This window comes from Citrobacter sp. Colony219 (assembly GCF_019382635.1).
Taxonomy (GTDB): domain Bacteria; phylum Pseudomonadota; class Gammaproteobacteria; order Enterobacterales; family Enterobacteriaceae; genus Citrobacter; species Citrobacter youngae.
This window is the reverse complement of the sequence record NZ_CP080033.1, coordinates 2,457,297-2,514,031: the sequence shown is the minus strand read 5'-3', so window position 1 is coordinate 2,514,031 and position 56,735 is coordinate 2,457,297. Positions and strand designations below refer to the sequence as shown.

Sequence of the window (56,735 nt, the reverse complement as noted above, 5' to 3'; positions counted from 1 at the left end):
GCAATGAAATTAATCATTGCGCAACATAGATTTTTATCCCGATTTATTCTTATAATACTGCGCACTTTACCTAAAAACATGAGTGCGACCATGATTGATACTTCCCTTCCTTTAACCGACGTCCATCGCCACCTTGATGGGAACATCCGTGCCCAAACGATCCTGGATCTTGGTCGTCAGTTTAATTTAACGCTTCCTGCTCAAACACTTGAAATGCTGATCCCTCACGTGCAGGTAACGTCAACTGAGCCTGATTTGGTCAGTTTTTTGTCAAAGCTTGACTGGGGTGTCAAAGTGCTGGCCTCGCTGGATGCCTGTCGCCGCGTCGCATTTGAGAATATTGAGGATGCCGCACGTAATGGTCTGCATTACGTTGAACTACGTTTTTCCCCAGGCTATATGGCGATGGCCCATCAACTCCCCGTTGCAGGTGTGGTTGAAGCTGTTATTGCAGGCGTACGCGAAGGCTGTAAAACGTTCGGCGTTGAAGCTCGCTTAATTGGAATTATGAGCCGTACTTTCGGCGAAGCTGCCTGTTTGCAGGAACTGGATGCACTGTTAGCGCATCGTGATCACATCACCGCACTGGATTTGGCCGGCGATGAACTCGGTTTCCCGGGCAGTTTGTTCCTGTCCCATTTCAACCGTGCACGCGACGCTGGCTGGCATATCACGGTTCATGCAGGTGAAGCGGCAGGCCCGGAAAGCATCTGGCAAGCTATCAGAGAACTGGGAGCAGAACGTATTGGCCACGGCGTAAAAGCCGTCGAAGATCGCGCCCTGATGGATTTTCTCGCCGAGCAGCGCATCGGCATTGAATCCTGCCTGACATCGAATATTCAAACCAGTACCGTCGCCTCACTGACGACGCATCCGCTGAAAACATTCCTTGAACACGGTGTACTGGCCAGTCTGAATACGGACGACCCGGCGGTTCAGGGTGTGGATATTATTCACGAATACACCGTAGCCGCTCCGGCTGCAGGATTGACGCGTGAACAGATTCGCCAGGCGCAAATCAATGGCCTGGAAATGGCGTTCCTGAGCAATGAAGAGAAACAAGCACTGCGTGAGAAAGTCGCTGCAGCGTAATGGCTTTATTGCCGGATGGCGCTAACGCTTATCTGGCCTACATTGCATTGTAGGCCAGATAAGATGCCTCGACATCCGACATTGGCATTATCAGGCAAGGCACAGCGTCGATCGGTGTTTCGCCGATTCAATGCCCAACTCAATCAGTTCCATGATTTGAATGGCTTGTCTGGCTGGAACCGGGTTCTCGCCGTTACCATTCAGCGCATCACGGATTCCCGCATAGTAAGCCGGATAATTACCTGGCACGGTTAACCAGGTTTCTTCCACCTGCTCATCACCTTCCATGCGTGTCAGTACACCATCACGCATGTCATAACCCCAGTCTTCCTGTGGCAGCCGCTCACCATTTTTAAGACGTTCCTCTTGTGGGTCCAGACCATACTTCACATAACTGCCACGCGATCCGTGAACGATATAACGAGCAGACTCAGCCGCTGCCAGCATCGTTCCGTGCAGAATCACCCGACGCTGCGGATACGTCAGGATGGCATGGAAGTAATCTGTCGACTGCGCCCCTGGACGGAGCTGTGCCAGATCGACCGTCAGACTCACCGGCAAGCCAAACAGGTTAATTGCCTGATCTAAAAGATGCGGCGCTAAGTCATACCAGATACCACTCCCCGGGCCACCCTGTTCACGCCAGCGGTCACGGACCTGCGGGCGGAAGCGATCGAAATGAGATTCAAAATAAGCCACCTCACCCAACGCGCCATCAGCCAGCAAGGCTTTCAGCGTCAGAAAATCGCTGTCCCAGCGACGGTTATGGAAGACAGAAAGCAGGCGCCCTACGCTTCTGGCCAGAGCATCCAGCTCGCGTGCTTGTGACAGTGTCACAGTGAAAGGCTTATCAACAACCACATGCTTACCTGCTTCCAGCGCCGCTTTCGCCAGCGGGAAGTGTGTATCATTGGGTGTAGGGATCACAATCAGGTCGATACTCGGATCGTTAAACAGGTGTTTAGGCTCAGTAACAACCGCCACCGAAGGCCAGTCCGCCTTCACTTTTGTTTCATCACTACTGGACACCGCAACCAGTTCCAGACCCGGAGTGCCCACAATCAGGGGGGCATGGAAAGTTTTACTGGCATAACCGTAACCGATTAGCCCAACGCGGATGTTGTCACTCATGTTTTTGCCTCTCAATTCAGATCTGGCCTATTTCACACCATAGATAGTAGCGCCACAATAGTTTAATAACCTTTGCGCTACAAAGGTTGTTGCTTAACTTAAGTCAAACATATGCCACTTAGAGTTAACTTGCCGCGAAAAAGTCATCGAAATCGTTCCCAATGCTCTTGCTGTATCATTTATTGATAAGTAACATTTGCTACCTGTGTTTATGGATAAATCAAAGCAAATGTCGTCAGTAATGAATCGTCTTATTGAGTTAACAGGTTGGATTGTTCTTGTGGTCTCCGTGATCCTGTTGGGTGTTGCCAATCATATTGACAACTACCAACCACCGGAACCCGTCGCTGCAGTACAGAAAAAATAAATATACGCAGCCCGTTATAGCCTGGCAGTTAACTCCGCGATGGTTGCTGGGTAGGGCTGTAAAAGATCATTTTTTGTCAAAAAAAAAGCGAATTATGCCGCATCCCGCTCCAGCGCGTATTGCCTGCGATCGTGAAGCGCGTTACCCTTTCCGCAGGCGTAAATAGCGCCTGGATTCCCACAGGGTTGAAAACTCTTCTTACATTTGCGCGCAAATTCGCGTTTACCTGTACAACGTTGGTTGTTTTTTAATATTTACTACTCCGTTAGTATTATTTTATTAATATGGATTGCCTTTTATGACTGTTCAGGATTACTTATTAAAATTCCGCAAAATCAGTTCGCTAGAAAGTCTGGAAAAATTGTTCGATCATCTTAACTACACACTTACTGACGATAGCGACATTATCAATATGTATCGCGCTGCAGACCACCGCCGTGCCGAGCTCATTTCGGGAGGCCGCCTGTTCGATGTTGGCCAGGTACCCAAATCCGTCTGGCATTACGTGCAATAAACAAGACAGTAGCGCCTGGCGTTAAAAGCTTTATAATAATTGCCCCAAAATGAACGGCATGTCTGTTCGCGCGCGTAAACCTGGAGATGAAATGACTACAACACCGGCACAACGTATCGGAGGCTGGCTACTTGGGCCATTGGCCTGGCTGTTAGTCGCGTTGTTAAGTGCTTCGCTGGCGTTACTGCTGTATGTCACTGCGTTGTCCACACCGCAGACATTCCACACGCTGAGCGAGCAAAGTACGACGAATTTGCTGCTATGGGGCGTCTCCTTTATTACCGCTATCGCCATGTGGTACTACACGCTGTGGCTGACCATCGCGTTTTTCAAACGCAGAGTCTGTGTGCCAAAACACTATATTATATGGCTGCTGATCTCGGTGTTACTGGCAATTAAAGCGTTTGCATTCTCACCTGTTCCGGATGCGTTTGCCGTGCGTCAACTGCTGTTCCCTTTGTTAGCGGCTGCGCTGCTGGTACCCTATTTCAAACGCTCGCAACGCGTTAAGACGACGTTTGTGAACCCGTAATAACCCTACAGTTAACCTGTTGTCGCCTGTTGTAGATTGTCAGATAATAGGCGGCTTTTTTATTTCAGGCCGAAAAATGACTGATTACCTGCTGCTGTTTGTCGGAACTGTACTGGTCAATAACTTTGTACTGGTCAAGTTTCTGGGCTTATGCCCCTTTATGGGCGTTTCCAAAAAACTGGAAACCGCAATGGGTATGGGCCTCGCCACGACCTTTGTAATGACGCTGGCATCCATATGCGCATGGCTGATTGACACCTGGATCCTCATCCCGCTCGATCTCATCTACCTGCGCACGCTGGCCTTCATTCTGGTCATCGCCGTGGTGGTACAATTTACCGAGATGGTTGTACGCAAAACCAGCCCTGCGCTGTATCGCCTGCTGGGGATCTTCTTACCGCTGATCACCACTAACTGCGCGGTATTAGGTGTAGCGTTGCTGAACATCAACCTCGGGCATAATTTTTTACAGTCGGCGCTGTACGGTTTTTCCGCCGCCGTCGGCTTCTCACTGGTGATGGTTCTGTTTGCCGCAATTCGCGAACGCCTCGCCGTGGCAGACGTTCCTGCCCCCTTCCGCGGTAATGCGATTGCGCTGATTACCGCTGGTTTAATGTCTTTGGCCTTTATGGGCTTTAGTGGTTTGGTGAAGTTGTAATGAATGCTATCTGGATTGCCGTTGCCGCAGTGAGTCTGCTGGGTCTGGCGTTCGGCGCTATTTTGGGTTATGCCTCTCGTCGATTTGCCGTCGAGGATGATCCAGTCGTGGAGAAAATTGATGAAATTCTCCCGCAAAGCCAGTGTGGGCAGTGCGGTTATCCGGGCTGCCGTCCTTATGCTGAAGCTATTGGCTGTCAGGGCGAAAAAATCAACCGATGCGCCCCTGGTGGCGAAGCGGTGATGCTAAAAATTGCGACCCTGTTGAACGTCGATCCGCAACCTATTGATGGTGATGAGCAGGATGCTACCCCCGTTCGTATGCTGGCGGTGATTGATGAAAATAACTGTATCGGCTGCACAAAATGCATTCAGGCCTGCCCGGTCGATGCCATCGTGGGCGCTACGCGTGCCATGCACACGGTGATGAGCGATCTGTGCACCGGATGCAATTTGTGCGTTGATCCGTGCCCGACCCAATGTATCGAATTACGCCCGGTCGCCGAGACGCCTGACAGCTGGAAGTGGGATTTAAACACTATTCCTGTGCGCATCATTCCTGTGGAACAACATGCTTAAGTTATTCTCCGCATTCAGAAAAAATAAAATCTGGGACTTTGATGGCGGCATTCACCCACCTGAAATGAAAACCCAGTCTAACGGGACACCGCTGCGGCAGGTTCCGCTGGCTCCGCGCTTTATTATTCCGTTGAAGCAGCATATTGGCGCTGAAGGTGAACTGTGTGTCAATGTGGGCGACACCGTGCTGCGTGGTCAGGCGCTAACCCGTGGGCGCGGCAGAATGTTGCCCGTACACGCCCCGACCTCCGGCACCGTTGTTGCCATTGCCCCGCACTCTACCGCGCATCCTTCGGCTTTAGCTGAACTTAGCGTCATCATTGATGCGGACGGCGAAGATCGCTGGATTGAGCGTGACGGCTGGGCAAATTATCGTGCCCGCAGCCGCGAGGAGCTCATAGCCCGTATTCACCAATTCGGTGTTGCCGGACTCGGCGGCGCAGGTTTTCCAACCGGCGTCAAATTGCAGGGTGGCGGTGATAAAATTGAAACACTGATCATCAACGCCGCTGAATGTGAACCCTACATCACCGCCGATGACCGCTTAATGCAAGATTGCGCGGCCCAGGTGGTCGAAGGTATCCGCATACTTGCTCATATTCTTCAACCGCGCGAAGTCCTGCTGGGTATTGAAGATAACAAACCGCAGGCTATCTCCATGCTGCGCGCAGTGTTGGCTGATTCTCACGATATCAGTTTACGAGTCATTCCCACTAAATACCCGTCAGGCGGTGCCAAACAACTGACGCAAATCCTGACCGGGAAACAGGTTCCTCACGGTGGACGTTCCTCCGATATCGGGGTGCTGATGCAAAACGTGGGGACTGCCTATGCTGTCAAGCGGGCCGTTATTGACGGCGAGCCAATCACCGAGCGTGTGGTCACGCTAACGGGCGAAGCAGTCAGCCGCCCGGGCAACGTTTGGGCGCGATTGGGCACGCCTGTTCGTCACCTGCTCAATGATGCAGGTTTCTGTCCTTCTGCTGACCAGATGGTGATCATGGGCGGTCCGCTGATGGGCTTTACCCTGCCCTGGCTGGATGTTCCCATCGTGAAGATCAGCAACTGCCTGCTTGCGCCTTCTGCCAGTGAAATGGGTGAACCGCAGGAAGAAAAAGGCTGTATTCGCTGTAGCGCCTGTGCCGATGCCTGCCCTGCCGATCTTCTGCCGCAGCAACTTTACTGGTTCAGTAAAGGCCAGCAGCATGATAAAGCGACAACCCACAACATTGCTGACTGCATTGAATGCGGTGCCTGCGCCTGGGTATGTCCAAGCAATATTCCACTGGTGCAGTATTTCCGTCAGGAAAAAGCCGAGATTTACGCCATTAGTCAGGAAGAAAAACGAGCGGCTGAAGCAAAAGCGCGATTTGAAGCCCGACAGGCGCGCCTTGAACGTGAAAAAGCAGCGCGTCTTGAGCGGCATAAAAACGCAGCTGTACAACCTGCAGCGAAAGATCATGATGCCATCGCTGCTGCACTGGCTCGCGTGAAAGAGAAACAGGCCCAGGCTATGCAGCCGGTTGTCATTCAGGCGGGTGAAAAACCTGATAACAGCGCAGTGATTGCCGCACGTGAAGCGCGAAAAGCGCAGGCTCGCGCCGCACGCACTGATAATCCATCAAAAGATGAGGACAGCAGAGCGGGTGCGGATCCACGCAAAGCTGCCGTCGAAGCCGCAATTGCCCGAGCCAAAGCCCGCAAGCTTGAGCAGCAGGCAGCTACGGAAACAACCGAACCGGTTGATCCGCGCAAAGCCGCCGTCGAAGCCGCAATTGCCCGTGCCAAAGCCCGCAAGCTTGAGCAGCAGGCAGCCACGGAAACAACCGAACCGGTTGACCCGCGCAAAGCTGCCGTCGAAGCCGCAATTGCCCGTGCCAAAGCCCGCAAGCTTGAGCAGCAGGCAGTAACGGAAACAGCCGAGCCGATTGATCCACGTAAAGCCGCCGTTGCGGCCGCTATTGCTCGCGCTCAGGCAAAGAAAGCCGCACAGCAGCAGGTTGTAAACGAGGAATAAATGGTATTCAGAATAGCTAGCTCCCCTTATACCCATAACCAGCGTCAGACATCGCGTATCATGATGCTGGTTCTGATTGCTGCATTACCAGGAATTGCCGCTCAATGGTGGTTCTTCGGCTGGGGTACATTGTTCCAGATAGTGCTGGCATCGGTCAGTGCCATCGCCGCCGAAGCGGGCGTGCTTAAACTACGTAAACAGCCCGTTGCCGCGATCCTGAAAGACAACTCCGCCCTGCTTACAGGGTTGCTGCTTGCCGTCAGTATTCCTCCCCTGGCTCCGTGGTGGATGGTGATCCTGGGTACCGTCTTCGCCGTTATCATTGCCAAGCAACTGTATGGCGGTCTTGGGCAGAATCCATTTAATCCGGCAATGATTGGTTATGTTGTTCTTTTGATCTCATTCCCGGTGCAGATGACAAGCTGGCTGCCACCGCATGAAATTGCCGCTACGGTGCCCGGATTTTTTGATGCTTTAAACGTTATCTTTACCGGACATACGGCTGGCGGCAGCGATATGAACACGCTCCGTATAGGGATCGACGGCATCAGTCAGGCAACGCCTCTCGATACCTTTAAGACGTCACTACATGCAGGGCGTACCGTTGAACAGGTGATGAAGTATCCGATTTACAGCGGCATGCTCGCGGGCGCGGGTTGGCAGTGGGTTAACCTTGCCTGGCTCGCGGGCGGCATCGTGTTGTTATGGCAGAAAGCGATTCGTTGGCACATCCCGGTGAGCTTCCTGATATCGCTCGCTGTTTGCGCCACGTTAGGCTGGATTTTCTCGCCAGACTCTCTGGCATCACCGCAGTTGCACCTGCTTTCCGGCGCCACCATGCTGGGTGCATTCTTTATTCTTACCGATCCCGTTACGGCATCAACTACCAACCGTGGTCGCCTGATTTTTGGCGCGCTTGCGGGTCTGTTGGTCTGGCTGATTCGTAGTTTTGGCGGTTATCCTGATGGTGTGGCTTTTGCCGTATTGCTGGCAAATATCACGGTTCCGCTGATTGATTATTACACTCGCCCTCACGTGTACGGACATCGCTAAGGACTCCCTATGCTGAAAACGATTCGTAAACACGGTATTACACTGGCGCTGTTTGCTGCGGGCTCGACGGGGTTAACCGCGGCAATCAATCAATTAACCAAGTCCACTATTGATGAACAGGCCGCGCTGCAGCAAAAAGCACTGTTCGATCAGGTTCTGCCTGGCGAACGCTACAATAATAACTTGCCTGAGAGTTGTTATCTGGTCGATGCGCCAGCGTTAGGCAAAGGCAGCCACCGAGTGTATATTGCCCGCCAGGACGATCGTCCGGTTGCGGCAATTCTGGAGGCTACGGCCCCCGATGGTTATTCCGGCGCAATTCAACTTCTGGTTGGTGTAGATTTCAACGGTACTGTGCTGGGTACGCGGGTAACAGAACATCATGAAACACCAGGCCTCGGTGATAAAATCGAGTTACGTCTGTCAGACTGGATAACCCATTTTAGCGGCAAAACGATTAGTGCAGAGAACGACCCTCACTGGGCGGTGAAAAAAGACGGCGGCGACTTTGACCAGTTTACGGGCGCAACCATCACGCCGCGTGCGGTAGTGAATGCAGTAAAACGCGCCGGTTTATATGCGCAGACTCTGCCTGCGCAACTTCCTCAACTTAGCGCCTGTGGAGAATAACCATGAGCGAAATTAAAGACGTCATTGTTCAGGGGCTTTGGAAAAATAACTCCGCCCTTGTACAGTTACTCGGGATGTGCCCGTTGCTGGCCGTTACCTCTACTGCAACCAATGCGTTAGGTCTGGGGCTTGCGACTACGCTGGTGTTGACCCTGACAAACCTGACAATTTCAGCGCTACGCCGCTGGACACCGCCCGAAATCCGTATTCCCATTTATGTCATGATCATCGCCTCCGTAGTGAGTGCGGTACAAATGCTTATCAATGCCTACGCCTTTGGCCTGTATCAGTCTTTGGGTATCTTTATCCCCTTGATTGTGACCAACTGTATTGTTGTTGGCCGCGCAGAAGCCTTTGCCGCTAAAAAGGGCCCTGCTTTATCCGCGCTCGATGGTTTTTCTATTGGCATGGGGGCGACCGGCGCCATGTTTGTTCTCGGATCGCTGCGTGAAATCATAGGTAACGGTACATTGTTCGACGGCGCAGACGGACTGCTGGGCAATTGGGCCAAAGTCCTGCGTGTGGAGATCTTCCATACTGACACACCATTTCTGCTGGCCATGCTACCGCCGGGTGCATTCATTGGCCTGGGGCTGATGCTGGCTGTTAAGTATCTGATTGATGAAAAGATGAAGAAGCGTCGTGCCGAGGCCGCTATGGCAGCAGACCCGGCGGGTGAAACAGGGAATGTGTAATGAACAAAGCAAAACGGCTGGAAATACTGACGCGCCTGCGTGATAACAATCCACATCCGACAACCGAGCTTAATTTTACATCACCGTTTGAACTGCTGATTTCGGTCTTGCTCTCCGCGCAGGCCACCGATGTCAGCGTCAATAAAGCAACGGCTAAGCTTTACCCCGTCGCTAATACGCCTGCCGCGATGCTGGAACTCGGCGTTGAAGGTGTTAAGTCCTACATCAAGACAATCGGTTTGTTTAACAGCAAAGCGGAGAACGTGATTAAAACCTGCCGCATTTTACTGGAAAAGCACAATGGCGAGGTTCCGGAAGACAGAGCCGCATTAGAAGCCCTGCCTGGCGTTGGGCGCAAGACGGCGAATGTAGTGTTAAATACCGCCTTCGGCTGGCCAACGATTGCCGTAGATACCCACATTTTCCGGGTATGTAACCGGACACAATTTGCCCCAGGTAAAAACGTCGAACAGGTCGAAGAGAAACTGCTGAAAGTCGTCCCCAGTGAATTTAAAGTCGATTGCCACCACTGGTTAATTCTTCATGGTCGCTACACCTGCATAGCCAGAAAACCACGTTGCGGTTCCTGCATTATCGAAGATCTTTGCGAATTCAAAGAAAAAGTCGATATCTGACAACATGGGGCCACAACGCTGGCCCCTATTTCATAACGATTAGTTATGCACTTCTCAACCGTTAATTTCCCGACAATGATGCCGTACCTTCCTGCATATCTAATGTAATATTCTTGTGAACTAACACCTGAGTAGGTTAATCGTTTTTTTAATAGTAGAAATTTCTATCCATCCGTGATCAAGATCACCCTGATAACATTATGTAAAATATTTATTATTTTGTAGTTAAAATGACAATCAGATGACCTGACAGGTTCGTTTCGATACAAAACATTACACTGGCTATTTTTCAGATAATGGACCATATCACTACCTTCAAGCCAAAATAGCAGAACATATCGCCACATTCCCATTTTAACCCCATCCTGACAGTGTAAAAATCTGCCATTCTCCATATGAAGAAATTTAACGCTGGATAACATTTCTCAGCCCCGACGATTTCACCATCTGAGTTATATGTAACAGATTATTACAAACCCCTTGTCTGAATGGTCAAGATAGTGAACATTACTTGCCGTTTCCCCTCCCACTATAACAATCGGACGGATGAACTTGACTCATCACGTACCAGAACACCCCCGTTGATATGGGATGTAAAAAAAGAGGTAAAAGTGTCTACTGCAAACAATAAACCAACAGAAAGCGTCAGTTTAAACGCCTTCAAACAACCAAAAGCGTTCTATCTCATTTTCTCAATTGAGCTATGGGAACGTTTTGGTTATTACGGCCTGCAAGGGATTATGGCCGTCTACCTGGTGAAGCAACTGGGTATGTCAGAAGCTGATTCCATCACCCTTTTCTCCTCCTTTAGCGCCCTGGTGTATGGCCTTGTTGCCATTGGTGGCTGGTTAGGTGATAAAGTTCTGGGTACAAAACGCGTCATTATGCTGGGTGCCGTTGTCCTGGCCATTGGTTATGCGCTGGTTGCATGGTCTGGTCACGATGCGGGTATCGTTTATATGGGTATGGCAGCCATCGCGGTCGGTAACGGCCTGTTTAAAGCGAACCCATCTTCCCTGCTTTCTACCTGCTATGCCAAAGATGACCCGCGTCTTGATGGTGCATTCACCATGTACTACATGTCCGTCAACATCGGCTCATTCTTCTCTATGCTGGCAACACCGTGGCTGGCAGCGCGTTACGGTTGGAGCACCGCGTTCGCCCTGAGCGTTGTGGGTATGCTGATCACCGTTGTTAACTTCGCCTTCTGCCAGCGCTGGGTTAAACAGTACGGTTCCAAGCCTGACTTTGAGCCGATCAACTTCCGTAACCTGCTGCTGACTATCGTTGGCGTTGTGGTGCTGATCGCGATTGCGACCTGGCTGCTGCACAACCAGCAGATCGCACGTATGGTTCTGGGTGTAATTGCTATCGGTATCGTATTTATCTTCGGTAAAGAAGCCTTCACCATGCACGGTGCTGCCCGTCGTAAAATGATCGTCGCCTTCATTCTGATGCTGGAAGCGATTATCTTCTTCGTGCTGTACAGCCAGATGCCGACCTCACTGAACTTCTTTGCGATTCGTAACGTTGAGCACTCTATTCTTGGCATTGCTTTCGAACCTGAACAGTACCAGGCGCTGAACCCGTTCTGGATCATCATTGGTAGCCCAATCCTCGCCGCTATCTATAACAAGATGGGCGATACGCTGCCGATGCCAACCAAATTTGCGATTGGTATGGTGCTGTGTTCCGGTGCGTTCCTGATCCTGCCGCTGGGCGCTAAATTCGCGACCGATGCGGGCATCGTTTCTGTTAACTGGCTGATCATCTGCTACGGTCTGCAAAGTATCGGTGAACTGATGATTTCTGGTCTGGGCCTGGCGATGGTGGCACAGTTGGTTCCACAGCGTCTGATGGGCTTCATTATGGGTAGCTGGTTCCTGACCACTGCCGGTGCAAACATCATCGGTGGTTACGTGGCTAACATGATGGCGGTTCCGGAGAATGTGACCGATCCGCTGATGTCTTTGGAAGTCTACGGTCGCGTGTTCCTGCAGATTGGTGTTGCAACGGCGGTTATCGCTGTTCTGATGCTGCTGACGGCACCGAAACTGAATCGTATGACTCAGGACGACGAAGCCGATGAGAAAGCCGCTAAGGCCGCAACAGCGTAATTCTCAGGGAAACTTAATTTCAGGCCGCTAACTGTTGTTAGCGGCTTTTTTTTTGCTCCAGGTAGCACTACCATACGGTATACCTCAGCCAAAAGGAGTTACCGATGAAACTGTTCTACAAACCGGGCGCTTGTTCTCTCGCTTCCCACATCACACTTCGTGAGAGCGGTAAAGATTTCACTCTGGATGGTGTTGATCTGATGAAGAAACGCCTGGAAAACGGCGACGATTTTTTCGCGGTAAACCCGAAAGGACAAGTTCCCGCACTGTTGCTGGATGATGGTACACTACTGACCGAAGGCGTCGCCATCATGCAATATCTGGCAGATACCGTTCCAGACCGTCATCTCCTGGCCCCTACCAGCAGTCTCTCCCGCTACAAAACTATCGAATGGCTTAACTATATTGCTACAGAGCTACATAAAGGTTTTACCCCACTGTTCCGCCCGGACACGCCAGAGGAGTACAAACCAACCGTACGCGCATTGCTTGAGAAAAAAATGCAGTATGTGAACGAATCGCTGAAAGACAACCCGTGGATTTGCGGCGCACGCTTCAGCATTGCTGATGCCTATCTGTTTACCGTACTGCGTTGGGCGTATGCGGTTAAGTTGAATATGGCAGGATTAAGCCATATCGAGGCGTATATGGCGCGGATGGCTGAACGCCCGGCGGTTGCCGCAGCGCTTAAAGCGGAAGGATTAAATTAATTGTTGTTGCCGGGTAGCGCTTGCGCTTACCCGGCCTACAGCCAAACCCAGGCCCGATAAGCGTGAGCGCCATTGCACATTGATTACAGCTGAGTAGCGCTAAAGTAGTGTTCCGGTTTCGCGATACGATCCTGAGCGGCAACCACCTGCAGCTCATACTCCTGCATCTCTTTGGTGGCGATCATAATTTCGTACACCGCCGCAGTCACATGTTCCAGCGCCTGCTGCAATGAAGCCCCCTGCAACAGTTTAACCAACAGCAAGCCACTGGTGACATCACCAACGCCAACCGGTTGGCGTGAGCCAAAATCAACAAGCGGACGGCTGATATGCCACGCCTGATCAGCGGTGACCAACAGCATCTCAAAGCGATCTGCGCTCATGCCTGCACGGGCAAGATGCTTAACCAGCACAATTTCCGGCCCCTGCGCAATCAGTTCACGGGCAGCCAGCACCGCCTCATCAACATTGTTAACCGCATGCTCGCTCAGAATTTCGAGTTCAATCAGATTTGGCGCGATAATGTCGCTGGCCGGAAGTGCGTGACGAACATGAAATTCCGCAACGCCAGGTGCCACGATGCACCCTTTTTCAGGATGACCCATCACTGGATCGCAAAAGAATTTCGCCTGGGGATTTGCCGCTTTCACTTTGCGCACAATACCCAGAATATGCTCGCCCTGCTCAGCGGATCCCAGATAACCACTCAGCACCGCATCGCAGGTCTGAAGTTTATCGATATCAGCAATGCCCTGAACAATCTCAGTCAGGTGACTGGGTGGCATAACACAGCCGGTCCATTTACCGTACTGCGTGTGGTTAGAAAACTGAACGGTGTTGAGCGGCCAGACATTCGCGCCAAGACGACGCATCGGAAATTCGGCAGCACTGTTGCCGGCATGGCCAAAAACAACGTGGGACTGGATGGCGAGGATATTCTTCATTTTACTTACCACAACCCTAAAAAATAAAGGGGCGTAGTTTCCCACGCCCCTGCTGACTTTGACTTACTTCCAGCAAATCAGACAGTAGTTCTTTTTGCCACGGCGCAGTAAGGTGTAGCGGCCGAACAAAATATCACTGTCCTGGAAGAAATATTCCGGGTCAGATTGTTTCTCACCATTAATGGTGACCGCATTAGACGCAATGGTCTTACGCGCCTGACCGCGAGAAGGCTGCAGTTCAGAATCCACCAGCGCCTGCATCAGGTCGGCACCCTTGTCCATTTCAATCATCGGTACACCATCCTGTGCCAGCTGTTCGAAGTCCGCTTCGCTCAGGTCGCTCAGGTTACCATTGAACAGGCTTTCGGTAATGCGTTTCGCCGCCACTAAACCTTCTTCGCCGTGAACCAGACGCGTTACCTGCTCAGCCAGAACATACTGGGCACGCGGCGCTTTACCGCTGTTCTTATCTTCTTCTTCCAGCGCATTGATCTCTTCAATGTCCATGAAAGTGAAGAATTTCAGGAAGCGATATACGTCCGCGTCAGCTGTGTTGATCCAGAACTGGTAGAACTTGTATGGGCTGGTTTTCTTCGGATCCAGCCAAACTGCGCCACCTTCCGTTTTACCGAATTTGGTACCGTCAGCTTTAGTGATCAGCGGAACTGTCAGGCCAAATACCTGATTCTGATGCAGACGGCGGGTCAGATCGATACCCGAGGTAATGTTACCCCACTGGTCAGAACCGCCAATTTGCAATGCCACGCCATGCAGTTTATTCAGGCAGGCAAAATCATAACCTTGCAGCAGGTTGTAAGAAAACTCGGTAAAGGAGATCCCCTGATCGTCACGGTTCAGACGCTGCTTAACCGCTTCTTTGTTGATCATCTGGTTTACGGAGAAGTGTTTGCCGATATCACGCAGGAAAGTCAGTACGTTCATACCGCCAAACCAGTCGTAGTTGTTCGCAGCAATCGCCGAGTTGTCGCCACAGTCGAAATCGAGGAACGGTGCCACCTGTTTGCGGATTTTATCCACCCACTCCTGCACGGTATCTTCAGTATTCAGTTTACGCTCGGCGGCTTTAAAGCTCGGATCGCCAATCAGACCCGTTGCACCACCCACCAACGCAACAGGCTTATGGCCTGCCTGCTGGAAGCGTTTCAGGCATAACAATGGAACCAGATGCCCCAAATGCAAGCTGTCAGCGGTAGGATCGAAGCCGCAATAGAGCGCGATCGGGCCTTGCGCCAGTCGCTCTGCTAACGCTTCCTCGTCCGTCACCTGGGCCACCAGCCCCCGCTCTTGCAATTGTTTAATCAAGTTACTGCTTGCCATCAAAATCTCCATGTATAAAACGACTGCACCTTTGCCGGTACACGACTTTTCGCCTGATGCGAAAGAGACATAGAATAAAGCGCCGGATTCATCAGCACCAGCGCTTAAAACAAGAATTTTGCATCTTTAGGGGGCCAGACGGTCAATTTTCCACGCGTCATCTTCACGTTGGTATAAAAAACGGTCGTGCAGACGGTTTTCACCACCCTGCCAGAACTCCATTTGTTCAATGCTCACGCGAAAGCCGCCCCAGAAACTCGGCAACGGAACTTCCCCTTGCTGAAACTTCTGCTTCAGCTCAAGAAATTTACTTTCCAGAATTCCGCGTGCGGAGATCCGACTGGACTGCTTAGAAACCCAGGCGCCAATCTGGCTATCGCGCGGGCGACTGTGGAAATATTTTACCACCTCAAGCGTGGACAAGCGTTCGGCCTTGCCGATGACCATCACCTGCCGTTCCAGCGTATGCCAGGGGAACAAGAGGCTAATGCGTGGGTTGTTCTCGATCTGGTGCGCCTTACGGCTGCCCATGTTGGTATAAAACACCAACCCTTTGTCATCATAATGTTTGAGCAACACGATTCGCTGATACGGCTGACCGTGTTCATCGACTGTTGCGACGACCATAGCGGTAGGGTCTGCCAGTTTGGCATCACAGGCTTGCCCCAGCCAGCGCTCAAACAGCGCAAGGGGTTCGGCGGGAAGATCGCGGCGGCGAAGACCACCTTTCGTGTATTCACGGCGCAGATGCGCGATTTGCTGCAATTCGTCGTTATCAGACATGATGTTGGCTACGGATTGTCAGTGGGTGACGCTATTGTGCGCCGCCCAGGTGAAAATCTCAACGCTTCGGGTTCTGTAACTGACAGTTATTTAGCACAATTCTGTCTCGTTTATAGACCGTTGCCTCATCGCCTTTAGACCAGAAGACGTAGATACCATCGGTATAGCGTGCACCTGATGCCGACACACCCTGTTTGAGATTCAATAGTTGATTATCATAAACAAAGCTCGCCACCTGTCGGGTATTGTTCAATTTTACGGTAAGCGGTTTTTCATCACAGCGGTATTCGAGCGTATCCGTTTGCATGCGCTCGACAAATTGGTTGTACACACTACAACCGGTAAGCAATACGGGCAGACACACTAATAACAATTTTTTCATAGCCATTTCCTGAAGACTTTCCTGGTCCCGGAGGGCAAAAACACCCTCCCTAACATCCCTAGTTTATCGGTATAGCGCCTGAAATAATTTCAGTTAACTCTGAGTTCGTGGATTGGCGGGGAAAATAGCCCCTAAAACGCTGGGCTCAGATGCACCGGTCACCGAAGGCAGGTTGCCCGGCAGTCCCGCGAGTGTACGCCACGCCAGCCAGGCAAAGGCTAACGCTTCCATATCATCACCACTGATCCCGGCTTCATCGGTGGAGGTCACTTCCGTTCCTGGCAGCAGCGCCGCCAGACGCATCATAAGAAGTGGATTGCGACTACCGCCGCCACATACCATCAACCGTTCACACCCACCGCTCAACAGGACCTGCTCGGAAATCGTCACGGCCGTCAGTTCAGCCAAAGTCGCCTGTACGTCTCGTGGGCGAATTCCCGGAAACTGCGCCAGATGGCGTTCAATCCAGCCATAATTGAAATATTCGCGCCCCGTACTCTTTGGCGCTGGTGCAGAGAAATACGGATCGTTAAGCATCGTTTGCAACAGTGGCAGGATCACTGTACCCGAGCAGGCCCACTGTGCATCTTTATCATAAGGTTGGCCACATTGCCGCCAAATCCACGCATCCATCAGCATATTGCCCGGGCCGGTGTCATACCCCCGAACCGGTTGTTTTGGAATGAGCAGTGACAGATTGGCAATACCACCAATATTTAACACCATCCGGCGTTCCGTTGGATGCGCCAGCAACGCCTGATGAAAAGCTGGAACCAGCGGTGCCCCCTGTCCACCTAACGCGATATCGCGCCGACGAAAATCACCGACCACCGTTACCCCGGTACGCGCTACAATCTGGTTGTTATCACCAATTTGTAACGTGTGTGGCGCAATTCCTGTCGGTTCATGCCACACGGTTTGCCCATGACAGCCGATCGCGACAATATCCTGCGGTTTTAATTTTTCCTGCTGCAGCAACGCGTTCACCGCATCAGCGAACAAACGCCCCAACTGCGTGTCCAGTTGACCGTATTGGGAAAGCGTCAGTTGCTGCCCCTGACAAATATCCAGAATGGCCTGTTTTACATGAACGGGGATGGGCCATGTCAGACTTGCCTGCTGCGCAACCATCGTTTCATCTATCGCCGCCAGCACAACATCCACACCATCAAGGCTGGTTCCAGACATCACTCCGATAAAACGGCCCGATTTCATACGTCATCCTTTTAAGCAAATTAGCCTTGACACTCCACCATAAAGTGTCGACTAATTCCATGCTTCCTTGATGATTTTTGCAGGTTAATCTTTCCAGTAACCGCTAAATTCCATCACCGTGATGAATGATTCGTTTATACTCGGTTAACCCGATTTCGGTTAAGATTTTCATATTGTTCCAGTAGAACATGTGACCTTAGACTCACAAATGCCATATAATTTAGCCATGAGGAGTGCTTTATTAGCGTTTCGTGGTGACAAAGGAGATTTGTAAATGATTAAACGTGTGCTGATTGTTTCATTAATGGGCGTATCTTTAGCGGGCTGCGTTAACAATGATAGCCTTTCCGGTGACGTGTATACCGCATCCGAAGCGAAACAAGTTCAGAACGTTACCTACGGTACGATTGTTCATGTTCGTCCGGTGCAAATCCAGGGTGGTGACGACGCAAACGTGATTGGCGCTATTGGTGGTGCTGTGCTGGGTGGGTTCCTCGGTAACACCGTAGGCGGCGGTACCGGTCGTTCATTAGCGACAGCTGCAGGTGCGGTTGCTGGTGGCGTAGCAGGCCAGGGCGTACAAGGCGCGATGAATAAAACCCAGGGCGTAGAACTGGAAATTCGTAAGGATGACGGTAATACCATTATGGTGGTTCAGAAGCAGGGTGCGACCAAATTCTCTGCGGGTCAGCGCGTTGTTATGGCTAACAATGGTAGCCAGGTTACCGTGTCTCCACGTTAATCGAATTCACGTGTGGTCAGCCTCTGGCCACACGTCGTTTTGATCGCTTTAGCCCTGCGACTGCAGTTCAATGATATTGTGTTCCAGTCTGGCGACCAGTTTTATCAGCAGATCAATTTCCTCAGCGGAAATCCCTTCCAGAATTTCGCCGCGCGTTTTATTGATAACCGCTTCCATATCAGCAATCAGCGGTTCGGCCTTCTCCGTTAATTTAATTCTCTTTGCCCGACGATCGCTGGCGCAAGTCTGTCGTGAAATGAGTCCCTTTTCTTCTAACTGGTCGAGTGTACGCACCAATGAAGGCTGCTCAATACCAATCGCTTTAGCCAGTTGAATCTGTGATTGATCCGGTGGCAACTGATGAATGTTGTGCAGCGTAACCCAATGCGTCTGCGTCAACTCCAGAGGTTTCAGGCGATGGTCAATCAGAGCACGCCAAATGCGCACCAACCGTGCCAGATCAGAACCTAATGGCGATTCCAATTTCATCTCCTTATAATTAGCTTGCTAAGTTATTGTGCTGATTTTAGAATAGTGTGCAGCATTTGTATTCCCAAAACAAATGTATTGCCAAATTTGCTTACCGGATGACATTTTTTCAGACATTATGCGTTACAGAGACACATTGTCCCTTTTTTTGCTAAACCTATAGCAACGCTCTTTTCGCCAAGGATTTTGCCCGTGAAGTTTATGTTTAATGCAACAGGATTGCCCCTACAAGATTTAATGATCGGAGCATCTGTCTACTTCCCCCCTATTTTCAAGGCGTTTGTTGCAGGATTTATCCTCTGGCTAGTTGTTCATCGCCTGCTACGCGACTGGATCTATTCTGGCGAAATCTGGCATCCCCTGTTAATGGATCTGTCCCTCTTTACGCTTTGCGTGTGTCTGGCCTTTGTCATGTTGATTGCGTGGTGATTATGTCGCTTAAAACCATTAAATACTTCTCCACTATTATAGTCGCTGTCATCGCCGTCCTCGCCGGGTGGTGGATGTGGAATTACTATATGCAATCTCCATGGACGCGTGACGGAAAAGTCCGCGCTGAACAGGTCAGCATCACACCGCAAATCTCTGGCAGCATTAGTGAACTCAACATTAAAGATAATCAACTGGTTAACAAAGACGATATTCTTTTTGTTATCGACAAGACCCCTTTCCAAATAGCTGAGCTGAATGCACAGGCTCAACTGGCCAAAGCGCAGTCCGATCTGACCAAAGCCGATAATGAAGCCAGACGTCGCCGCAATTTGTCGCAAAATTTCATCTCGGCAGAAGATTTGGACAGTGCACTGCTCAATGTAAAAGCCATGCAGGCGACCGTTGCCGCAGCCCAGGCCAGCTTGCGCCATGCTCAGTGGCAATTGGCGCAAACGGTAGTCAAAGCCCCGGTCACAGGCTGGGTCACCAATCTATCAACCCGTACCGGAGACTACGCCTCAACGGGTAAACCGCTGTTTGCTCTGGTCGACAGTCATTCTTTTTATGTCATGGGCTATTTCGAAGAAACCAAGCTACGCCATATTCAAGACGGGGCACCTGCTCTAATCACTCTCTACAGCGGCAACATTAAGTTACAGGGTCACGTTTCCAGCATTGGTCGCGCTATTTATGATCAGAGCGTGGAAAGCAATTCCGGTCTGGTTCCTGACATCAAACCAAACGTTCCGTGGGTCCGTCTGGCGCAGCGGGTTCCTGTTCGTATCGAATTTGATACCCTTCCGCACGATGTTACGCTGGTTTCGGGGACAACCTGTAGCGTGTCCATCGGTCAGCAAAAATGAAACTGCCCCGCCTGACACCAGCCAGTCTGCCGTGGTTTAAAGCCACGATCGGACAATGGCGTTACGCGCTGCGTAATACTATTGCGATGTGTCTGGCGCTAACCTTCGCCTATTACCTCAATCTGGACGAACCCTACTGGGCGATGACATCAGCAGCGGTAGTCAGTTTTCCAACCGTTGGTGGCGTGATCAGCAAAAGTCTGGGGCGTATCGCGGGCAGTTTACTTGGTGCAACGGCCGCATTGATTATAGCCGGCCATACACTCAATGAACCGTGGCTGTTTCTGTTGAGCATGTCAGTCTGGATCGGTTTTTGTACCTGGGCGTGCGCGCATTTCACCAACAACGTGGCCTACGCTTTTCAACTGGCAGGCTATACCGCAGCGATTATTGCGTTTCCAATGGTGCATATTACAGAGGTTACGCAACTGTGGGATATCGCCCAGGCACGTGTGTGCGAAGTCATTGTCGGGATCCTGTGTGGCGGCTTGATGATGATGATCCTGCCCAGTACATCCGATGGCACCACGCTGCTGACCGCATTGAAAAATATGCATGCACGTTTGCTGGAGCATGCCAGTTTACTCTGGCAGCCAGAAACCACAGATGCTATCCGCACCGCCCATGAAGGGGTGATCGGCCAAATCCTGACCATGAATCTGCTACGTATTCAGGCGTTCTGGAGCCACTACCGTTTTCGCCGTCAAAATACCTTGCTCAATGCGTTGTTACACCAGCAGTTGCGGTTGACCAGCGTAATTTCCAGTCTGCGGCGGATGCTACTGAACTGGCCCAATCCCCCGGCAAATACCCGGAATGTCATTGAGCAGTTGCTGAACGCATTGGTAAAACCCGATACCGACAGCTACGCCGTCGCGCGGATTATCGCCCCGCTGTGCCCCGTCGATCAGCATGACTATCGGCACGTCGCCTTCTGGCAGCGTCTGCGCTATTTTTGCCGTATCTATCTGAAAAGCAGCCATTATCTGCGCTTACTGGAAAAGGGGGTTACGGTCGATAATATCAATATTGAGCGCACGCCGGGTCTTGCCCGTCATACCGATAACGCGGAGGCTCTCTGGAGCGGATTGCGTACCTTCATTACGCTGATGGCAATCGGCGCGTGGAGCATTGGCGCACAATGGGAATCAGGCTCCGGGGCTCTGACACTTGCCGCCATCAGCTGCGTGTTGTATTCCGCCGTAGCAGCCCCCTTCAAATCACTCTCTTTGCTGATGCGCACGCTGGTCCTGCTGTCGCTGTTCAGTTTTGTGGTGAAATTCGGTCTGATGGTACAAATTACCGATCTCTGGCAGTTCATTCTGTTTCTCTTCCCACTGCTTGCCACCATGCAGTTGTTAAAATTACAGATGCCGAAACTGGCGGGGCTTTGGGGACAGCTGATCGTCTTTATGGGATCGTTCATCGCGGTGACCAATCCTCCCGTCTATGATTTTGCAGTTTTTTTGAATGACAATACGGCGAAGATCACGGGCGTCGCTCTGTCGTGGCTGGCTTTTGCCATTCTGCGGCCAGGTTCTGATGCGAGAAAGAGCCGCCGTCATATTCGCGCGTTACGGCGTAACTTTGTTGATCAACTTAGCCGCCATCCGTCACTCAGTGAAAATGAGTTTGAGTCACTGACCTATCATCATGTCAGCCAGCTCAGCAACAGCCAGGATGCACTGGCGCGACGTTGGTTACTACGCTGGGGAGTGGTGCTACTGAACTGCTCACACGTGGTATGGCAACTTCGCGTCTGGGAGGCACGATCAGATCCGTTGGCGCGCGTCAGGGATGTGTGTATATCACTGTTACGCGATGTGATGAGTGAACGTGGCGTGCAGCAACGTCCGCTGAATGCCACGCTTAACGAACTCCAGCGCATCTGTGATGCACTGGCCCATCATCATCAGCCCGCAGCGCAGGAGTTATCGGCCCTTATCTGGCGACTACACTGCTCACTTTCACAACTTGAGCAAGCGCCGCCACCGGGCACGCTGAGTCGCTGATTACTTGATAACACCACAGGCGTAGCGCGCACCTCCGCCGCCAAGTGGTTTCGGTTGATCGGACATATTATCGCCACCCACATGGATCATCAGCGCCTTACCTTTTACCTCGTCGAGCGTTTTGAGCCGCGGCGCAACAACCGGCGTTGTCGCATTCCCTTCGTTATTTACCACCAGCAATGGCAGGTCACCCATGTGACCTGCGCCTTCCGGACCTTCATGCTTGCCAGTTTTATGCGGATCATAATGACCGCCAGCCGATTCTGCTGCTGAGGCTTTACCCTCTTTGATAGCGGGTTGGCAACTGCCGTTAGCATGCACATGAAAACCATGTTCACCCGGTGGCAGTGCTTTAAGATCAGGCGTAAACTCCAGCCCTTTTGCGGATTCGGCAATAGTGACCGTACCAATCTCCTGGCCAACGCCCTGCGACGTCACCAGATTCATCACCACCTTCTCACTGGCAGCCTGTGCACCTGCACAGGCCAATAACGTGATGATGGCTAAACTCAAACGTTTCATACAACCTCCGTCATCCAGGTGTCTGACTGATAAGTGTAATCCAGTGACACAAATTTGAACGACGGAACGCTGAATACGTGATTAAGGCACGTCGTAACCGAGCGCCGCTTTACGAATACGGAACCACTGCTGGCGAGACATGTTCAATGACTCTGATTCAATTGCAGCACGCACACGTTCGATTTTACCCGAGCCAATAATCGGCAGTGGCTGCGACGGCAGACGCAGGATCCACGCATACACCACTTGTTCTATGGACTGTGCATTCAGTTCTTCTGCTATCACGGCAAGTTCATTTCGTAATGGCTGGAACGCATCGTCATTAAACAAGCGACCGCCGCCGAGGCAGGACCAGGCCATTGGACGAATACGCAGTTGCTGCAGTTGATCTAAAGTACCATCCAGCAGGAGCGGCTGATGTACCGGAGAGATCTCAACCTGGTTGGTTGCCAGCGTAAACGGTAGACGCGATTGCAACAATGAGAACTGTGCTGGGGTGAAATTAGAGACACCAAAGTGACGCACTTTGCCACTGTGGTGCAATTTTTTGAAAGCGTCGGCGACGTCGTCAGCATCCATAAGCGGATCGGGACGGTGGATCAGCAACAGATCAATATGATCGGTCGCCAGCAGCTTCAGCGATTCTTCCGCACTGGCAATAATATGCGCGCTGTCGGTGATGTAATGGCCCAGCGCATTTTCCGCGCGCGCCGTCGTGGCAATACCGCATTTGGTCACAATCTGCATTTTTTCACGCAAATGCGGAGCCAGTTTCATCGCCTCGCCAAACGCCGCTTCACACTGGTATCCGCCATAAATATCCGCGTGATCGACAGTCGTGACACCCAGATCGAGATGTTCCTCAATAAAGCTGACTAGCTGACGTGCGGACATATTCCAGTCCATCAGGCGCCAGTACCCCATCACAAAGCGCGAAAATTCCGGGCCTTGCGGCGCAATAGTAATACGCTGAACCATAGCAGCTTCCTTATAAGTGTATGTGCATCGAGTATACGCAATTACGCTTTTAAAAGAGTGAAGGTTGTTGCGGTTCTTCCGGCGGGTTGGATTTGTTTGCGCGTAATTTACGCATCAGGCGCTGGCGACAAAGCCGCAGTACCTCCTGCTTTTGGGCATCGCTCATTTTCTGCCAGTTAAAACGCTCATCCCGACTGCGAAAACAGCCACGGCAAAATCCGCGTTCGTCAGACTGACATATTCCACGGCATGGGCTCTGGACAGGGAAAAACTCCAGCTGTTCGGCCACATCCCCTCCTTTAGTGAGATTGATATACCTATTGAAGACGTTAACTGAATTTCTCGCAAGGGCTATTGCATTAGACCGACTGGTCTATTACACTTCTTCCCATGAACAAAGTCACTGAACACGATACACGCGAACATCTGCTGGCGACCGGCGAACTGCTGTGTATGCAGCGCGGCTTCACCGGCATGGGCTTAAGCGAACTACTGAAAACCGCTGAAGTTCCTAAAGGTTCGTTTTATCACTATTTTCGCTCTAAAGAAGCGTTCGGCGTCGCGATGCTGGAACGCCACTATGCGGCCTATCATCAGCGACTGGCTACGCATTTTGCTACAGGGGCGGGGAATTACCGCGACCGTATCCTGGCCTACTATCAGGAAACCCTGAACCAGTTTAGCCAGCACGGGATTATCAGCGGCTGTTTAACCGTTAAGCTGTCTGCCGAAGTGTGCGATCTGTCAGAGGATATGCGCACAGCGATGGATAAAGGTGCACGGCACATTATTGCGCTGTTAGCGCAGGCGCTGGAGAAAGGCCGGGGCAATCACTGTCTGTCCTTTGTTGGCGAGCCGTTACAGCAGGCACAGGTGCTGTATGCATTGTGGCTGGGCGCCAACCTCCAGGCCAAGATTTCTCGTAGCGCCACTCCGTTGGAAAATGCGCTGGCGCACGTTAAAACCATCATTACAACGCCTGCCGTTTAACAGGCGTTTTTATTTCCTTTATTACTAGACGACCGGTCTATTCAGGAGTGCCACATGTCATCTGAAAAACTGTTTTCCCCACTGAAAGTGGGCGCCATTACGGCAGCGAACCGCATATTCATGGCGCCACTGACGCGTCTGCGCAGCATCGAGCCGGGCGACATCCCTACTCCGCTGATGGCCGAGTATTACCGTCAACGCGCCAGCGCAGGTCTTATTATCAGCGAAGCGACGCAGATCTCCGCCCAGGCGAAAGGCTACGCAGGGGCGCCGGGGCTACACAGCGAAGCACAGATTGCCGCATGGAAAAAAATCACTGCGGCCGTACATGCTGAGCAAGGTCATATTGCTGTTCAGTTGTGGCACACCGGGCGCATTTCTCACGCCAGTCTGCAGCCAAATGGTCAGGCACCGGTTGCGCCTTCTGCGATTAGCGCCGGTACCCGCACCTCACTGCGCGATGAAAATGGCCAGGCAACACGTGTCGATACCTCAATGCCGCGTGCGCTGGAAACCGAAGAAATCCCAGGCATCGTAAATGACTTCCGTCAGGCGATTGCCAACGCACGCGAAGCGGGCTTCGACATGGTTGAACTGCATTCCGCTCACGGCTATCTGCTGCATCAATTCCTGTCACCAACGTCTAACCAGCGTACCGATCAATACGGCGGTAGCGTCGAAAATCGTGCGCGTCTTGTGCTGGAAGTGGTTGATGCCGGTATTAAAGAATGGGGCGCCGATCGCATTGGTATCCGTGTTTCCCCTATCGGCTCGTTCCAGAACGTCGACAACGGTCCGAATGAAGAGACTGATGCTCTGTACCTGATTGAACAACTGGGCAAGCGCGGCATTGCTTATCTGCACATGTCCGAGCCAGACTGGGCTGGTGGCGAACCGTATTCAGACGCGTTCCGCGAGAAAGTTCGCGCCCGTTTCCACGGTCCGATTATTGGTGCGGGCGCCTATACGCCAGAGAAAGCCGAATCACTGATCGAGAAAGGTCTGATCGATGCTGTTGCCTTTGGTCGTGCTTACATAGCTAACCCGGATCTGGTTGCACGTCTGCAGCGTAAAGCCGAGCTCAATCCACAGCGTGCGGAAAGTTTCTACGGCGGCGGTGCTGAAGGCTATACCGATTATCCTACCCTGTAACCTCACAAACTCAGTTCTGCCATTGATAGCGGCGTAACAACGCCGCTATACTAAAACAACATTTTGAATGTATTAGCCATTTTCGAAGGGGAAAAAGATGCGTTTACTTCATACCATGCTGCGCGTGGGTGACCTGCAGCGTTCCATCGAGTTTTATACTAACGTGTTGGGCATGAAGCTGCTGCGTACCAGCGAAAACCCTGAATACAAGTACTCTCTGGCCTTTGTCGGCTACGGCCCGGAAACCAGCGAAGCGGTGATCGAACTGACTTATAACTGGGGTGTCGATAAGTATGAGCTGGGCACAGCCTACGGTCATATCGCCCTGAGCGTAGATAACGCGGCAGAGGCCTGTGAACGTATTCGTCAAAACGGCGGTAACGTAACGCGTGAAGCGGGTCCGGTAAAAGGCGGCACAACAGTGATCGCGTTTGTTGAAGATCCGGACGGCTATAAAATTGAGCTGATCGAAGAAAAAGACGCCGGCCGCGGTCTGGGCGACTAACCCCCCCCTCGGGCGCAGATCGTCTGTGCCCGTAGTTTTATACTCATCATTTTGCCATAATACGCGCTGCAATTTTCCCGTATTAAGAGACCCAGATGTCCGATAACGCTCAACTTTCCGGTCTGTGTGACCGTTTTCGTGGTTTTTATCCTGTCGTCATTGATGTCGAAACAGCAGGATTTAACGCCAAAACCGATGCGCTGCTTGAAATTGCCGCCATCACTCTGAAAATGGATGAACAAGGCTGGCTGATGCCGGACATGACGTTACATTTCCACGTTGAACCGTTTGAAGGGGCGAATTTACAACCCGAAGCGCTGGCATTTAACGGTATCGACCCGAGCAACCCGCTGCGTGGCGCGGTCAGCGAGTACGACGCGCTGCATGCCATCTTCAAAATGGTGCGTAAAGGTATCAAAGATAGCGGCTGTAATCGGGCTATAATGGTGGCGCACAATGCGACATTTGATCACAGTTTTATGATGGCTGCAGCAGAACGCGCTTCACTGAAACGTAATCCGTTTCACCCCTTCGTCACCTTTGATACGGCAGCATTAAGCGGCCTGTCGTTGGGGCAAACAGTACTGTCGAAAGCCTGTCTGGCTGCAGGAATGGAGTTTGATGGGACTCAGGCGCACTCGGCGCTGTATGACACAGAACGGACAGCCGTTCTGTTTTGCGAAATCGTTAACCGCTGGAAACGCCTCGGCGGTTGGCCTCTTCCCATGCCCGAAGAAGCATAACGGACCGATAAAAAAAGCGACCATCACAGGTCGCTTTTTTATTTCCGCTAAAATTACTCAGCGTCTGGCTCTTCGGTTTTGTATTTCGCCGCAGTTTCTTTAATCAACTGCTGCAACTCCCCGCGCTGGTACATTTCAATTAAAATGTCACAGCCGCCTACCAGTTCACCATCAACCCACAGCTGTGGGAAAGTCGGCCAGTTGGCATATTTCGGCAGCTCGGCGCGAATATCCGGATTCTGCAGAATATCAACATAAGCAAAACGTTCACCACAGGCGGACAACGCCTGCACAGCCTGAGCAGAGAAACCGCAGCTTGGCAGTTTTGGGGAACCTTTCATGTACAGGAGAATCGGGTTTTCAGCGATCTGGCGCTGGATTTTTTCGATAGTGGTGCTCATTATCTTGCTTCCTTAAACTTCTTTTACGGCAGTAGTCTGACATTGTAGCGGGTCAGGCAGGTAACGGAAAATAACATTTTCATTACGCGATATTATTTTATCGCCTGTCGTTAAAAGTTGCATTCACAATCTCATTTATCCGCATGAAGCCTGTGGATTTGATTATCTGTTCACCAATTACGCCCTGAATTGCTGTTTTTTTTTGCGGTCGGTTACGAAACGTAGTTTTAAACGAAAAAAGCTATTAACTTTCCCTCTTTCTATAGATTAGAATCGTCAAGTTTTGAAAATCACACGCAGGCACGATAGACCTGCCTTACCAGAGGACTGCTCAGTGGCGCGGATAAACCGAATCTCGATCACGCTCTGTGCTTTACTTTTTACCACACTGCCTTTTACGCCTATGGCTCATGCTTCCAAGCAGGCCAGGACGACACCTACCGCTTCCCACACCGTCAAGACGGTAGATAAAAAGAAAAGCGCAACAGCCAGCCAAAAAGCAACAAAAACCAACAAGAAAACGGCGACAAAAAACACCAGTAAAACCAGTACGAAAACGGCTTCCTCCTCCAAAAAACGCACAGCGACTCCGGCAAAATCGACGAAAACAGCAAACCGTCGTAGTAAAACAGCGGCAATACAATCCCCCGCCGTCACCTGGACTGAAAAATGTACCCCGCGCAAAGGTCATAAGCCACGTTGCGTAAAAGTGAAGACGACTGCGCCAACAGCCGTTGCTGATGTACATAAAGTGAAAGTACAGAAAGCAACCAAAACCGCCATGTCTACCTTGATGAACCAAATCGGCAAACCTTACCGTTGGGGGGGCACCTCACCCAGAACCGGTTTTGATTGCAGCGGGCTGGTTTATTACGCATACAAAGATCTGGTCAAGTTCCGTATTCCGCGTACCGCCAATGAAATGTATCACCTGCGCGACGCTGCGCCGATTGAACGTGGCGAACTGAAAAACGGTGATCTGGTCTTCTTCCGCACGCAAGGTCGCGGTACCGCCGACCACGTCGGCGTCTATGTCGGCAATGGTAAATTTATCCAGTCTCCACGCAGCGGTCAGGAAATTCAAATAACCTCTCTGAGCGAAGATTACTGGCAACGCCACTACGTGGGCGCTCGCCGTGTAATGACGCCGAAAACAATTCGCTAAAAACTTACCCTACAGAATATGCTGTAGGGTAAGTTCTTCTTTTGCATAACCTTTCAATTTGCTACCCTATCCTTACTCACAATGAGGCTATTGTGTGTACTCAATATAAATAATAAGGAGAGAAGCAATGTCGTTCGAATTACCTGCATTACCGTATGCCAAAGATGCTCTGGCACCGCACATTTCTGCCGAAACGCTGGAATACCACTATGGCAAACATCACCAGACTTACGTTACTAACCTGAATAACCTGATTAAAGGCACGGCGTTTGAAGGTAAATCACTGGAAGAGATCGTACGTAGCTCTGAAGGTGGTGTATTCAATAACGCAGCCCAGGTCTGGAACCACACGTTCTACTGGAACTGCCTGGCCCCGAACGCAGGTGGCGAGCCGACCGGTAAACTGGCCGAAGCGATTGCCGCCTCCTTTGGCAGCTTTGCAGACTTCAAAGCACAATTCACCGATGCCGCTATCAAGAATTTCGGTTCTGGCTGGACCTGGCTGGTCAAAGGAACGGATGGCAAACTGGCTATCGTGTCCACCTCCAACGCAGGTACACCGCTGACGACTGACGCGACGCCGCTGATGACCGTTGACGTGTGGGAACATGCTTACTACATCGATTATCGTAATGCCCGTCCTGGCTACCTGGAACACTTCTGGGCACTGGTGAACTGGGAATTTGTTGCGAAAAACTTCGCAGCATAAGATGACAACGCAGAAGGGTTTCCCTTCTGCGTTTTTGTTTTTAATTCGTTGCGTTGCAGACTTCTTCCGCTTGTTTCCTTGCCGAGACAAAGACCAGCAGTAGCGCAAGTCCCGCCACAATCGCCCCCATTACCGGTACGAAACTGTAGCCCAACCCTCCGGAAATTACCGCCCCACCAGCCGCCGCTCCCAGGGCATTCCCCAGATTAAACGCGCCAATATTAACTGACGATGACAATCCAGGCGCCTCGCTGGCAACGCGCATCACACGCATCTGCAGCGGCGGAACCACCGCAAACGTTGCTGCACCCCACACCACCATACTCACGGCCGCACCCAGCTCATTACGCGCAAGGAGAGGTATCGCCAGCATAATAATCATCAGCAGCAGTAAAAAGCCTTTTAGCGTACCGTTAACCGAACGGTCAGCCAGTTTACCCCCCAGATAGTTACCGATAGAGAACCCAACGCCAATCAGCACCAGCATAGCGGTGACAAACGCCGGTGTAGCATGAGTAATGCTATGCAGCACGGGTGAGATGTAGGTATAAAGCGTAAACATCGCCCCGGCCCCCAGAACGGTCGTCAGCAGAGCCGACAACACCTGCGGACGCATGAGTACCGCCAGTTCGCTGCGGACATCCGGGCGCTCTCCTGCCCCACCTTTGGGTAATGAGAAGAACAGGCTGACCATGGCGATAACACCCAGTCCCGCCGTCGCCATAAAGGACATACGCCAGCCGATGGTTTCCCCAAGCCAGGTTGCTGCGGGAACACCGCCAATATTGGCAATTGTTAACCCCATAAACATAGTTGCTACGGCACTGGCCTGTTTGTGTTTGGGCACCACGCTTGCGGCAACCACAGAGCCAAGGCCGAAAAATGCCCCGTGGTTAAGACTGGTCAAAATGCGCGACAGCATCAGCGTCGTGTAATCCGGAGATATCGCCGAAAGTACATTACCCAACGTAAAAATGGCCATCAGGAAGATAAGCGCATTGCGACGCGCACGATGGGACAGCAGTAATGTCATCAGCGGGGCGCCAACCATCACGCCTACCGCATACGCGCTGATTAACATCCCTGCGGCCGGAATGGATACATCCACGCCTTTGGCAATGACGGGTAGCAACCCCATGGGAGAAAATTCGGTCGTTCCAATGCCAAACGCACCTATCGCCAGCGCCAGTAAAGGATAATTGAGTTTCATCTATCGACTCCGTAACGTCGAGCCTTGGCACGACACATCATAAGAGTCAAAAGCATGACATTGATCGCAAAATTAATAAAGTTAACAAAACTGCAAAAGACTTTTGCTTATTTGCAAAAAATAGGACGGAAAAGGCAAGCAGAAAGGATGAGGGAGAGCGAACTCCCTCGGGGGAAATCAGTGCAGTGCTGCAGTCAGGCCACCCGCGACAATCAGGCCCAGAACAATTATGGTCGTTACTAACGAAAATTTCAGATCGGTGCTCATCAAGTTTTCTCCTTTTTATTCCCACACAAAAAGTGATATTGCGCATTTTTACACACTTGAAAGCAAAAATCTCTCAGGATTTATATTGATAACTGCTTTTAACTCTTCCCCTTTTCGTTAAGATCAGACAAAATTCCACGCTTACTTGATTAGCGTACCGGCCATTGACCCCTTCCTGACGTTCCGTGTCGTTTTCCCGGCGTGCCGCAACCCTGACGTTGCGTTGAGGGTGTGTGAAGGCAAACGTTTACCTGGAGTATTCTCAGGAGATTAGGATATGGTCTGGAGTGAGATGTAATGGCAACTATTAAAGATGTAGCGAAGCGAGCAAACGTTTCCACTACAACCGTATCACACGTAATTAACAAAACGCGCTTTGTCGCTGAAGAAACGCGCAACGCTGTCTGGGCAGCGATCAAAGAGCTGCACTACTCCCCTAGCGCAGTTGCACGTAGCCTGAAGGTGAATCACACCAAATCGATCGGTTTGTTGGCAACCAGCAGCGAAGCGGCCTATTTCGCCGAAATTATCGAGGCCGTTGAGAAAAATTGTTTCCAGAAAGGCTACACCCTGATTTTGGGCAACGCCTGGAACAGTCTCGAAAAACAGCAGGCTTATCTGTCTATGATGGCGCAAAAGCGCGTAGATGGCTTGCTGGTAATGTGTTCAGAATATCCGGAATCACTGCTTTCCATGCTCGAAGAGTATCGCCATATTCCCATGGTGGTTATGGACTGGGGCGAAGCAAAAGCCGACTTTACCGATACCGTCATTGATAACGCTTTCGAAGGCGGTTACATGGCAGGCCGGTATCTGATTGAACGCGGTCATCGTGAGATCGGCGTGATCCCAGGACCTATGGAGCGTAATACCGGCGCAGGCCGCCTGGCTGGCTTCATGAAAGCGATGGAAGAAGCGCTGATTAAAGTGCCTGACAACTGGATTGTCCAGGGTGATTTTGAGCCTGAATCCGGCTACCGTGCTATGCAGCAAATCATCTCCCAGTCACATCGCCCAACCGCCGTATTCTGTGGTGGCGATATTATGGCGATGGGTGCGCTGTGTGCCGCAGATGAGATGGGACTGCGCGTGCCGCAGGATATCTCAGTTATCGGTTACGACAACGTGCGCAACGCCCGTTACTTCACCCCTGCGCTGACAACCATCCATCAGCCAAAAGATTCACTTGGTGAAACGGCCTTCAACATGCTGTTAGACCGAATCGTGAATAAACGTGAAGAATCGCAGTCCATCGAGGTACACCCACGCCTGGTAGAGCGTCGCTCCGTGGCCGACGGCCCGTTCCGCGATTACCGTCGTTAAGACTGTTGTGCGGGAGCCTCATCCGGCTCCCGCAGCCACTCCTTGTTCAGCGTTTCGCTATCCCCTAAATAGTCCAGCAGCCAGCTCAATGCCGGCGACGTATCGTTCTGTTGCCATGTCAGACAGCATGCGGCATCCGGGAACGGATTTTCCAGCTGTAACGCCACCCATTTTCCGCTATCGATCCACGGTTTGGCAAAATGCGTCGGTACCATCCCGACACAGAGTCCGGCTGACAAGCAGGTGGCCGATGATTCCCAGTCAGGCACCACGACGCGTTTTTGGTTGTCCAGTAGCCAGGTAATACGCTTTGGCAGCGTACGGGACGTGTCTTCGCGTACCAGCGATGGCCAGTTGCGCAACGTATCGTCACTGAGCGGTCCCGGCATTGCCGCCAACGGATGATGACTGGCCACCACACAACTCCAGCTCAGCATTCCCATATCCCGGAACGTATAGCGCCCCCCTACCGGAATGGCCTGCGTTGCTCCGATAGCTAACTCCACCCGACCATCTGAAAGCGCGTCCCAGACGCCGTTAAACACCTCCTGAAAGACCAGAAGTTCCACATCATCGAAATGGCGGTAGAAATCCACGATCATCTGGCGGGTACGATCCGGGCGGACAATGTTATCGACTGCAATCGCCAACTGCCCGCGCCAGCCGTTGGCAATTTGCTGACATTGCTGACGGGTGATCTGCATTTTTTTGATAACAGATCGGCCTTCTTTTAAAAACCACGCGCCAGCAGGCGTTAATTCCACGTCCCGATGACGACGTTCAAAAAGTGGCACAGCCAGCCACTCTTCCAGTTGACGCACTGTGTAGCTTACCGCCGAAGGTACGCGGTGCAACTCCTGAGCAGCAGAACTAAAGCTACCGTTACGCGCCACCGCATCAACCACCTCAAGTGAATATTCCGACCACATATTCTGCCTGCAAAAAATTTGAAATCAGTAAGCAAATATTAGCGTTTCACAGCGAGAATTACACTCACTACACTCAGCGGCAATGTTCTATTGCTAAAAAGAGAAACGATAATGCAACCGGGAAAAGGGTTTTTAGTCTGGCTGGCAGGTCTTAGCGTGCTGGGTTTTCTGGCAACGGATATGTATTTGCCCGCCTTTGCGGCTATTCAGTCCGATTTACAGACGCCCGCCTCTGCCGTGAGTGCCAGCCTTAGCTTGTTCTTAGCGGGATTTGCCGTCGCACAACTTTTGTGGGGGCCACTCTCTGACCACTATGGTCGCAAACCTATTTTGCTGCTGGGCTTATCCATCTTCGCGCTGGGCAGCCTGGGCATGTTGTGGGTAGAAAACGCCACCGGCTTACTGGTGCTACGCTTTATTCAGGCCGTTGGTGTCTGTGCGGCTTCGGTTATCTGGCAGGCGCTGGTTACCGATTATTATCCTTCACAAAAAGTAAACCGCATTTTTGCCACCATTATGCCGCTGGTTGGATTATCCCCTGCACTTGCACCGTTATTAGGCAGTTGGATCCTGGTACATTTTTCCTGGCAGGCCATTTTTGCTACCCTTTTTGCGATTACCCTGATCCTGATGCTGCCGGCCCTGCGCTTAAAACCAACGGCAAAAGCGCGCGACGACAGCCAGGATAAACTGACGTTCGCTACGCTGCTGCGCTCCAAAGCATACCGTGGAAATGTACTGATTTACGCAGCATGTTCTGCAAGTTTCTTCGCATGGCTGACGGGTTCACCATTTATCCTTAGCGAAATGGGCTATAGCCCGGCTGTGATTGGTCTGAGCTATGTCCCGCAAACTATTGCATTTTTGATCGGGGGTTACGGCTGCCGCGCGGCACTGCAAAAATGGCAGGGTCGCCAGCTTCTGCCATGGTTGCTTATCCTGTACGCCATTAGCGTTATCGGCACCTGGGCTACAGGCTTTATTCACCACGTTGCGTTGGCTGAAATCCTGATCCCATTCTGCGTGATGGCCATTGCGAACGGGGCAATCTACCCTATCGTTGTCGCTCAGGCGCTGCGCCCATTCCCTCAGGCAACAGGGCGCGCCGCTGCGTTGCAGAATACGCTGCAACTGGGGTTATGCTTCCTGGCAAGCCTGGTCGTTTCGTGGTTAATCAGCACGCCGCTGCTCACGACCACCAGCGTTATGCTGACGACAGTGTTGCTGGCCGCGTTAGGTTACAAAATGCAGTCACAGGCTGAGAACACATCCTTGCCGGATGAGAGCGCGCAAGTTGCACACGGTGAGTCACATTAATCATTGTTGCGGGCATTTAGTTAGCCCGCTAACAATTTTCGGTTGAATAGCCAAAAATTCAGGCCTATACTGATTTTCGGTTGTTAATAAAACGATAAGATTTATAGAGTAACGGGAACAAGCAGGTTCCCGTTCTTCCATGGATGGCCTTTTCGGCAAGGGTTCCTCCCTTCCTCTGTTCTACGTCGGATTATAGATTCGCGGATTAATTCCGTGAGATTTCTCACAAAGCCCAAAAAAGCGTCTACGCTGTTTTAAGGTTCTGATCACCGACCAGTGATGGAGAAGCTATGAGTTCATCATGTATAGAAGACGTCAGCGTACCGGATGATGACTGGTACCGAATCACCAATGAGCTATTGAGCCGTGCAGGCATTACTATTAATGGCCCGGCACCGGCAGATATTCGCGTTAAGAACCCCGACTTTTTCAAACGCGTGTTGCAGGAAGGGTCGTTGGGTTTAGGTGAAAGTTATATGGACGGCTGGTGGGAATGCGATCGGCTGGATATGTTTTTTAGCAAAGTCCTGCGTGCAGGTCTTGAAAGCCAACTTCCCCGCCACTTCAGAGATACGCTACGTATCGCAACGGCCCGTCTGTTTAATTTACAAACCAAAAAACGTGCGTGGGTCGTTGGCAAAGAACACTACGATCTTGGCAACGATCTCTTTAGCCGCATGCTTGATCCCTACATGCAATATTCCTGCGCCTACTGGAAAGATGCCGATACCCTGGAATCTGCCCAGCAGGCGAAGCTAAAAATGATTGCCGATAAATTGCAATTGAAACCAGGTATGCGCGTTCTCGATATTGGCTGCGGCTGGGGAGGCTTGTCCCAGTTCATGGCGTCACAATACGGGGTGAGCGTGACTGGCGTGACTATTTCAGCAGAACAGCAAAAAATGGCGCAGACGCGCTGTGAAGGGCTGGATGTCACGATTTTGCTGCAGGACTACCGTGACCTGAATGACCGGTTTGACCGTATCGTTTCCGTCGGTATGTTTGAGCATGTGGGGCCGAAAAACTACAACACCTATTTTGACGTTGTTGACCGTAATTTAAAGCAAGACGGTCTTTTTTTGCTGCATACCATCGGCTCTAAAAAAACCGACAATAATGTTGATCCGTGGATCAATAAATATATCTTCCCGAACGGCTGTTTACCGTCAGTTCGCCAGATAGCCAACGCCAGCGAGCCACATTTCGTGATGGAAGACTGGCATAACTTTGGTGCGGATTACGATACTACCCTGATGGCCTGGCACGAGCGTTTCATAACCGCCTGGCCAGAAATTGCCGCCAACTATAGTGAACGCTTTAAACGGATGTTCAGTTATTACCTGAATGCGTGTGCTGGCGCATTTCGCGCGCGCGACATCCAGCTGTGGCAGGTTGTGTTCTCTCGTGGCGTTGAACACGGGCTCCGCGTTCCCCGTTAGACAGCATCGCCCCCGAACTACCGGGGGCTTTTTATTCCGACTTAAACGCCCGCTTCGCCAGTAACGTTGCTCATAGCGCTTTCACGCGCGGCCAATACACGTTCAACCGTATCAACAACAGCCTGTGTTTGCGGGTCGATTTCGATATTGACTCGCGCACCCAGTTTTTTCTTGCCCAGCGTTGTACGTTCCAGGGTTTCCGGAATCAAATGCACGCAAAAGCGTGTCGGTGTGACTTCGCCAACCGTCAGGCTAATACCGTCAATACCGATAAATCCTTTGTACAGGATATATTTCATCAGCGACGGATCCTGAACTTTAAACCACACCTGGCGGTTGTTTTCTGAGGTCAGAATTTTCGATACCTCGGCGGTAGTCATAATATGGCCTGACATTAAATGTCCGCCAATTTCATCGCTGAATTTTGCTGCGCGCTCAACGTTGACCAAATCGCCGACCTTCAGGTCACCCAGATTGGTGATTCGCAGCGTCTCTTTCATCAGATCGAAGCTTATCTGGTTACCGTTAATTTCGGTCACTGTCAGACAACAGCCGTTGTGTGCTACCGATGCGCCGGTCTCCAGCCCATCCAACATGTATTCAGGTAACTCCACTACATGTGTGCGAAAATTCGGTTTTTCATCAATCGACACCAGTTTCGCGGTGCCCTGCACAATACCCGTAAACATACCTGTAACTCCTGAACTCAATTAAGACATCTCTGCTGTGCACAATAGCAGGTGGAAAATCAGGTTGCCAGCAATGCGCCGCTCCCGCCTATTTTTTCACTGGAGAAATACGGATTCCTCGCTACAATAGACTGAAATTCCCCCTGCATTTTCTCCTTGCTGCCATATAAGGCGGCTTTTTTAGTCTCTCAAATAACAACAATATAGTGGTGTACACGTGCAAAAGTATGTAAGTGAAGCGCGTCAGTTATTAGCTCTGGCAATTCCGGTGATTCTTGCGCAAATCGCTCAAACCGCAATGGGATTCGTCGATACCGTGATGGCCGGCGGATATAGCGCGACGGACATGGCAGCCGTTGCTATCGGTACGTCCATCTGGCTACCCGCAATTCTGTTTGGTCACGGGCTGTTGCTGGCTCTGACACCAGTGATTGCGCAACTTAACGGTTCCGGGCGCCGCGATCGTATTGCTCATCAAATACGTCAGGGTTTCTGGCTGGCGGGGATCGTATCCGTTCTGATTATGATTGTGCTTTGGAATGCGGGATACATTATCCGCTCTATGCATAACATTGACCCTGCACTGGCCGACAAAGCCGTGGGATATCTGCGCGCGCTGCTATGGGGTGCGCCCGGATATTTGTTCTTCCAGGTTGCCCGTAATCAGTGCGAAGGCCTGGCCAAGACCAAACCGGCAATGGTAATGGGTTTTCTCGGCCTGCTGGTGAACATTCCGGTTAACTATGTTTTCATCTATGGCCATTTGGGTATGCCAGAACTGGGTGGCGTAGGCTGCGGTGTGGCAACGGCGGCGGTGTATTGGGTGATGTTTGCCGCCATGCTTTCTTACGTAAAACACGCCCGATCAATGCGTGATATCCGTAATGAGCGTGGCTTCCAGAAACCTGACACCGCGGTGATGAAACGCCTGGTACAGCTGGGTTTGCCAATTGCGCTGGCATTATTTTTTGAAGTCACGCTGTTTGCCGTGGTGGCGCTGTTGGTCTCCCCGCTGGGGATTGTCGACGTGGCCGGACACCAGATCGCGCTGAACTTCAGCTCATTAATGTTTGTCCTGCCGATGTCTTTGGCGGCTGCCGTCACCATTCGTGTGGGATACCGCCTGGGTCAGGGATCAACGTTGGATGCACAGACCGCTGCCAGAACTGGCTTAGGTGTCGGCGTATGTATGGCGATGATGACCGCCATTTTCACCGTCACTTTGCGCGAGCACATCGCCCTGCTCTACAACAATAATCCTGAAGTTGTCACACTGGCTGCACAGCTGATGTTGCTGGCTGCCGTGTACCAGATTTCGGACTCCATTCAGGTTATTGGCAGCGGGATCCTGCGTGGTTATAAAGATACGCGTTCCATTTTCTTTATCACCTTCACGGCGTACTGGGTGCTGGGTTTGCCAAGTGGATATATTCTTGCGCTCACCGATCTGGTCGTCGACCGCATGGGGCCAGCGGGCTTCTGGATGGGCTTTATTATTGGCCTGACCTCTGCCGCGGTGCTGATGATGCTGCGGATGCGTTTTCTGCAACGCCAGCCGTCAGCCGTCATTCTGCAACGTGCAGCACGATAACACCATAATAGCCGCTGGGTTAAAATGGGCTGGCATGGCAGACGTTGATTTGTTCATGGCTGATGGGATGTACCAGGCGCAGTTCGCTGGCGTGTAACATCAGCCGCGACGTCTGCTCCGTGCCAGGCCACTCGCGTCCACCATAAAGATCGCAGCCCCAGATCGGATGACCCAAATGCTGACAGTGAAGACGTAGCTGATGGGTTCGTCCGGTCTCCGGCATCAGTTGCACCCGTGTCAGGGGCAGTGACCGTCCATCCTTCAGTAGCTGATTGAAGCGCTCAATCACCCGAAAACGGGAACGCGCAGGTTTACCGCTAATAGCACTAATCGACATCAACGGAAACAGTGCTGGATCTTTGACAATGGCGGCATCAATCACACCGTCATCCTGTTTCAGGTGTCCACATAACAATGCGCTGTACACCTTAGTCACCGCGCGCTGGCTGAACTGCTGACAGAGCGCTGCATTGATCGCTTTATTGCGTGCAACGACCATCAGACCCGAAGTACCAAAATCAAGCCGATGTACCAGCGTGCAGCCCGGGTATATCTGTACCAGACGATAGTGAACCGAATCAAGATTTTGCGGATTTTTCCCCGACAGACTCAGCAACCCACTGGGTTTATTGATAAGCAGCAGATGTTCATCCTGGTAAAGGATTTCTATTTCGTCATGGCACGGCGGAGCAACAAAGGTATCGAGAATCGTAGACATCAGACAACCAGACTAAAAAGTGGGGATAGATCATAACGAATTTTCAACCGGCTGGCGAATCAACTCGCTTCATGGTGGACAGTAAACGACGGAGAATTTTTGGCTTTCCAGACACGTTGCCCCCTTTCTCGGCGAGTAGATAGATCATTCGCTCACCCCTTACGGAGACAGGAACACGTGGCAATTTTTTGCTCTGAGTTCACTGTTTGCTCATCAAGGCGGCGTTAAGCCGGAATCAACATCCACAGTTGGTAATTCTGCTGAACAGTTCTATAGTCGAGACTGCTTCTCAGTTACAGGATTCACTAATGCGATTTAACGGACTGACCAAAGGTTTCTTCATTTTCATTCTTGCCCTCGTGACCTGGGCGTTTTTCGACGTATTGTCCCCCTACTTCTCCGCAATCTTGTGGGCCGCAATTCTGACGACTATCTTTAATCCGGTAAAAAACAAACTGCGCAGTGCGCTTGGCGAACGTAACGGTCTGGCATCGTTAATCACTATTGGTATTATTTGCTTAATTGTCTTTATTCCTCTGATGGTGATCCTGTCGTCGTTGGCAATCGAACTGAATGTGGTTTACACCAAGTTGCAGCAAAACGATACGCAGTTTCCGGAAGTGGTCAGTTCTATTCTTTCTTATCTTCCTGACTGGGCCAGAGGATTCCTCGCAGAACACAATCTGGATAATGTCGCGCAGATCCAGAAAAAACTCTCCGACATTGCGCTGCAGGGCGGACAGTACCTCGCAGGCAGTGCTTTCCTGATTGGTAAAGGAACCTTCGGCTTCGCCATCAGCTTTGGCATCATGCTGTACCTGCTATTTTTCCTGTTGAAGGATGGACCGTATCTGGTGCGTCAGATTCTGGATTCCTTACCGCTGTCTGATTTTGCCAAGCAGCACTTGTTTGCCAAATTCGTGGGTGTCACGCGGGCGACAGTCAAAGGCACGGCGGTTGTCGCTGTCGTACAGGGCACGCTGGGCGGCATTGCTTTCGCCATTGTCGACATCGACGGCAGCGTTTTGTGGGGCGCACTAATGGCATTCCTCTCGTTGGTGCCAGCGGTTGGCTCGGCGATAGTCTGGGTCCCGGCGGCTATTTTCCTCTTTGCCACCCACCAACTGTGGCAAGGGCTGTTTATTGTCGGATTCTTCGTCATTATCGTCGGACTGGTGGACAATATCCTGCGCCCACTACTGGTAGGAAAAGACACCAAAATGCCGGACTACCTGATATTGATTACCACCCTCGGTGGGATGGAGATTTACGGTATCAATGGCTTTGTGATTGGCCCGCTAATCGCTGCACTGTTTTTGGCGAGCTGGAATCTGTTCTCCGGACGTGACCATGAGGGCAACGTAGAAGGTATCGATGAAGCCTTCATGGAAGAAGGAAAAAACCCTCCAGATTTATGATGGCATGACGATAACAAGGGGCGACCGCGGGTCGCCTTTTGTTTTCACGCAAAATCATACGTTTCCTATAATTTCAATCATGCTTATTCATTAATCGTCGCAGAAGGAACGAAAAAGTGCGAATAGCCACAATCACCAACTGGGCCTACAGTGCGACGGTATGCCTGACCATTGCCTCCGGCGTTGTTATGCTGATGGCATCCGGAGCAGACAATACTGAACGTCAGGTGGTAGAGCAGCGGTATAAATTTGATCAGCTAACCGAAGAGGTGGAGCTCGATGCCTGGTCATTGTCAGATTTAGCTCGCGAGTACGTGATCGCCAAAGATCCAGACGCACTGAATGCCTATCGCCAAAAGGCGTCATCACTAAAAGCGATTGAGCTGCGGTTAACAAAATTAAAAGACTTCGGCGCGACAGGTGAAGAGCTGGCGCTGCTGCATGAAGGATTACAAATTGTCGATGCGCTGCAGGAAGAGCAAGCAGCCGCGCTCGCCAGTATGGCCCGCGGAGAAACGTCACAGGCAATCGCCCTGCTCTACGGCAAAGCCTATGAACAGGAACTGGAACGGGCGCAGGTGCGGATAGATCATTTCCGGCAATTGCTCGATAACCGTGTACGTAACAGCATTGACGATGCCACCAGGACTTCCCGCATACTGCGTACGCTCTCCGAAGTTATGGTCGGTTTAACCGCGCTGCTGTTTTTGTTTGTCCTCGGCTTTATTTTGAAACGCCGCGTACTGCGTCCGGTTGTGCGTCTGAGCGACGTGGTTCACCGTCTCGCATCGCAGGATTATGCCGTAGAAACGCCTAACTTTAATCAGATTGACGAGATTGGCGATATGGCGCAAGCCATTCGCATCTTTCGTGAGAACGGCCTGGTGCGGCAGCGGCTGGAGAAAGAGCGGGACGCCGACTGGGCGATCCGTGAACTGTTGGCTCGTATGACCCAGCGTTTACAGGGCTGCGAAAACTTTGCCGATGTTATCAATGTTGCGCAGCTTTTTGCCCCGAACATTGCCCCTGGCGTTGCCGGACGGCTCTACATTCTTGATCGGCAAGCCTGGCACATGCGCTGTGCCGCCGAGTGGCTTTCGCCGCAAGGCAAAACAGACCCTTTCCATCTGGATGACTGCTGGGCAGTGCGCCGTGGGCAAAGTCATCCTCCCGTGCAAGGTGAGCCTGATATCGCCTGCTACCACCTGCCTGAGTCGTGTCAGGATCATACCCTGTGCGTACCGTTGATCGCCCAGGGGGAAGCCATCGGCCTGCTCTCATTCCAGAATCTCAGTGACAATTCCGCCCCTTCCCGTGCTTATCTGGAGCTGATGGCCGAGGCACTTGGACTGGCATTAGCCAACCAACGTCTGCGCGATGCATTACTGGAAAAAGCGCTTTACGACCCACTGACCGGTCTGCGTAATCGCCATCACCTTGAAGACACTCTGCGCACCCAAATGAGTCAGGCTGTCCACAACCAGGAACCGATCAGTTGCCTGATGATCGACATCGATCACTTCAAAAACATCAACGACCGATTTGGTCATGAGGCAGGTGATGGGGTGATAAAAAGTATCGCAGCAATTATTCAGCGCGTTGTTCACGACCACGGAATGGCCTTCCGCTACGGTGGTGAAGAGTTTCTGGTTCTGCTTGCCGGTATGGATGAAGAAGCGGCCAATCGCTTTGCGACGGACATTTACAACGGGGTACGCGAGTTGACGCTCAGCTTTGGCGTCTCTGACATCGGTCATGTTGATGTGTCTATTGGTGTCGCCAGCTACCCGCAGCACGCCCAGAGCGATAACCTGTTACGTGCCGCGGATGTCGCGCTGTATCGCGCAAAAGAGCTGGGGCGTTCGCGCATAGTGAGCTTTGGGATGCTGGAAGCGAGCTAAAAAGCGGTGCGTAAGCCCAGACGGGTACTTCCTAAAATATCCCCCCGAGCGGGCAGAGCATTACTTTACCTCTACCCCTGGTAGTGATATGTTGACCCGATGAATATAAAACACGATTGCAACGGTTTTAACCACAAGCGTTGGTGGCAGCCTTCTTAAAGGCGGTCAGAATGTGTTTATCCATTTTTAAATAACCGCCGAAAGGCGGTTATTTGCATTTTGAGACCCCTTTCGGTTTTATGCTTAAGGAGTCTTCTATGAACAACAAATCCATCATCCTTACCGGCGACCGCCCTACTGGGCCACTGCATCTTGGCCACTATGTCGGTTCCCTGCGCCAACGCGCGATACTGCAACACGACTATCAGCAGTTTGTTCTGGTCGCAGACCTGCAAGGCCTGACCGATAACGGCAGCGATCCACAAAAGATCCAAAATAACATACCCGAAGTGTTGGCCGATTATCTCGCTGCAGGTATTGATCCCTCACTCACCACCCTTTGTTTACAATCAGCACTACCTGCCCTTGCCGAACTCACCGCGCTGTATATGAATATCGTTACCGTGGCTCGCGTCGAGCGTAACCCAACGGTCAAAAATGAAATTGCGCAAAAAGGTTTCGCCCGTTCGCTTCCGGTCGGTTTCCTGGTTTACCCCATCAGCCAGGCAGCAGATATTACGGCGTTCAAAGCCAGCCTGGTGCCCGTCGGCGACGATCAGTTGCCGATGATCGAACAGACTAATGAAATCGTGCATAAGATGAATAGCCTGTTACCGACCCCCGTTCTGCATCACTGTAAAGCTATGTTAAGCGAAACCAGCCGTCTTCCTGGTATTGACGGCAACGCCAAGATGTCGAAATCACTCGGTAATACGCTGCTCCTGTCGGCAAGTGAAGAGACTATCCATCGCGCCGTCAGCGCAATGTACACTGATCCTAACCACCTAAAAGTGTCCGATCCGGGGCAAATTGAGGGTAATGTCGTGTTCACCTATCTGGATGCTTTTCACCCGGATAAGGCCAAAGTCGCAGAAATGAAAGTGAATTATCAGCAAGGAGGATTGGGTGATCGGGCATGCAAAAATGAGCTGGAGATGTGCCTGCAAGAACTCATCGCGCCCATGCGTGAGCGTCGGGCAACCTATATTCAGGATAAAGGTATGCTGATGGCGATGCTTAAAAAAGGCAGCGCGCAGGCCTACGACATCACACAGCAAACGCTAAGAGAAGTAAAACAAGGATTGGGATTGTCGGTATTTTAATCTTGATTGACGTCCCATCATGCATCCCCCCTTCGGAGTGCATTTTGCTTAAATCTGAGCTGAGCCCATTTTGAGAACGATATAACGCATGCAAACCGCTATTTATATCCCGCCGTAAATGGCACTAACGGGAAGATGTGACCCCGTATCACCATGCTATATATCCAGCGACACAAACTCATCACGAAAGGGAAGCATCGTTATGTTGAAAGGTAAAAGAGCCGTTATCACCGGCGGCGGAGGAGGATTTGGTCAGGCGTTGTGCGTTTGGTTGGCTCGAGAAGGCGTCAACGTGGATTTTTCTGCCCGGCGGGTTGAGGATATTCACAAAACCTGCAGCATCATCGCCGCTGAAGGTGGTGCTGCAAAAGGGTATCTGTGTGATTTAACCCAGCCTGAATCTATTTCTCAGTTTGCTTCACAACTCTTAGATATAGACAGGTCCATCGACATTCTAATCCTCAATGCTGCTCAGTGGTTATCAGGGACTATAGACGAACAACCGGACTCAGAAATCTACAATACCGTCAGCTCAGGCCTGACAGGTTCAATTCTACTAACACAGGCATTGCTTCCAGGATTAAGGCGCTCAGACAGTGCTGACATTGTTTCGATTATATCTGTATGCGGCATTCCGAATTTTACGGATTCAATTGCCCATCCCGCTTTTTTTGCCAGTAAACACGGGATGAGTGGTTTTACAACTAAACTGTCGGAACAGTTATCCAAAGAAAATATACGGGTAACCGGGTTATACCCACCGGATTTTGAATTGACCGGGTTAGATCCTCTTGTCGACACTCAATCCAGAATGGGAGAACATCTAATGAATGGGCGTTCTGTCTGGGAAACAATTCATTTTGTGCTGACTCAACCGCGTAGTTGCCATATTAGTACCCTTTACTTTCAAGGACCCACTCGCGAAGATTTGGAGCATTAGGGACTGAATCTGGCAGCACTAAACCGAGCGGACTCACCTCCGCTCCTCACTTGCCCCGGCAGCACCATGCTGTATGGCTATGCCGATGTCTGACAGGTCCTGCTCTGAGGAGTTCGCTATGACCACCTTTTATCAACTAACAGCCACCAGCCTGGACGGCCAGCGTATCCCTATGGCTGACTATGCTGGCAAGCTGGTTCTGGTGGTAAATACCGCCAGCCATTGTGGCTTCACGCCACAATATGCAGGTCTGGAAGTACTATACAAAAAGTACGCATCTCGTGGGCTGGTGGTGCTTGGTTTTCCCTGCAACCAGTTTGGTAAGCAGGAACCCGGCGACGCCGACGAAATCGCGCAGACCTGCCACATCAACTACGGTGTAAGCTTCCCAATGTTTGAAAAAGTGGAGGTTAACGGTGCCGCTACGCATCCGGTATTCCGTTATCTAAAAGACGAGTTGCCCGGCATGCTGGGGGGACGGATAAAATGGAATTTCACAAAATTCCTGATCGGACGCGATGGCAAGCCGCTAAAGCGTTTTGCGCCGTTCACTACCCCGGAGAAAATGGAAACCATCATCCTTGCTGCACTTGAAATCTAGGTATTATTGTCAATTGAAATGTCTGCCTGGTGCCATAAGCGGAAGGTGAAAGTTTAAGCTTTTGTTAACGGCTCAAAGTCGGGCATTAGCCTCTGGCAGGACAGAAAAGACCAGAAGTGTCATTTCACCCGGTAAGGATTTCGACATTGCAGACACCGTCAGGCGGTCATAATCTCAAACTAGATTGCAGCACCCTGTCTGTCAGGCAATTTCGACGTTGAGGACAAGATATCAATCAGGGCACCTGTATTAGCCGTGAGCTCTCCCTTGCGCCATATCAGTTCCGTTGTTATTTGACTGTTTTCTGAATCAAAGGGATGGACTGTGATGAGTTCCTGTGTCGGAAACGTATCGAGGATTGGTGTTGGTATTACCCCCGCCCCCATTCCAGAACTGACTCCCCCCAGAATGGCATGGTAGGAGGACATTTCTGCCAGCCTGTAAGGTCTGATCCCAGCCTCTCTGAACCAGGTTGTTAGCCGGTCGCGATAGGAGCAACCGTCACTGAATACCAGCAACGTTGTGTGAGCTAAATCGGCAGCAGAACGTATCTGCGGGAAATTTGCTGCGGCGATAATAACCAGTTCTTCCTTGTAAACAACCATGCGTTCCAGTCTGTCATTAGCCGGCGCGTCTGCAATGAAGGCTGCATCAAGTTCGTGACTAAGCACTGCATCGAGCAGTGTGCGGCTTATCCCGGTAACCAGCTCCACCTTTACTGATTGATGTTGCTGGTAGAGACGCGCCAGCGGCTCAGGCAACCTTGTTGCGGCCATACTGTCGAGCGCCCCCAGTCGGAACCGACCGCCAGGCACCGGCTTTACCATCTGCTGTTCTGCTAAGGTAACCAGCTCGATAATCTTCAGTGCATTGTTATAAAGCACCTGACCTTCATTTGTCGGAAGAAACCTACGGCCAGACCTTACAAACAGTGTGGTTCCGAGCTGGCTCTCCAGGTTCTGAACGCGAGTGGTTATTGCGGAGGGGACTCGGCAGAGCAAATTTGCTGCTGCAGTAATAGTACCTGTTTCTACCAGTGCGATGATGGTCCGGAAGTCAGCTATATCCATACTTTCACCACAATTGAAAATTGGATTCTATTTTATTCAATTGAAATGAATCTACATGTTTTTTAATTTATTTACTCCATTTAAACAGCTACCAGCCTCCCAGCTAGTCTCAAGCGCTTGTTGATCATCGCAAAATGGTCACGTTTGATTAATACGGGAGCTATTGAGGGTAATAAAATGAAGAAACTTGGATTAATCGGCGGCACCGGACCAGAATCAACATTGCTCTACTATCGCAAATTTGTTTATGAAGCTAACAAAAGAATTGGCGACACATTCTTCCCGTCTCTAACTATTGAAAGTATCAATGTATATGACGTCCTGACCATGTGTGGACGGAAAGATTATGAAGCGCTGACGAGGTACCTGGCCAAGGCTGTCGGGAATTTGGTGGCCGCTGGGGCTGAAGTCGTCGCCTTGACCGGTAACACACCACACATCGTCTTCAACGAACTCCAGTCGTGTACAACAGTTCCTCTTGTCAGCATTATCGAGTCCACTTGTGCAGAAGTTCAGACTCAGGGCCTGAAAAAAGTAGGTCTCGTGGGAACACGATTTACAATGGAGGCTGACTTCTTCAAACGGCCTTTCACTGAAGCAGGCATCCAGGTGGTCATCCCGCATGCTGACGAGGTTGATTACACCGCAGAAAAAATCCACGATGAACTCGAAAGAGGCATTATTAAGTCACAGACGCGAGACACGTTTACCGCGATCATTGAGCGGATGTATCAGGATGAAGGCATTGAGGCCATCATTCTGGGATGCACAGAGCTTCCCCTTTTGTTCGCGGGTACAGCGTTACCTGTTAAAGCACTGGACACGGTTGATATTCATATTGAGGCGTTGTTTAAAGCTCTTCAGTAGTGTTTTACATCAATTTTCGGAAAGAACCGGGGGCGAACTGCCCCTTTGTTTAACACGCTACGATTTAAGTAATGCCTTCATAAAAATTCGAACTTCCGCTCTTCGCTCAAAGCGGTCGCTAGTCCTACCCCATCCCCAACTAATGCCATAGTCAGTAAGATCCTTACCAAAGATCCCCTATTCATTGCCCTTTCCCTCCGACTTTACAAATATGTGCCATCTCACGAACAAACGATGGAAAGCGTGATTTTTACAGTGCTGGGCTATCTGCGACAATTGCTGAACGGCCAGAGTGTACTGGCGTGGCTGTATCTGTTTTTTATGCGATTTCTCATGCTCGATTAACAGAGAATCACGCTTTGATAATGGTGATGCCCTTTCCTTCAATACTCCTTAACCAATTATCATCGGTTTCACTATCAACCACGATAGTATTGATTAGCCCTACCTCACCGATAACAAACGATGACGCAGCGTTGACCTTCTCCGGCGACACCAGTACGACCGTTTCCGCCGCTCTGCCGGAAAATGCACGTTTGATGCACGCTTCTTCATAATCACCCGTGGTTAATCCCGCTTCAGGATGAATACCCGTTACCCCCATGAAGAAAATATCCGCATGAATATTGCCGATGCCTTCAATAGCGGCCGCCCCTACACTGACAATGGAGTGCTTGTACAGTCGGCCACCGATCAAAATAACGTCAACCTCGGGTTTATCGACCAACCCCAGTGCAATGCTGGGACTGTGTGTCACCACGGTAATATGCAGATCGTCCGGCAGACAGGCAATCAGCTCTGATGTGGTCGTGCCGCCATCCACAATAACAACTTGTCCCGAAGAAATGAGTTCAGTGCCTTTGCGCGCGATCTTCATTTTCACATCTGTTTTTAATGATTTACGCTCGGAAAATGTCGCAACAGCTGAAGACGATGGCAAAGCACCACCATGAACGCGCTGCAATCGCCCTTCTGCGGCAAGCTCACGTAAATCCCGTCGAATGGTGTCTTCTGAAACGCCAAATCGATCACTCAGATTTTTCGATTGGACCTGCCCTTCAACCTGCAGTTGTTCAAGAATAAGGTGTTTACGTTGATGAGCGAGCATATGACCGTTCCTGTTTATGCATGTTTATACTTGTATTTGCACGATAATGCTGATTATGATGTCAACTCTACGGATCAAGGAGTCTTCATGCAACCTAAGCGTGCAGAAATACGCATCGTCGATAACCTAACATTATCCGATGACTGGTATTGTTTAAAAAAATACACTTTTGATATTCAACGAAGAAACGGTGATTGGCAGCGCCAAAGTCGTGAAGTTTACGATCGCGGCAACGGAGCCACGATTCTGCTCTATAACCGTGACAGGAAAACAGTGATCTTAACTCGTCAGTTTCGTTTTCCGGTATTTATAAATGGTCACGATGGCTATCTCATTGAAACAGCAGCAGGTCTTCTTGACAACATGGCTCCTGAAAAACGGATCAAAGCCGAAGTTGAAGAAGAAACCGGTTTTCGTGTATCCAGCGTACAGAAGGTTTTCGAGGCGTACATGAGCCCAGGCTCGGTCACGGAGAAGCTCTATTTTTACATCGCGGAATATGATGCTGCCGACAAGACAAGTGCCGGTGGTGGAATTGCGGCTGAAGGAGAAGATATCGAAGTGCTTGAGTGGCCGCTTGCAAGCGCACTTGCCGCAATTGAAAGTGGTCTTATCGTCGATGGCAAAACCATTATGTTGCTTTATCACATCGCGCTGAAAAACATTCTATGAGGTTCTCTTTGTGAAACAACTTATTCGCATTGCTGGCCCCTACCGTAGCGGTACGGATGGAAAACAAAATCTTATCGATGCGAATCTTGCTCGCCTGGAAGATGCAGCGTTAGCGGTATATCAAAGAGGACACATTCCTGTAATTGGCGAATGGCTGGCACTACCACTGGCAAAAGCTGCCGGTTCTACGGCTATTGACGATGAAATCGGCGAATCTATGATCTACCCTGTTGCCCATCGACTTATCACCAAATGTGATGCGATTTACCGTATTAAAGGCGCTTCTAAAGGTGCTGATATGGACATCGATGTCGCACATAAGCATGGACTCACCGTTTATTTCCGCCTTGAAGACATCCCGTTGGCGTAATTTTATTGTGCTATTGCCTGCGAATGTGCAGGCAATTAAACCATCGCCAATGGGATCTATGACTCTCAGGAAAGATGGGGAGCGCAAGCGCGGGCAATAAGGGATGCTATTAATGCCAAAATCATAACCCCTTTAAAATGTCATTTTTATCTCATTTCATTTCCAATTGTAATGATAACCATTCTCATGTTAATGTAGCCGCGTGATAATTAACTTTTGATGCAATCCGCATGTCTGACCGCGCCACTACTACCGCTTGCTTCACGTTCGAGTCGCTTTATGGCACACATCACGGCTGGCTGAAAAGCTGGCTGACGCGCAAGCTCCAGTCTGCCTTTGATGCTGATGATATTGCCCAGGACACATTTTTACGGGTAATGGGCAGTGACTCGCTCAAGACTGTCCGCGACCCTCGTTCCTTCCTGTGCACTATCGCCAAACGGGTAATGGTCGACCTGTTTCGCCGAAACGCGCTGGAAAAAGCCTATCTGGAGATGCTGGCGCTGATGCCGGAAAATCTCGCGCCTTCGCCCGAGGAACGTGAGAGCCAGCTCGAAACCCTGCAACTCATCGACAGCATGCTTGACGGCCTGAACGGAAACACACGCGAAGCGTTTTTGCTTTCGCAACTGGAGGGGCTCAAATACAGCGAGATCGCGCTTAAGCTCGGCGTCTCCGTCAGCTCGGTGAAAAAGTATGTGGCAAAGGCTATCGAACATTGTCTGCTGTTTCGTCTGGAGCACGGCCTGTGAACGCTGCTATCACCGATTCTCGCCGTCAGGCTTTGCGCTCGGCATCACACTGGTATGCGGTATTGAGCGGCGAGCGTGTCAGCCCACAGCAGGAAGCTCGCTGGCAACAATGGTATGAACAGGACCAGGACAATCAGTGGGCATGGCAACAGGTTGAAAACCTGCGCAGCCAGCTCAGCAGCGTTCCGGGCGATGTCGCCAGCCGGGCGCTGCACGATACGCGCCTAACTCGTCGTCACGTCATGAAAGGGTTGTTGCTACTGCTTGGCGTGGGTAGCGGCTGGCAGCTCTGGCAATCTGAGGCCGGAGAAGGTCTACGTGCCGACTACCGCACCGCTAAAGGCGTGGTCAGCCATCAGCGGCTGGAGGATGGCTCACTGCTGACGCTCAACACACAAAGCGCCGCTGATGTTCGTTTTGATACGCATCAGCGCGCTGTCCACCTCTGGTATGGCGAAATTGCGATTACCACCGCAAAAGATGCGCAGCAGAGGCCTTTCCGTGTGATGACCCGCCAGGGTCAGCTCACCGCGTTAGGCACAGAATTTACCGTCTTTCAGCACGATAACATCACGCGCGTAGCCGTACAGCAGCACGCTGTTGAAGTCCGCCTGGCAAATCATCTGCAGGAAAAACGTATCGTCAACGCTGGCGAGAGCCTGCAGTTTAGCGCGTCTGAATTTGCTGAAATCACCACATCGGATGATGAAAGCGCAACCTGGACCCAGGGTGTTCTGAGTTTCAGCGATAAACCGCTGGGTGAGGTCATTGCCACACTGGGCCGTTATCGCAACGGCGTGCTGCGTTGCGATCCGGCAGTGGCCGGGCTGCGCCTGAGTGGCACGTTCCCGCTGAAAAATACCGATGCGATTCTGGATGTTATTGCCCAGACACTTCCAGTTAAAATTCAGACTGTTACGCGATACTGGGTAAATATTTCGGCACTGTAAGAAAAATAATTCTCATTTTCATTGTCCTTTTTCCCCTTCTCATTCGACTCATAGCTGAACACAACAAAAATGATGATGGAGAAGGTATGACGCCTTTACGCGTTTTTAGCAAAACAACACCTTTGGTTAACGCCATTCGCCTGAGCCTGCTGCCGCTGGCTGGGCTCTCGTTATCCGCTTTCGCAGCGCAGGTTGATATTGCACCAGGCTCACTCGATAAAGCGCTAAACCAATATGCCGCACACAGCGGAATTACCCTGTCTGTTGATGCCAGCCTGACGCGCGGCAAGCACAGCAACGGTTTGCACGGCGATTACGATGTTGAGAGTGGTTTGCAGCAGCTGCTCCTGGGCAGTGGCCTGCAGGTGAAGCCGTTAGGGAATAACAGCTGGACGCTCGAACACGTTCCTGCGCCGCAGGAAGATGCGCTCACGGTTGTGGGCGACTGGCTGGGCGATGCGCGCGAAAACGACGTATTCGAACATGCCGGCGCGCGTGACGTTATCCGCCGTGAGGATTTCGCCAAAACCGGCGCGACGACCATGCGCGAGGTGCTGAATCGTATTCCTGGCGTTACCGCCCCGGAAAACAACGGTACCGGTAGCCACGATCTGGCGATGAACTTTGGTATTCGCGGCCTGAACCCGCGCCTTGCCAGCCGTTCAACGGTGCTGATGGACGGTATTCCGGTGCCGTTTGCCCCTTACGGCCAGCCGCAGCTTTCCCTGGCACCCGTTTCGCTCGGAAATATGGACGCCATCGATGTGGTGCGCGGCGGTGGTGCGGTGCGTTACGGACCGCAGAGCGTGGGCGGCGTGGTGAACTTTGTTACCCGCGCCATTCCGCAAGACTTCGGGATCGAAGCCGGCATAGAAGGCCAGCTCAGCCCAACGTCCTCACAAAATAATCCAAAAGAGACGCACAACCTGATGGTGGGCGGCACAGCGGATAACGGTTTTGGCACCGCCCTGCTTTACTCCGGCACGCGCGGCAGCGACTGGCGCGAGCACAGCGCGACGCGCATCGATGACCTGATGCTGAAAAGCAAATATGCGCCGAACGACGTGCATACCTTCAATAGCCTTCTGCAATACTACGACGGTGAAGCCGATATGCCCGGGGGCCTGTCGCGCGCGGATTACAACGCCGACCGCTGGCAATCTACGCGTCCGAACGATCGCTTCTGGGGGCGTCGCAAGCTGGCAAGCCTTGGCTATCAGTTCCAGCCGGACAGCCAGCATAAATTCAATATTCAGGGCTTCTACACCGAAACCCTGCGCAGCGGCTATCTGGAACAGGGCAAACGCACCACGCTTTCACCGCGTAACTATTGGGTACGCGGCATTGAGCCACGCTACAGCCAAAGCTTTATGGTGGGCCCTTCCGCGCACGAAGTGGGGGTGGGATATCGCTATGTGAGCGAGTCGACGCATGAAATGCGCTACTACACCGCCACCAGCAGCGGGCAACTGCCGACCAGCGCCAGCCCTTACGATCGTGACACACGTTCCGGTACCGAAGCGCACGCCTGGTATCTGGATGACAAAATCGATATTGGCAACTGGACTATCACTCCGGGTATGCGCTTTGAACATATCGAGTCATACCAGAACAACGCCATCAAAGGCACACATGAGGAAGTGAGCTATAACGCCCCGCTTCCGGCGCTAAACGTGCTTTATCACCTGACTGACAGCTGGAATCTTTATGCAAACACCGAAGGCTCGTTCGGCACCGTACAGTACAGCCAAATTGGCAAGGCTGTGCAAAGCGGCAATGTGGAACCGGAAAAAGCGCGAACCTGGGAGCTCGGCACCCGATACGACGATGGCGCGCTGACCGCGGAAATGGGGTTGTTCCTGATTAACTTTAATAATCAGTACGACTCCAACCAGACCAACGACACCGTTACAGCACGCGGTAAAACGCGCCATACCGGGCTGGAAACCCAGGCCCGCTATGACCTCGGCACGCTGACGCCAACGCTCGACAACGTTTCAGTCTACGCAAGCTATGCGTACGTGGACGCCGAGATTCGTGAGAAAGGCGACACCTACGGCAACCAGGTGCCGTTCTCCCCGAAACACAAAGGCACGTTGGGCGTGGACTATAAGCCGGGCAACTGGACCTTCAACCTGAACAGCGATTTCCAGTCCAGCCAGTTTGCGGATAACGCCAACACCGTCAAAGAGAGCGCCGACGGCAGCACTGGCCGTATCCCAGGTTTCATGCTCTGGGGCGCACGCGTAGCCTATGACTTCGGTCCGCAGATGGCAGACCTGAACCTGGCGTTCGGTGTGAAAAATATCTTCGACCAAGAATATTTCACCCGCTCCTACGACGACAACAATAAAGGCATCTACGCAGGCCAGCCGCGCACGCTGTATATGCAGGGGTCGTTGAAGTTCTAAATCCCGTTTACCCGGCCTGCACGCTGTTTTTGTCGGCCGGGTAAACGACGCGCCACTCGACACAGGCCACTCACATGTTTACATCATTACGCACCCTATTCGCCGCTCTGCTGCTGCTCACCGGCCATGCTTTTGCCGCCACGGTTCATGACGAACATGGCACCTTTACGCTTGATAAAACACCACAGCGGATCGTGGTGCTGGAACTGTCGTTCGCGGACGCACTGGCAGCCGTCGATGTTAGTCCGGTCGGCATTGCCGACGATAACGATGCCACGCGTATTCTTCCAGAAGTTCGCGCCCATCTTAAACCCTGGCAGTCTGTCGGTACGCGCGCGCAGCCGAGCTTAGAAGCCATCAGCGCGCTGAAACCGGATCTGATCATAGCCGACAGCAGCCGTCATGCGGGTATCTACAGCGCCTTGCAGCAAATCGCACCGGTGCTGCTGCTTAAGTCCCGCAATGAAACCTACACTGAAAATCTGCAATCTGCGGCCATCATCGGCGAAGTAGTGGGCAAAAAGGCGCAGATGCAGTCACGTCTGGCGCAACACCAACAACAGATGTCAGCGTGGGCAAGCCAGTTGCCAAAAGGCACGCTGGTGTTGTTTGGTACGTCCCGGGAGCAGCAGTTCAACCTGCACACGCAGGAGACCTGGACCGGGGGCGTCCTGACCTCTCTGGGGCTGAAGGTGCCTGCGGCAATATCCGGTGCGTCTATGCCGTCTATCGGCCTGGAGCAGTTGCTGGCGCTCAATCCAGCATGGCTGCTGGTCGCCCACTACCGCGAAGAGAGCATCGTCAAACGCTGGCAGCAGGACCCGCTGTGGCAGATGTTAACTGCGGTACAAAAACAGCAGACGGCGTCGGTCGACAGTAACACCTGGGCGCGGATGCGCGGCATTTTCGCGGCCGAACGCATTGCCAGTGACACGGTAAAAATCTTCCATCACCAGCCTTTATCCGATGTGAAATGACGGTTCTCAGACATCCAGCGCTGCAGTGGGGTCTTCCCCTTGCCGCGCTTATCACTCTCTTCTGGCTGAGTCTGTTTTGCTACTCGGCCATTCCTGTTTCTGGCGTTGACGCCATTCACGCTCTGCTGCCGGGCCATACGCCGACGCTTGCACAAGCGCTGGTGCAAAACCTTCGTTTGCCGCGAAGCCTGGTCGCCATTCTGATCGGCGCGAGTCTGGCTCTCGCGGGAACGCTGCTGCAGACCCTGACGCATAATTCAATGGCATCCCCTTCGCTGCTTGGTATTAACAGCGGCGCGGCGCTGGCGATGGCGCTGACCAGCGCTCTCAGCCCCGTGCCCGTTGCAGGTTACTCCATCGCCTTTATCGCCGCCTGCGGTGGCGGCGTAAGCTGGCTGCTGGTGATGACCGCTGGCGGCGGATTTCGCCACAGCCAGGACCGAAACAAATTGATCCTCGCGGGCATCGCGTTCTCGGCGTTTTGCATGGCCCTGACCCGCATCACCCTGCTGCTGACGGAAGATCACGCTTACGGCATTTTATACTGGCTCGCGGGAGGCGTATCCCACGCACGCTGGCAGGAGTTCTGGCAGCTTTTCCCGATGGTGGCGGTTGCCCTGCCGGTGGTGTTGCTGCTGGCTAATCAACTGAACCTGCTTAACGTCAGTGACAGCACTGCCCGCACGCTGGGGGTGAATCTGCCAAAGCTACGTTTGATCATCAATATTCTGGTGCTGCTTCTGGTCGGTGCCTGCGTCAGCGTGGCTGGCCCGGTGGCGTTTATCGGCCTGCTGATGCCGCATCTGGCTCGCTTCTGGGTGGGATTCGATCAGCGCAAGGTTTTGCCGATGAGCATGCTTTTGGGCGCTACGCTGCTGCTGCTGGCAGATCTTCTGGCCCGAGCGCTGGCTTTTCCTGGCGAATTGCCTGCCGGGGCAGTAGTGGCGCTGATTGGCGCGCCCTGCTTTGTCTGGCTGGTCAGGAGGCGTGGATGAAAATTGCGTTAGTCATTTTCATCGCCCTCGCATTGACGGGATTTTCGGTTCTGTCTCTGCAAATGGGGGTGATCGCCGTTCCCTGGCGCGCCCTGCTGACCGACTGGCACACCGGGCGCGAGTATCATTACGTGTTAACGGCGTACCGCCTGCCGCGATTGCTGCTGGCGCTGCTGGTCGGCGCAGCCCTCGCGGTGGCAGGCGTTCTGGTACAAGGGATCGTGCGTAACCCTCTGGCATCGCCGGATATTCTTGGCGTAAATCATGCCGCAAGCCTGGCCTCTGTGGGCGCGCTGTTGCTCTTGCCGTCACTACCGGTGATTGCCCTGCCGCTGCTGGCCTTCGCCGGTGGCATGGCAGGCTTGATTCTGCTGAGAATGCTGGCGAACACCAGCCAGCCGATGAAGCTCGCGCTCACGGGTGTCGCACTTTCTGCCTGCTGGGCCAGCCTGACGGATTACCTGATGCTTTCGCGCCCACAGGATGTCAACAGCGCCCTGATGTGGCTGACCGGCAGCTTATGGGGACGTGACTGGAGTTTTGTGAAGATTGCCGCCCCGCTGCTGATGTTATTTCTGCCGCTGAGCCTGGGTTTTTGCCGCGATCTCGACCTCCTGGCATTGGGCGATGCGCGTGCCACCACGCTCGGGGTGTCGGTGCCGCGTACACGGTTTCAGGCTTTACTACTGGCGGTTGCCATGACGTCAACCGGCGTGGCCGTCTGCGGCCCGATTAGCTTTATTGGACTCGTGGTACCGCATATGGTGCGCACCATTACCGGTGGGCGTCACCGCTGGCTGCTGCCCGTTTCGGCCATGACGGGTGCATTGCTGCTGGTGGCGGCCGACCTGCTGGCGCGAATTATTCATCCCCCGCTGGAGCTTCCGGCTGGCGTGCTGACCGCCATTATCGGTGCGCCGTGGTTTGTCTGGCTGCTTGTGAGAATGCGATAAATGACATTACGAACTGAAAATCTGACGGTCTGTTACGGGACAAACAAGGTGCTTGACGGCGTATCACTCGCACTGCCTACGGGCAAGATTACTGCGCTACTTGGCCCTAACGGTTGTGGGAAATCGACGCTGTTAAACTGTTTTTCACGGCTGTTAATGCCGCAGTCCGGCACCGTATTTCTTGACGACAATCCCATCAATACGTTCTCATCGCGCCAGCTTGCCCGCCGGCTGGCGCTGCTGCCGCAGCATCATTTAACGCCAGAGGGGATCACCGTCCAGGAGCTGGTTTCCTACGGCCGCAACCCGTGGTTACCACTTTGGGGGCGTCTTTGTGCGCAAGACAATGCGCGGGTCAATCTCGCCATGAGCCAGACCCAAATCCATCATCTTGCCGACAGACGGTTAACCGATCTTTCTGGCGGCCAGCGCCAGCGCGCATTTCTGGCGATGGTCCTGGCGCAGGATACGCCCGTTGTCCTGCTCGATGAGCCAACGACCTATCTCGATATCAATCATCAGGTGGAACTGATGCGGTTGATGGGCGCACTCCGAGCCCAGGGGAAAACGGTAGTCGCAGTGCTGCACGACCTTAATCAGGCCAGCCGATACTGCGATCATCTGGTGGTCATGGCCAACGGACATGTGATGGCACAAGGCACACCCGAAGCAGTGATGAATCCTGGATTGCTGAGAAGTGTATTCAGCGTGGAAACGGAGATCCATCCCGAGCCGATATCTGGCAGACCAATGTGTGTGGTGAGGTAGATTGTACAGGTCGTATGCAGTAAACCTCGGCTAAACGAAACGGGAACTGTGCCGCAGTGTCCTTCTGCCTGGCTCTGAATGCTTGCGATGAGCAATGCTCATCGTCCATCAACTTGTTTTAGAATGTTCGCTCTGTGCCAGGT

Annotated in this window: 59 protein-coding genes and 1 pseudogene; 42 read left to right on the top strand and 18 right to left on the bottom strand. The window is 51.9% G+C overall.

Going from position 1 to position 56,735, the window contains the following annotated elements; genetic code table 11:
* The first annotated feature begins 90 nt into the window (after positions 1–90).
* Positions 91–1,092, top strand: a complete 1,002-nt coding sequence (add, locus tag JTI85_RS11170; protein WP_048211742.1) for an adenosine deaminase — start codon at positions 91–93, stop codon at positions 1,090–1,092.
* Between the two features lie 90 nt (positions 1,093–1,182).
* Here add and JTI85_RS11165 read toward each other — a convergent pair whose 3' ends face one another.
* The gene (locus tag JTI85_RS11165) at positions 1,183–2,223 is read right to left on the bottom strand and encodes an oxidoreductase (protein ID WP_048211743.1); all 1,041 of its coding nucleotides are present in this window, start codon (positions 2,221–2,223) and stop codon (positions 1,183–1,185) included.
* 241 nt (positions 2,224–2,464) lie between these two features.
* Between JTI85_RS11165 and blr the strand changes: the two genes are divergently transcribed.
* From blr to gstA, 12 genes are all read left to right on the top strand, one after another.
* Positions 2,465–2,590 (top strand): division septum protein Blr, encoded by a 126-nt coding sequence (blr, locus tag JTI85_RS11160; protein ID WP_040233850.1) that lies wholly within the window; start codon positions 2,465–2,467, stop codon positions 2,588–2,590.
* A gap of 298 nt (positions 2,591–2,888) precedes the next feature.
* On the top strand, positions 2,889–3,104 hold the full coding sequence (ydgT, locus tag JTI85_RS11155; protein ID WP_003832804.1) for a transcription modulator YdgT: 216 nt from the start codon (positions 2,889–2,891) through the stop codon (positions 3,102–3,104).
* A gap of 91 nt (positions 3,105–3,195) precedes the next feature.
* Positions 3,196–3,636, top strand: a complete 441-nt coding sequence (locus JTI85_RS11150; protein WP_101742575.1) for a DUF2569 domain-containing protein — start codon at positions 3,196–3,198, stop codon at positions 3,634–3,636.
* A gap of 76 nt (positions 3,637–3,712) precedes the next feature.
* Positions 3,713–4,294, top strand: a complete 582-nt coding sequence (gene rsxA / locus JTI85_RS11145; protein ID WP_005121199.1) for an electron transport complex subunit RsxA — start codon at positions 3,713–3,715, stop codon at positions 4,292–4,294.
* Positions 4,294–4,872: an electron transport complex subunit RsxB gene (gene rsxB / locus JTI85_RS11140; RefSeq protein WP_005121200.1), complete on the top strand. Its 579-nt coding sequence runs from the start codon at positions 4,294–4,296 to the stop codon at positions 4,870–4,872. The genes rsxA and rsxB overlap by 1 nt, the downstream gene beginning before the upstream one ends.
* A complete protein-coding gene (gene rsxC, locus JTI85_RS11135) occupies positions 4,865–6,889 on the top strand; it encodes an electron transport complex subunit RsxC (protein WP_137346379.1) in 2,025 nt (674 codons plus the stop codon). Before rsxB ends, rsxC begins: the two co-directional genes overlap by 8 nt.
* The gene (gene rsxD, locus JTI85_RS11130; RefSeq protein ID WP_219351483.1) at positions 6,890–7,942 is read left to right on the top strand and encodes an electron transport complex subunit RsxD; all 1,053 of its coding nucleotides are present in this window, start codon (positions 6,890–6,892) and stop codon (positions 7,940–7,942) included.
* Positions 7,943–7,951: 9 nt separating this feature from the next.
* Positions 7,952–8,572, top strand: coding sequence for an electron transport complex subunit RsxG (gene rsxG, locus JTI85_RS11125; protein ID WP_048211747.1), 621 nt, complete (start codon positions 7,952–7,954; stop codon positions 8,570–8,572).
* 2 nt (positions 8,573–8,574) lie between these two features.
* The gene (locus JTI85_RS11120) at positions 8,575–9,267 is read left to right on the top strand and encodes an electron transport complex subunit E (protein ID WP_048211748.1); all 693 of its coding nucleotides are present in this window, start codon (positions 8,575–8,577) and stop codon (positions 9,265–9,267) included.
* The gene (nth, locus tag JTI85_RS11115) at positions 9,267–9,902 is read left to right on the top strand and encodes an endonuclease III (protein WP_048211749.1); all 636 of its coding nucleotides are present in this window, start codon (positions 9,267–9,269) and stop codon (positions 9,900–9,902) included. Before JTI85_RS11120 ends, nth begins: the two co-directional genes overlap by 1 nt.
* Positions 9,903–10,513: 611 nt before the next feature.
* Positions 10,514–12,019, top strand: a complete 1,506-nt coding sequence (gene dtpA, locus JTI85_RS11110) for a dipeptide/tripeptide permease DtpA (protein WP_048211750.1) — start codon at positions 10,514–10,516, stop codon at positions 12,017–12,019.
* Between the two features lie 104 nt (positions 12,020–12,123).
* Entirely contained in the window at positions 12,124–12,729 is a 606-nt protein-coding gene (gene gstA, locus JTI85_RS11105; RefSeq protein ID WP_048211751.1) for a glutathione transferase GstA, read from the top strand.
* 83 nt (positions 12,730–12,812) lie between these two features.
* On the opposite strand, the gene pdxY is transcribed toward gstA, so the two are convergent.
* The 5 genes from pdxY to anmK form a co-directional block, all read right to left on the bottom strand.
* Complete coding sequence (gene pdxY, locus JTI85_RS11100; RefSeq protein WP_124021750.1) at positions 12,813–13,673, bottom strand: pyridoxal kinase PdxY; 861 nt, start codon at positions 13,671–13,673, stop codon at positions 12,813–12,815.
* 63 nt (positions 13,674–13,736) lie between these two features.
* The gene (tyrS, locus tag JTI85_RS11095; RefSeq protein ID WP_020996426.1) at positions 13,737–15,011 is read right to left on the bottom strand and encodes a tyrosine--tRNA ligase; all 1,275 of its coding nucleotides are present in this window, start codon (positions 15,009–15,011) and stop codon (positions 13,737–13,739) included.
* A 126-nt stretch (positions 15,012–15,137) separates the two neighbouring features.
* Positions 15,138–15,794 (bottom strand): pyridoxamine 5'-phosphate oxidase, encoded by a 657-nt coding sequence (pdxH, locus tag JTI85_RS11090; RefSeq protein ID WP_048211753.1) that lies wholly within the window; start codon positions 15,792–15,794, stop codon positions 15,138–15,140.
* Positions 15,795–15,852: 58 nt separating this feature from the next.
* Positions 15,853–16,182, bottom strand: a complete 330-nt coding sequence (gene mliC / locus JTI85_RS11085; protein ID WP_086523662.1) for a C-type lysozyme inhibitor — start codon at positions 16,180–16,182, stop codon at positions 15,853–15,855.
* Between the two features lie 87 nt (positions 16,183–16,269).
* On the bottom strand, positions 16,270–17,391 hold the full coding sequence (gene anmK / locus JTI85_RS11080) for an anhydro-N-acetylmuramic acid kinase (protein ID WP_048211755.1): 1,122 nt from the start codon (positions 17,389–17,391) through the stop codon (positions 16,270–16,272).
* Between the two features lie 274 nt (positions 17,392–17,665).
* Between anmK and slyB the strand changes: the two genes are divergently transcribed.
* Positions 17,666–18,133: an outer membrane lipoprotein SlyB gene (gene slyB / locus JTI85_RS11075; protein WP_003029175.1), complete on the top strand. Its 468-nt coding sequence runs from the start codon at positions 17,666–17,668 to the stop codon at positions 18,131–18,133.
* 48 nt (positions 18,134–18,181) lie between these two features.
* Here slyB and slyA read toward each other — a convergent pair whose 3' ends face one another.
* On the bottom strand, positions 18,182–18,622 hold the full coding sequence (gene slyA / locus JTI85_RS11070) for a transcriptional regulator SlyA (RefSeq protein WP_019076732.1): 441 nt from the start codon (positions 18,620–18,622) through the stop codon (positions 18,182–18,184).
* Between the two features lie 192 nt (positions 18,623–18,814).
* On the opposite strand from slyA, the gene JTI85_RS11065 reads away from it, so the two are divergent.
* The 3 genes and pseudogenes from JTI85_RS11065 (at position 18,815) to JTI85_RS11055 (ending at position 21,954) form a co-directional block, all read left to right on the top strand.
* Entirely contained in the window at positions 18,815–19,051 is a 237-nt protein-coding gene (locus JTI85_RS11065; protein ID WP_005127177.1) for a DUF1656 domain-containing protein, read from the top strand.
* A gap of 2 nt (positions 19,052–19,053) precedes the next feature.
* Positions 19,054–19,917, top strand: a complete 864-nt coding sequence (locus JTI85_RS11060; protein ID WP_115602084.1) for an HlyD family secretion protein — start codon at positions 19,054–19,056, stop codon at positions 19,915–19,917.
* Positions 19,914–21,954: pseudogene (locus JTI85_RS11055) on the top strand (FUSC family protein). The gene JTI85_RS11060 and the pseudogene JTI85_RS11055 overlap by 4 nt, the downstream one beginning before the upstream one ends.
* Here JTI85_RS11055 and sodC read toward each other — a convergent pair.
* The 3 genes from sodC to JTI85_RS11040 form a co-directional block, all read right to left on the bottom strand.
* Entirely contained in the window at positions 21,930–22,451 is a 522-nt protein-coding gene (sodC, locus tag JTI85_RS11050) for a superoxide dismutase [Cu-Zn] SodC (protein ID WP_005127180.1), read from the bottom strand. The pseudogene JTI85_RS11055 and the gene sodC sit on opposite strands and share 25 nt — an antisense overlap.
* 81 nt (positions 22,452–22,532) lie before the next feature.
* Positions 22,533–23,429 (bottom strand): aldo/keto reductase family oxidoreductase, encoded by an 897-nt coding sequence (locus JTI85_RS11045; RefSeq protein ID WP_048214269.1) that lies wholly within the window; start codon positions 23,427–23,429, stop codon positions 22,533–22,535.
* A gap of 49 nt (positions 23,430–23,478) precedes the next feature.
* The gene (locus JTI85_RS11040; protein WP_048211759.1) at positions 23,479–23,718 is read right to left on the bottom strand and encodes a DUF1289 domain-containing protein; all 240 of its coding nucleotides are present in this window, start codon (positions 23,716–23,718) and stop codon (positions 23,479–23,481) included.
* A 101-nt stretch (positions 23,719–23,819) separates the two neighbouring features.
* On the opposite strand from JTI85_RS11040, the gene JTI85_RS11035 reads away from it, so the two are divergent.
* The 4 genes from JTI85_RS11035 to rnt all read left to right on the top strand — a co-directional run bounded on the left by JTI85_RS11035 (position 23,820) and on the right by rnt (position 26,819).
* The gene (locus tag JTI85_RS11035) at positions 23,820–24,419 is read left to right on the top strand and encodes a TetR/AcrR family transcriptional regulator (RefSeq protein WP_048211760.1); all 600 of its coding nucleotides are present in this window, start codon (positions 23,820–23,822) and stop codon (positions 24,417–24,419) included.
* A 54-nt stretch (positions 24,420–24,473) separates the two neighbouring features.
* A complete protein-coding gene (locus JTI85_RS11030) occupies positions 24,474–25,571 on the top strand; it encodes an alkene reductase (protein WP_219351479.1) in 1,098 nt (365 codons plus the stop codon).
* Between the two features lie 97 nt (positions 25,572–25,668).
* The gene (gloA, locus tag JTI85_RS11025; protein WP_003029198.1) at positions 25,669–26,076 is read left to right on the top strand and encodes a lactoylglutathione lyase; all 408 of its coding nucleotides are present in this window, start codon (positions 25,669–25,671) and stop codon (positions 26,074–26,076) included.
* A 95-nt stretch (positions 26,077–26,171) separates the two neighbouring features.
* A complete protein-coding gene (rnt, locus tag JTI85_RS11020; protein ID WP_048211762.1) occupies positions 26,172–26,819 on the top strand; it encodes a ribonuclease T in 648 nt (215 codons plus the stop codon).
* A gap of 53 nt (positions 26,820–26,872) precedes the next feature.
* Here the strand turns inward: rnt and grxD are convergent, their stop codons facing one another.
* Positions 26,873–27,220, bottom strand: coding sequence for a monothiol glutaredoxin 4 (gene grxD / locus JTI85_RS11015; RefSeq protein WP_003832760.1), 348 nt, complete (start codon positions 27,218–27,220; stop codon positions 26,873–26,875).
* Positions 27,221–27,554: 334 nt separating this feature from the next.
* Here grxD and JTI85_RS11010 point away from each other — a divergent pair, with 334 nt between their 5' ends.
* Both JTI85_RS11010 and sodB read left to right on the top strand, forming a co-directional pair.
* Positions 27,555–28,385 (top strand): C40 family peptidase, encoded by an 831-nt coding sequence (locus JTI85_RS11010; RefSeq protein WP_048211763.1) that lies wholly within the window; start codon positions 27,555–27,557, stop codon positions 28,383–28,385.
* Between the two features lie 127 nt (positions 28,386–28,512).
* Positions 28,513–29,094, top strand: coding sequence for a superoxide dismutase [Fe] (gene sodB, locus JTI85_RS11005; protein ID WP_048211764.1), 582 nt, complete (start codon positions 28,513–28,515; stop codon positions 29,092–29,094).
* Between the two features lie 40 nt (positions 29,095–29,134).
* On the opposite strand, the gene JTI85_RS11000 is transcribed toward sodB, so the two are convergent.
* Both JTI85_RS11000 and cydH read right to left on the bottom strand, forming a co-directional pair.
* On the bottom strand, positions 29,135–30,304 hold the full coding sequence (locus tag JTI85_RS11000; protein ID WP_199985408.1) for an MFS transporter: 1,170 nt from the start codon (positions 30,302–30,304) through the stop codon (positions 29,135–29,137).
* A gap of 177 nt (positions 30,305–30,481) precedes the next feature.
* Positions 30,482–30,571: a cytochrome bd-I accessory subunit CydH gene (cydH, locus tag JTI85_RS10995; protein ID WP_003029209.1), complete on the bottom strand. Its 90-nt coding sequence runs from the start codon at positions 30,569–30,571 to the stop codon at positions 30,482–30,484.
* A gap of 297 nt (positions 30,572–30,868) precedes the next feature.
* Between cydH and purR the strand changes: the two genes are divergently transcribed.
* Positions 30,869–31,894: an HTH-type transcriptional repressor PurR gene (purR, locus tag JTI85_RS10990; protein ID WP_048211766.1), complete on the top strand. Its 1,026-nt coding sequence runs from the start codon at positions 30,869–30,871 to the stop codon at positions 31,892–31,894.
* On the opposite strand, the gene punR is transcribed toward purR, so the two are convergent.
* Complete coding sequence (gene punR / locus JTI85_RS10985; protein ID WP_048211767.1) at positions 31,891–32,823, bottom strand: DNA-binding transcriptional activator PunR; 933 nt, start codon at positions 32,821–32,823, stop codon at positions 31,891–31,893. The two genes, purR and punR, sit on opposite strands and share 4 nt — an antisense overlap.
* 111 nt (positions 32,824–32,934) lie before the next feature.
* Between punR and punC the strand changes: the two genes are divergently transcribed.
* Positions 32,935–34,140 carry a purine nucleoside transporter PunC gene (gene punC, locus JTI85_RS10980; protein WP_048211768.1) on the top strand — a complete coding sequence of 402 codons (1,206 nt, stop codon included), beginning with the start codon at positions 32,935–32,937 and terminating at the stop codon, positions 34,138–34,140.
* A 290-nt stretch (positions 34,141–34,430) separates the two neighbouring features.
* The gene (gene cfa / locus JTI85_RS10975; RefSeq protein ID WP_061067854.1) at positions 34,431–35,579 is read left to right on the top strand and encodes a cyclopropane fatty acyl phospholipid synthase; all 1,149 of its coding nucleotides are present in this window, start codon (positions 34,431–34,433) and stop codon (positions 35,577–35,579) included.
* A 41-nt stretch (positions 35,580–35,620) separates the two neighbouring features.
* On the opposite strand, the gene JTI85_RS10970 is transcribed toward cfa, so the two are convergent.
* On the bottom strand, positions 35,621–36,268 hold the full coding sequence (locus tag JTI85_RS10970; RefSeq protein ID WP_115643435.1) for a riboflavin synthase subunit alpha: 648 nt from the start codon (positions 36,266–36,268) through the stop codon (positions 35,621–35,623).
* A gap of 217 nt (positions 36,269–36,485) precedes the next feature.
* Here JTI85_RS10970 and mdtK point away from each other — a divergent pair, with 217 nt between their 5' ends.
* Entirely contained in the window at positions 36,486–37,859 is a 1,374-nt protein-coding gene (gene mdtK, locus JTI85_RS10965) for a multidrug efflux MATE transporter MdtK (protein ID WP_048211771.1), read from the top strand.
* A gap of 19 nt (positions 37,860–37,878) precedes the next feature.
* Here the strand turns inward: mdtK and JTI85_RS10960 are convergent, their stop codons facing one another.
* Positions 37,879–38,577 carry an RluA family pseudouridine synthase gene (locus tag JTI85_RS10960; RefSeq protein WP_048211772.1) on the bottom strand — a complete coding sequence of 233 codons (699 nt, stop codon included), beginning with the start codon at positions 38,575–38,577 and terminating at the stop codon, positions 37,879–37,881.
* Between the two features lie 308 nt (positions 38,578–38,885).
* On the opposite strand from JTI85_RS10960, the gene JTI85_RS10955 reads away from it, so the two are divergent.
* The 5 genes from JTI85_RS10955 to JTI85_RS10935 all read left to right on the top strand — a co-directional run bounded on the left by JTI85_RS10955 (position 38,886) and on the right by JTI85_RS10935 (position 44,699).
* Entirely contained in the window at positions 38,886–39,995 is a 1,110-nt protein-coding gene (locus tag JTI85_RS10955; protein WP_061067851.1) for an AI-2E family transporter, read from the top strand.
* A 116-nt stretch (positions 39,996–40,111) separates the two neighbouring features.
* Positions 40,112–41,896, top strand: coding sequence for a diguanylate cyclase (locus tag JTI85_RS10950; RefSeq protein ID WP_219351477.1), 1,785 nt, complete (start codon positions 40,112–40,114; stop codon positions 41,894–41,896).
* Positions 41,897–42,153: 257 nt separating this feature from the next.
* Positions 42,154–43,158 carry a tryptophan--tRNA ligase gene (gene trpS / locus JTI85_RS10945; protein ID WP_048211775.1) on the top strand — a complete coding sequence of 335 codons (1,005 nt, stop codon included), beginning with the start codon at positions 42,154–42,156 and terminating at the stop codon, positions 43,156–43,158.
* A 202-nt stretch (positions 43,159–43,360) separates the two neighbouring features.
* On the top strand, positions 43,361–44,098 hold the full coding sequence (locus tag JTI85_RS10940; RefSeq protein ID WP_219351476.1) for an SDR family oxidoreductase: 738 nt from the start codon (positions 43,361–43,363) through the stop codon (positions 44,096–44,098).
* A gap of 118 nt (positions 44,099–44,216) precedes the next feature.
* Entirely contained in the window at positions 44,217–44,699 is a 483-nt protein-coding gene (locus tag JTI85_RS10935) for a glutathione peroxidase (protein ID WP_115643440.1), read from the top strand.
* 179 nt (positions 44,700–44,878) lie between these two features.
* On the opposite strand, the gene JTI85_RS10930 is transcribed toward JTI85_RS10935, so the two are convergent.
* Positions 44,879–45,769: a LysR family transcriptional regulator gene (locus JTI85_RS10930; RefSeq protein ID WP_121584792.1), complete on the bottom strand. Its 891-nt coding sequence runs from the start codon at positions 45,767–45,769 to the stop codon at positions 44,879–44,881.
* Positions 45,770–45,946: 177 nt separating this feature from the next.
* Here JTI85_RS10930 and JTI85_RS10925 point away from each other — a divergent pair, with 177 nt between their 5' ends.
* Positions 45,947–46,636 (top strand): aspartate/glutamate racemase family protein, encoded by a 690-nt coding sequence (locus JTI85_RS10925; protein ID WP_137375958.1) that lies wholly within the window; start codon positions 45,947–45,949, stop codon positions 46,634–46,636.
* Positions 46,637–46,988: 352 nt separating this feature from the next.
* Here the strand turns inward: JTI85_RS10925 and JTI85_RS10920 are convergent, their stop codons facing one another.
* On the bottom strand, positions 46,989–47,744 hold the full coding sequence (locus JTI85_RS10920) for a DeoR/GlpR family DNA-binding transcription regulator (protein WP_061067844.1): 756 nt from the start codon (positions 47,742–47,744) through the stop codon (positions 46,989–46,991).
* 87 nt (positions 47,745–47,831) lie between these two features.
* On the opposite strand from JTI85_RS10920, the gene JTI85_RS10915 reads away from it, so the two are divergent.
* From JTI85_RS10915 to fecE, 9 genes are all read left to right on the top strand, one after another.
* Positions 47,832–48,416 carry an NUDIX domain-containing protein gene (locus JTI85_RS10915; RefSeq protein WP_219352578.1) on the top strand — a complete coding sequence of 195 codons (585 nt, stop codon included), beginning with the start codon at positions 47,832–47,834 and terminating at the stop codon, positions 48,414–48,416.
* Positions 48,417–48,426: 10 nt separating this feature from the next.
* Positions 48,427–48,786: a DUF4406 domain-containing protein gene (locus JTI85_RS10910; RefSeq protein WP_219351475.1), complete on the top strand. Its 360-nt coding sequence runs from the start codon at positions 48,427–48,429 to the stop codon at positions 48,784–48,786.
* A 230-nt stretch (positions 48,787–49,016) separates the two neighbouring features.
* Entirely contained in the window at positions 49,017–49,538 is a 522-nt protein-coding gene (gene fecI, locus JTI85_RS10905; protein WP_048211780.1) for a ferric citrate uptake sigma factor FecI, read from the top strand.
* Entirely contained in the window at positions 49,535–50,488 is a 954-nt protein-coding gene (gene fecR / locus JTI85_RS10900; RefSeq protein WP_115643445.1) for a ferric citrate uptake sigma factor regulator FecR, read from the top strand. The genes fecI and fecR overlap by 4 nt, the downstream gene beginning before the upstream one ends.
* Positions 50,489–50,574: 86 nt before the next feature.
* Entirely contained in the window at positions 50,575–52,899 is a 2,325-nt protein-coding gene (gene fecA, locus JTI85_RS10895; RefSeq protein ID WP_219351474.1) for a TonB-dependent Fe(3+) dicitrate receptor FecA, read from the top strand.
* 74 nt (positions 52,900–52,973) lie between these two features.
* On the top strand, positions 52,974–53,876 hold the full coding sequence (locus JTI85_RS10890; protein ID WP_219351473.1) for a Fe(3+) dicitrate ABC transporter substrate-binding protein FecB: 903 nt from the start codon (positions 52,974–52,976) through the stop codon (positions 53,874–53,876).
* Positions 53,873–54,871, top strand: a complete 999-nt coding sequence (gene fecC, locus JTI85_RS10885; RefSeq protein ID WP_199946371.1) for an iron-dicitrate ABC transporter permease FecC — start codon at positions 53,873–53,875, stop codon at positions 54,869–54,871. The genes JTI85_RS10890 and fecC overlap by 4 nt, the downstream gene beginning before the upstream one ends.
* On the top strand, positions 54,868–55,824 hold the full coding sequence (gene fecD, locus JTI85_RS10880; protein WP_199975137.1) for a Fe(3+) dicitrate ABC transporter permease subunit FecD: 957 nt from the start codon (positions 54,868–54,870) through the stop codon (positions 55,822–55,824). The genes fecC and fecD overlap by 4 nt, the downstream gene beginning before the upstream one ends.
* Complete coding sequence (fecE, locus tag JTI85_RS10875) at positions 55,825–56,592, top strand: Fe(3+) dicitrate ABC transporter ATP-binding protein FecE (RefSeq protein ID WP_061067837.1); 768 nt, start codon at positions 55,825–55,827, stop codon at positions 56,590–56,592.
* Positions 56,593–56,735: the final 143 nt, after the last annotated feature.

Excerpts from the sequence above, each read along its gene's own strand:
- rsxB (WP_005121200.1), top strand. The coding sequence starts at position 4,294 with ATGAATGCTATCTGGATTGCCGTTGCCGCAGTGAGTCTGCTGGGTCTG.
- fecE (WP_061067837.1), top strand. The coding sequence starts at position 55,825 with ATGACATTACGAACTGAAAATCTGACGGTCTGTTACGGGACAAACAAG.
- sodC (WP_005127180.1), bottom strand. The coding sequence starts at position 22,451 with ATGAAACGTTTGAGTTTAGCCATCATCACGTTATTGGCCTGTGCAGGT.
- JTI85_RS11045 (WP_048214269.1), bottom strand. The coding sequence starts at position 23,429 with ATGGTTCAGCGTATTACTATTGCGCCGCAAGGCCCGGAATTTTCGCGC.
- rsxG (WP_048211747.1), top strand. The coding sequence starts at position 7,952 with ATGCTGAAAACGATTCGTAAACACGGTATTACACTGGCGCTGTTTGCT.
- JTI85_RS10925 (WP_137375958.1), top strand. The coding sequence starts at position 45,947 with ATGAAGAAACTTGGATTAATCGGCGGCACCGGACCAGAATCAACATTG.
- JTI85_RS10960 (WP_048211772.1), bottom strand. The coding sequence starts at position 38,577 with ATGTCTACGATTCTCGATACCTTTGTTGCTCCGCCGTGCCATGACGAA.
- JTI85_RS11035 (WP_048211760.1), top strand. The coding sequence starts at position 23,820 with ATGAACAAAGTCACTGAACACGATACACGCGAACATCTGCTGGCGACC.
- cfa (WP_061067854.1), top strand. The coding sequence starts at position 34,431 with ATGAGTTCATCATGTATAGAAGACGTCAGCGTACCGGATGATGACTGG.
- JTI85_RS10920 (WP_061067844.1), bottom strand. The coding sequence starts at position 47,744 with ATGCTCGCTCATCAACGTAAACACCTTATTCTTGAACAACTGCAGGTT.
- JTI85_RS11165 (WP_048211743.1), bottom strand. The coding sequence starts at position 2,223 with ATGAGTGACAACATCCGCGTTGGGCTAATCGGTTACGGTTATGCCAGT.
- rsxA (WP_005121199.1), top strand. The coding sequence starts at position 3,713 with ATGACTGATTACCTGCTGCTGTTTGTCGGAACTGTACTGGTCAATAAC.
- JTI85_RS10970 (WP_115643435.1), bottom strand. The coding sequence starts at position 36,268 with ATGTTTACGGGTATTGTGCAGGGCACCGCGAAACTGGTGTCGATTGAT.
- pdxH (WP_048211753.1), bottom strand. The coding sequence starts at position 15,794 with ATGTCTGATAACGACGAATTGCAGCAAATCGCGCATCTGCGCCGTGAA.
- sodB (WP_048211764.1), top strand. The coding sequence starts at position 28,513 with ATGTCGTTCGAATTACCTGCATTACCGTATGCCAAAGATGCTCTGGCA.
- JTI85_RS10890 (WP_219351473.1), top strand. The coding sequence starts at position 52,974 with ATGTTTACATCATTACGCACCCTATTCGCCGCTCTGCTGCTGCTCACC.
- slyA (WP_019076732.1), bottom strand. The coding sequence starts at position 18,622 with ATGAAATTGGAATCGCCATTAGGTTCTGATCTGGCACGGTTGGTGCGC.
- rsxD (WP_219351483.1), top strand. The coding sequence starts at position 6,890 with ATGGTATTCAGAATAGCTAGCTCCCCTTATACCCATAACCAGCGTCAG.
- fecC (WP_199946371.1), top strand. The coding sequence starts at position 53,873 with ATGACGGTTCTCAGACATCCAGCGCTGCAGTGGGGTCTTCCCCTTGCC.
- gloA (WP_003029198.1), top strand. The coding sequence starts at position 25,669 with ATGCGTTTACTTCATACCATGCTGCGCGTGGGTGACCTGCAGCGTTCC.
- punR (WP_048211767.1), bottom strand. The coding sequence starts at position 32,823 with ATGTGGTCGGAATATTCACTTGAGGTGGTTGATGCGGTGGCGCGTAAC.
- JTI85_RS11000 (WP_199985408.1), bottom strand. The coding sequence starts at position 30,304 with ATGAAACTCAATTATCCTTTACTGGCGCTGGCGATAGGTGCGTTTGGC.
- cydH (WP_003029209.1), bottom strand. The coding sequence starts at position 30,571 with ATGAGCACCGATCTGAAATTTTCGTTAGTAACGACCATAATTGTTCTG.
- fecI (WP_048211780.1), top strand. The coding sequence starts at position 49,017 with ATGTCTGACCGCGCCACTACTACCGCTTGCTTCACGTTCGAGTCGCTT.
- JTI85_RS11150 (WP_101742575.1), top strand. The coding sequence starts at position 3,196 with ATGACTACAACACCGGCACAACGTATCGGAGGCTGGCTACTTGGGCCA.
- anmK (WP_048211755.1), bottom strand. The coding sequence starts at position 17,391 with ATGAAATCGGGCCGTTTTATCGGAGTGATGTCTGGAACCAGCCTTGAT.
- nth (WP_048211749.1), top strand. The coding sequence starts at position 9,267 with ATGAACAAAGCAAAACGGCTGGAAATACTGACGCGCCTGCGTGATAAC.
- JTI85_RS10930 (WP_121584792.1), bottom strand. The coding sequence starts at position 45,769 with ATGGATATAGCTGACTTCCGGACCATCATCGCACTGGTAGAAACAGGT.
- pdxY (WP_124021750.1), bottom strand. The coding sequence starts at position 13,673 with ATGAAGAATATCCTCGCCATCCAGTCCCACGTTGTTTTTGGCCATGCC.
- gstA (WP_048211751.1), top strand. The coding sequence starts at position 12,124 with ATGAAACTGTTCTACAAACCGGGCGCTTGTTCTCTCGCTTCCCACATC.
- blr (WP_040233850.1), top strand. The coding sequence starts at position 2,465 with ATGAATCGTCTTATTGAGTTAACAGGTTGGATTGTTCTTGTGGTCTCC.
- fecD (WP_199975137.1), top strand. The coding sequence starts at position 54,868 with ATGAAAATTGCGTTAGTCATTTTCATCGCCCTCGCATTGACGGGATTT.
- mliC (WP_086523662.1), bottom strand. The coding sequence starts at position 16,182 with ATGGCTATGAAAAAATTGTTATTAGTGTGTCTGCCCGTATTGCTTACC.
- JTI85_RS10940 (WP_219351476.1), top strand. The coding sequence starts at position 43,361 with ATGTTGAAAGGTAAAAGAGCCGTTATCACCGGCGGCGGAGGAGGATTT.
- purR (WP_048211766.1), top strand. The coding sequence starts at position 30,869 with ATGGCAACTATTAAAGATGTAGCGAAGCGAGCAAACGTTTCCACTACA.
- JTI85_RS11030 (WP_219351479.1), top strand. The coding sequence starts at position 24,474 with ATGTCATCTGAAAAACTGTTTTCCCCACTGAAAGTGGGCGCCATTACG.
- tyrS (WP_020996426.1), bottom strand. The coding sequence starts at position 15,011 with ATGGCAAGCAGTAACTTGATTAAACAATTGCAAGAGCGGGGGCTGGTG.
- JTI85_RS11060 (WP_115602084.1), top strand. The coding sequence starts at position 19,054 with ATGTCGCTTAAAACCATTAAATACTTCTCCACTATTATAGTCGCTGTC.
- punC (WP_048211768.1), top strand. The coding sequence starts at position 32,935 with ATGCAACCGGGAAAAGGGTTTTTAGTCTGGCTGGCAGGTCTTAGCGTG.
- fecA (WP_219351474.1), top strand. The coding sequence starts at position 50,575 with ATGACGCCTTTACGCGTTTTTAGCAAAACAACACCTTTGGTTAACGCC.
- rnt (WP_048211762.1), top strand. The coding sequence starts at position 26,172 with ATGTCCGATAACGCTCAACTTTCCGGTCTGTGTGACCGTTTTCGTGGT.
- grxD (WP_003832760.1), bottom strand. The coding sequence starts at position 27,220 with ATGAGCACCACTATCGAAAAAATCCAGCGCCAGATCGCTGAAAACCCG.
- slyB (WP_003029175.1), top strand. The coding sequence starts at position 17,666 with ATGATTAAACGTGTGCTGATTGTTTCATTAATGGGCGTATCTTTAGCG.
- JTI85_RS10915 (WP_219352578.1), top strand. The coding sequence starts at position 47,832 with ATGCAACCTAAGCGTGCAGAAATACGCATCGTCGATAACCTAACATTA.
- JTI85_RS10935 (WP_115643440.1), top strand. The coding sequence starts at position 44,217 with ATGACCACCTTTTATCAACTAACAGCCACCAGCCTGGACGGCCAGCGT.
- add (WP_048211742.1), top strand. The coding sequence starts at position 91 with ATGATTGATACTTCCCTTCCTTTAACCGACGTCCATCGCCACCTTGAT.
- JTI85_RS10955 (WP_061067851.1), top strand. The coding sequence starts at position 38,886 with ATGCGATTTAACGGACTGACCAAAGGTTTCTTCATTTTCATTCTTGCC.
- trpS (WP_048211775.1), top strand. The coding sequence starts at position 42,154 with ATGAACAACAAATCCATCATCCTTACCGGCGACCGCCCTACTGGGCCA.
- rsxC (WP_137346379.1), top strand. The coding sequence starts at position 4,865 with ATGCTTAAGTTATTCTCCGCATTCAGAAAAAATAAAATCTGGGACTTT.
- ydgT (WP_003832804.1), top strand. The coding sequence starts at position 2,889 with ATGACTGTTCAGGATTACTTATTAAAATTCCGCAAAATCAGTTCGCTA.
- JTI85_RS11120 (WP_048211748.1), top strand. The coding sequence starts at position 8,575 with ATGAGCGAAATTAAAGACGTCATTGTTCAGGGGCTTTGGAAAAATAAC.